General features: G+C 48.0%; 35 protein-coding genes (2 of these 35 cut by a window edge). 23 read left to right on the top strand and 12 right to left on the bottom strand.

Annotated elements, in window-relative coordinates:
* The 9 genes from M2133_RS05600 to M2133_RS05560 all read left to right on the top strand — a co-directional run.
* Positions 1-585: the 3' portion of a TonB-dependent receptor gene (locus M2133_RS05600; protein ID WP_277465017.1), read on the top strand. 2682 nt of this gene lie to the left of the window's left edge; 585 of the gene's 3267 nt are visible here — the last part of the coding sequence; its start codon lies beyond the left edge, outside the window; it ends in the stop codon at positions 583-585.
* A 30-nt stretch (positions 586-615) separates the two neighbouring features.
* A complete protein-coding gene (locus M2133_RS05595; RefSeq protein WP_277465016.1) occupies positions 616-2559 on the top strand; it encodes a RagB/SusD family nutrient uptake outer membrane protein in 1944 nt (647 codons plus the stop codon).
* 234 nt (positions 2560-2793) lie between these two features.
* Complete coding sequence (locus tag M2133_RS05590; RefSeq protein WP_277465015.1) at positions 2794-4446, top strand: hypothetical protein; 1653 nt, start codon at positions 2794-2796, stop codon at positions 4444-4446.
* Positions 4443-6392 carry a glycoside hydrolase family 97 protein gene (locus M2133_RS05585; protein ID WP_277465014.1) on the top strand — a complete coding sequence of 650 codons (1950 nt, stop codon included), beginning with the start codon at positions 4443-4445 and terminating at the stop codon, positions 6390-6392. Before M2133_RS05590 ends, M2133_RS05585 begins: the two co-directional genes overlap by 4 nt.
* Complete coding sequence (locus M2133_RS05580) at positions 6389-7816, top strand: glycosyl hydrolase family 28 protein (RefSeq protein ID WP_277465013.1); 1428 nt, start codon at positions 6389-6391, stop codon at positions 7814-7816. Before M2133_RS05585 ends, M2133_RS05580 begins: the two co-directional genes overlap by 4 nt.
* A 10-nt stretch (positions 7817-7826) precedes the next feature.
* A complete protein-coding gene (locus M2133_RS05575; protein ID WP_277465012.1) occupies positions 7827-10568 on the top strand; it encodes a hypothetical protein in 2742 nt (913 codons plus the stop codon).
* Positions 10569-10735: 167 nt separating this feature from the next.
* Positions 10736-12409: a glycoside hydrolase 43 family protein gene (locus M2133_RS05570; RefSeq protein ID WP_277465011.1), complete on the top strand. Its 1674-nt coding sequence runs from the start codon at positions 10736-10738 to the stop codon at positions 12407-12409.
* 13 nt (positions 12410-12422) lie between these two features.
* The gene (locus tag M2133_RS05565) at positions 12423-13640 is read left to right on the top strand and encodes a glycoside hydrolase family 88 protein (RefSeq protein ID WP_277465010.1); all 1218 of its coding nucleotides are present in this window, start codon (positions 12423-12425) and stop codon (positions 13638-13640) included.
* A gap of 59 nt (positions 13641-13699) precedes the next feature.
* Complete coding sequence (locus M2133_RS05560) at positions 13700-16195, top strand: alpha-L-arabinofuranosidase C-terminal domain-containing protein (RefSeq protein ID WP_277465009.1); 2496 nt, start codon at positions 13700-13702, stop codon at positions 16193-16195.
* A 312-nt stretch (positions 16196-16507) separates the two neighbouring features.
* Here M2133_RS05560 and M2133_RS05555 read toward each other — a convergent pair whose 3' ends face one another.
* Genes M2133_RS05555 through M2133_RS05545 form a run of 3 tightly spaced genes read right to left on the bottom strand, consistent with a single transcriptional unit; the run spans position 16508 to position 19511 of the window.
* Complete coding sequence (locus tag M2133_RS05555; RefSeq protein ID WP_277465007.1) at positions 16508-17611, bottom strand: Gfo/Idh/MocA family oxidoreductase; 1104 nt, start codon at positions 17609-17611, stop codon at positions 16508-16510.
* Between the two features lie 31 nt (positions 17612-17642).
* Entirely contained in the window at positions 17643-18458 is an 816-nt protein-coding gene (locus M2133_RS05550) for a ThuA domain-containing protein (RefSeq protein ID WP_277465006.1), read from the bottom strand.
* Between the two features lie 9 nt (positions 18459-18467).
* Positions 18468-19511 carry a glycoside hydrolase family 18 protein gene (locus tag M2133_RS05545; protein WP_346843231.1) on the bottom strand — a complete coding sequence of 348 codons (1044 nt, stop codon included), beginning with the start codon at positions 19509-19511 and terminating at the stop codon, positions 18468-18470.
* Positions 19512-19612: 101 nt separating this feature from the next.
* Between M2133_RS05545 and radA the strand changes: the two genes are divergently transcribed.
* Genes radA through M2133_RS05525 form a run of 4 tightly spaced genes read left to right on the top strand, consistent with a single transcriptional unit; the run spans position 19613 to position 25084 of the window.
* Positions 19613-20983: a DNA repair protein RadA gene (gene radA / locus M2133_RS05540; protein ID WP_277465005.1), complete on the top strand. Its 1371-nt coding sequence runs from the start codon at positions 19613-19615 to the stop codon at positions 20981-20983.
* A gap of 25 nt (positions 20984-21008) precedes the next feature.
* Positions 21009-22811 carry a hypothetical protein gene (locus tag M2133_RS05535; protein ID WP_277465004.1) on the top strand — a complete coding sequence of 601 codons (1803 nt, stop codon included), beginning with the start codon at positions 21009-21011 and terminating at the stop codon, positions 22809-22811.
* Entirely contained in the window at positions 22808-23500 is a 693-nt protein-coding gene (locus M2133_RS05530) for a hypothetical protein (RefSeq protein WP_277465003.1), read from the top strand. The genes M2133_RS05535 and M2133_RS05530 overlap by 4 nt, the downstream gene beginning before the upstream one ends.
* Positions 23501-23506: 6 nt before the next feature.
* On the top strand, positions 23507-25084 hold the full coding sequence (locus M2133_RS05525; RefSeq protein WP_277465002.1) for an FAD-dependent protein: 1578 nt from the start codon (positions 23507-23509) through the stop codon (positions 25082-25084).
* 20 nt (positions 25085-25104) lie between these two features.
* Here M2133_RS05525 and M2133_RS05520 read toward each other — a convergent pair whose 3' ends face one another.
* Positions 25105-29115 carry a two-component regulator propeller domain-containing protein gene (locus M2133_RS05520; protein ID WP_277465001.1) on the bottom strand — a complete coding sequence of 1337 codons (4011 nt, stop codon included), beginning with the start codon at positions 29113-29115 and terminating at the stop codon, positions 25105-25107.
* A 279-nt stretch (positions 29116-29394) separates the two neighbouring features.
* Between M2133_RS05520 and M2133_RS05515 the strand changes: the two genes are divergently transcribed.
* The 4 genes from M2133_RS05515 to M2133_RS05500 all read left to right on the top strand — a co-directional run bounded on the left by M2133_RS05515 (position 29395) and on the right by M2133_RS05500 (position 37502).
* A complete protein-coding gene (locus M2133_RS05515; RefSeq protein ID WP_277465000.1) occupies positions 29395-32469 on the top strand; it encodes a TonB-dependent receptor in 3075 nt (1024 codons plus the stop codon).
* Positions 32470-32481: 12 nt separating this feature from the next.
* On the top strand, positions 32482-34101 hold the full coding sequence (locus tag M2133_RS05510; protein ID WP_277464998.1) for a RagB/SusD family nutrient uptake outer membrane protein: 1620 nt from the start codon (positions 32482-32484) through the stop codon (positions 34099-34101).
* A gap of 23 nt (positions 34102-34124) precedes the next feature.
* Entirely contained in the window at positions 34125-35714 is a 1590-nt protein-coding gene (locus tag M2133_RS05505) for a sulfatase (RefSeq protein ID WP_277464997.1), read from the top strand.
* A gap of 249 nt (positions 35715-35963) precedes the next feature.
* Positions 35964-37502: a sulfatase gene (locus M2133_RS05500; protein ID WP_277464996.1), complete on the top strand. Its 1539-nt coding sequence runs from the start codon at positions 35964-35966 to the stop codon at positions 37500-37502.
* Positions 37503-37508: 6 nt separating this feature from the next.
* On the opposite strand, the gene M2133_RS05495 is transcribed toward M2133_RS05500, so the two are convergent.
* The 3 genes from M2133_RS05495 to M2133_RS05485 form a co-directional block, all read right to left on the bottom strand.
* Complete coding sequence (locus M2133_RS05495; RefSeq protein ID WP_277464995.1) at positions 37509-37907, bottom strand: hypothetical protein; 399 nt, start codon at positions 37905-37907, stop codon at positions 37509-37511.
* An 83-nt stretch (positions 37908-37990) separates the two neighbouring features.
* Positions 37991-38797, bottom strand: a complete 807-nt coding sequence (locus tag M2133_RS05490) for a peptidylprolyl isomerase (RefSeq protein WP_277464994.1) — start codon at positions 38795-38797, stop codon at positions 37991-37993.
* Positions 38798-38826: 29 nt separating this feature from the next.
* A complete protein-coding gene (locus tag M2133_RS05485; protein WP_277464993.1) occupies positions 38827-41679 on the bottom strand; it encodes a hypothetical protein in 2853 nt (950 codons plus the stop codon).
* Between the two features lie 284 nt (positions 41680-41963).
* On the opposite strand from M2133_RS05485, the gene M2133_RS05480 reads away from it, so the two are divergent.
* The 4 genes from M2133_RS05480 (at position 41964) to M2133_RS05465 (ending at position 49313) form a co-directional block, all read left to right on the top strand.
* Positions 41964-43253, top strand: a complete 1290-nt coding sequence (locus tag M2133_RS05480) for an Mfa1 family fimbria major subunit (protein ID WP_277464992.1) — start codon at positions 41964-41966, stop codon at positions 43251-43253.
* Positions 43254-43331: 78 nt separating this feature from the next.
* Positions 43332-44705, top strand: a complete 1374-nt coding sequence (locus M2133_RS05475) for a DUF4906 domain-containing protein (protein WP_277464991.1) — start codon at positions 43332-43334, stop codon at positions 44703-44705.
* 12 nt (positions 44706-44717) lie between these two features.
* Positions 44718-46871 carry a BACON domain-containing carbohydrate-binding protein gene (locus M2133_RS05470; RefSeq protein ID WP_277464990.1) on the top strand — a complete coding sequence of 718 codons (2154 nt, stop codon included), beginning with the start codon at positions 44718-44720 and terminating at the stop codon, positions 46869-46871.
* Between the two features lie 858 nt (positions 46872-47729).
* Entirely contained in the window at positions 47730-49313 is a 1584-nt protein-coding gene (locus M2133_RS05465) for a bifunctional UDP-sugar hydrolase/5'-nucleotidase (RefSeq protein ID WP_277464988.1), read from the top strand.
* On the opposite strand, the gene M2133_RS05460 is transcribed toward M2133_RS05465, so the two are convergent.
* Positions 49310-51244 (bottom strand): hypothetical protein, encoded by a 1935-nt coding sequence (locus M2133_RS05460; protein WP_277464987.1) that lies wholly within the window; start codon positions 51242-51244, stop codon positions 49310-49312. The genes M2133_RS05465 and M2133_RS05460 overlap by 4 nt on opposite strands.
* Before the next feature lie 215 nt (positions 51245-51459).
* On the opposite strand from M2133_RS05460, the gene M2133_RS05455 reads away from it, so the two are divergent.
* Positions 51460-52344 (top strand): helix-turn-helix domain-containing protein, encoded by an 885-nt coding sequence (locus tag M2133_RS05455; RefSeq protein ID WP_277464986.1) that lies wholly within the window; start codon positions 51460-51462, stop codon positions 52342-52344.
* A gap of 569 nt (positions 52345-52913) precedes the next feature.
* Here the strand turns inward: M2133_RS05455 and M2133_RS05450 are convergent.
* On the bottom strand, positions 52914-53504 hold the full coding sequence (locus tag M2133_RS05450; protein ID WP_277464985.1) for a hypothetical protein: 591 nt from the start codon (positions 53502-53504) through the stop codon (positions 52914-52916).
* A 48-nt stretch (positions 53505-53552) separates the two neighbouring features.
* Positions 53553-53870, bottom strand: a complete 318-nt coding sequence (locus M2133_RS05445) for a hypothetical protein (RefSeq protein ID WP_277464984.1) — start codon at positions 53868-53870, stop codon at positions 53553-53555.
* A 281-nt stretch (positions 53871-54151) separates the two neighbouring features.
* Between M2133_RS05445 and M2133_RS05440 the strand changes: the two genes are divergently transcribed.
* Positions 54152-54553 carry a hypothetical protein gene (locus M2133_RS05440; protein ID WP_277464983.1) on the top strand — a complete coding sequence of 134 codons (402 nt, stop codon included), beginning with the start codon at positions 54152-54154 and terminating at the stop codon, positions 54551-54553.
* Positions 54554-54805: 252 nt separating this feature from the next.
* Here M2133_RS05440 and M2133_RS05435 read toward each other — a convergent pair whose 3' ends face one another.
* A complete protein-coding gene (locus M2133_RS05435) occupies positions 54806-55537 on the bottom strand; it encodes a YebC/PmpR family DNA-binding transcriptional regulator (RefSeq protein ID WP_277464981.1) in 732 nt (243 codons plus the stop codon).
* A gap of 82 nt (positions 55538-55619) precedes the next feature.
* A protein-coding gene (pheT, locus tag M2133_RS05430) for a phenylalanine--tRNA ligase subunit beta (RefSeq protein ID WP_277464980.1) crosses the window boundary here: on the bottom strand, positions 55620-57671 show its 3' portion. It continues 411 nt past the right edge of the window; the window shows 2052 of its 2463 coding nt (coding positions 412-2463); the start codon falls outside the window, past its right edge; the stop codon is at positions 55620-55622.

The following is a 57671-nucleotide window of genomic DNA, read 5'->3' as shown; positions in this document are numbered from 1 at the left end:
CAGTTGACACCGGGTAGCGTGAAGAAAGTCGATTTGAATGGCGACGGAGCGATCACGACAGAAGACCTTTATTATTATGGTGATGCGAATCCGCACTACACTTTCGGACTCAATCTGGGTGCAAGTTATAAAGGCTTTGATTTCTCTATGTTTATTCAGGGAGTCGGACAACAATACCTCGTTCGTGAAGCACAGATGTCTTCGCCCTGGTTCAGCGGTTGGACCAACCAGAATGCTACCTTCTGGGGAAATACCTGGACGGAAGAACATACGAATGCCCGCTACCCGATCATGTCGCGTAACGGTGCCCGTAACAACTGGAACTACAAATGGTATAACGATATCAACGTGAGCAAGATTTGGTATGCACGCGCCAAGAATATCGTCGTAGGCTATACATTGCCGAAGGCGATGACCCGCAAAGCTTTTGTTGAGAACCTTCGCCTCTATGTATCGGCGGATAACCTCTTTGAAATCTCGAACGTGAAAGACGGTTTCGACCCCGAACACAAAGCGGCGACCGGACAAGGAAACGTAGATGTGTATTCCCGTACGCTTTCTTTCGGTATCGATTTGACATTCTAATAGTATAAACCTTCATTAAAGATTAAATATATGAAAACGAGTAAACTATATATTTCTCTTTGTCTGGGAGCTGCATTACTGAGCGGTTGCGACAGTTTCCTGGATCTGGAACCACTGGATTCGCAGACAGAGACTATTTATTTCAAAGACCCGGAACACTTCGTACAGGCAGCAAACAACCTGCATGCCAATGTCTATGGATGGCAGGCGAATGGTGGCCTGGCCGGTGCGAACAATACGTACGCGTTGATCTTTGACTATGGCTCCGACCTGGTAGGTGCGGGCAGTGAACTCCTGAGCGGAACCAATTCGGCTCCGACAACCGATGTCTATTGGCAACAGATGTACCAATGGCTGCGTCCCGTAAACGAGGTAATCGCCAAAGCTGCCGAGTATAATGAACCGGATAAGATTGCCGGTCCCGTCGGTCAGGCTTATTTCTTCCGGGCATGGCATCATTTTATGTTGCTTAAACGTTTTGGTGGCGTTCCCATTGCCAATGAAGTGACGACGGCTGAGTCGGATATCGTTTGGGGACCACGCGCTTCACGCTATGAAGTCATCAAACAGATTGTAGACGACCTGGATGTGGCCATCGCTAAACTGGCGGGCACTACTGTGGCTAAGACGAATAACGATGGTCATGTAACCGTGGAAGCAGCTAAGGCCTTTAAGGCGCGTGTTTGCCTTTTTGCCGGCACATGGGATAAGTATGTGGGCACGAAGACCGACGGTGACGGATCTGCCAGCGGTGCGGGAACGAACAAACCGGCGGGATACCCTTCGCCGAATGAGTTCCTGACCCTGGCAAAGAACTTGTCGAAAGAAGTGATCGATTCGGGCGAATTCGAACTCTGGATGGGTGTAGAAGATGTCAGCGGAGGCGCGGTGGTTAACCCCGAGATGTATGCGTACAACAGCTATTATTATCTGTTCAACCTCGAAGGAAGCGATTCGAACCCGGCAGGCATGAGCAAATCATCCAACAAAGAAGCCGTATACCGCAGTGTGTTCGATGCCACCAACCGCCGGGGCAATATGAACCTGACGCACTCCTGGCCGGCAGGTATGACCCGCAAGCTGGCCGATATGTATCTTTGCAGCGATGGTCTGCCTATTCACCTTTCTCCGCTGTTCAAAGGTTTTAACGAGATGAACGCCGAACTGGAAAACCGCGATTACCGGATGACCGCCATGGTAACCAAAACGATGGATTACGCCTGGGGCTGGGGAATGTATGGCACCGGTGCGCGTTATGGTGTCGATATCTATACGCTTGCTGCCGGAACCTACCAGGCTGTTCCCGATCTGCGTAACGGTGGCGGCGGTATGGGCGGACGCAAGTTCCGTAGCGAAGGTACTTATGTGACCGCTGCCGGAATGGAGTCGGCCGACTATATGCAGATCCGCTTTGCGGAAGTCTTGTTGATCTATGCCGAAGCCACCTGTGAATTGGGTGAAGGGCAGATCTCGGATAGCGACCTGGATTATTCCATCAACAAAGTGCGTGCCCGTGGTGGGGTAGCTCCGTTGAATGCGGCACTGATTGCGAAAGCACAAGCGTTGGGAGGGAAGCTGACCTTCCTGGGTGAGATCCGTCGCGAACGGGCAACCGAACTCTATGGCGAAGGCCATCGCTTGAGCGACCTCTGCCGTTGGGGCATTGCCGAAGCGGAACTCGCCGGTCAGCCGCGTTGCGGAACGTATGTTTCCTATAACGGACAACCGACTTTCCTGCAATCTCTGATCAGCCCGGTTGACGATAAACCCGTCTATAATCCGGAAGCCTATGTAGGGAAGATCACCACTTCGGATATCGCTTATACCTATGAGGGATTGACTCCGGTCAAAGCCGGTGCGGTGATTATCGAACAGGCCAATAACCGCCTCTTCTCCCAAAAGAACTATCTGCAACCGATCCCAACCGATCAGATCAAATTAAACCCGAACTTAAAACAGAATCCGGGTTGGTAAGCTGCTTTTTTATCTATATCATTGGAATGACAGAACTTTGCCAAGGCGGTGGCAAAACTTTGCCAAGGCGGTGGCAAAGCTTTGCCATGGCGGAGGCAAAACTTTGCCACGCCGGGAAAATTGAACACTCAGGGAATATATCGAGTAGTCTATTGGGTGAATCCGGGTATTGATTCGTATCTTTATAAGCCGGGGATATCATCGGCTTTAGAAATGAGTAGACAAAAATATCAGATGAAACATTTACCATTGGGTTTTTGGGCTTGCCTCCTGTTGTCTGTGAGCACATGGGTTGGGCATGCCCGCGAAAAACAAACGATAGATCCGGTAGAACTTATGAAAAACCGGGTGTATCAATGGGAAACCGATATTGATAGTGTGCCGGGTGAAAACGAAGACAATCCGAGGCGGGCGTTCCTATGGATACCACCCGGCTGTAATCAGTTGAAAGGCTTAATTGTATGCGGCCACAACCTGATAGAAGAAGGCATACTGGAAGATCCGTTGTTTCGGGAAGCGATGGCGCGATTGGACTTTGCGGAGCTATGGGTAACACCCGATATGGATCCGGCGGGAGTTTTTGATGTCACAGCCGGGGCACAAGCGTCTTTTAATGAGGCGGTCGACGAATTAGCTGAACTATCCGGGTATGCGGAGTTGCGCTATCTGCCGGTCGTTTACCTGAGTCATTCGTCGCAGGCGTCACAACCCTGGAACTTTGGTGCCTGGAATCCCGAACGCACCCTGGCGATGATCTCATTTCATGGCGATTCGCCCCGGTCTACTTATCTCTGTTGTAATCGTTACAATCCCGACTGGGGAGATCGGAATATAGACGGTATACCCGGTTTGATCTGCATTGGCGAATTGGAGTGGAATGAATTCCGCATAGAAGACTCGTTCAGGTTTATGCGCCAATATCCCGGAAGTACGATATCGTTGTTATGTAATGCAGGACGTGGGCATAGCGATTTCAGTCAGGATGATCTGAGATATTTGATCCGCTTTATACAGAAAGCAGTGGAATACCGGATGCCCGGTGAATGGGATGGGGAATCGATAATGCCTTTGAAAAAGCTAAAACGTGAAGAGGGTTGGTTAGCCGACCGTTGGCATAAAAACGCATTGCCTACAGCCCGGACAGATACTTACTGGGGCTACCCGGGCGATAGAGATTCGGCTTACTGGTACTTCGATGAAGAGATGGCGCGTTGGACAGAAAGTATCTACACCCGTGAAAGGAACAAGAAGAAACAATACCTGACACTGATGCAGGACGGGCATATACTGAAGCCAAATGAGCCACTGCAATTCACTACCGACGGATATACTATGGAGGTACAGGCGAAAGTGGTTTTCACCGATTCGACCTATACCCGTCTATCCGACGCACATACCATCGAACCGGTAAGGATCAAGCGTATCGCAGGACCGGTCAGTATCATCAACGACTCGACTTTCCGGTTCAGTCATTACCGCCCGGGTACACAACATAAACGTGCCACCGGTGTGGAATTGTTTGCATTTGCCGAATCGGATATGTTTTACGGACATGCGGTGAGAACTATTTCCTGGCGAATGCCGATGACACTGAATGAAGGGAAGACACAGGAAATAAAATTCCCGGAGATACCGGATGTGAAAGTCGGCACTTCATCGATTCAATTGCAAGCGGTTTCGAATAGGAAGCTACCCGTGCAATATTACGTCAGGAGTGGCCCGGCCTATATCGAGGGGAATAGGCTCTTCTTGACGGAACTTCCTCCTAAAACAAAATATCCGGTGAAGGTCACAGTCGTCGCCTGGCAATACGGAAGTATGACAGAACCGAAAATACAAACGGCAAGACCCGTAGAACAGGTCTTTTATATACAGATAAAACAATGAACAAACATATCAAACTTTTATTGATAAGCTTTTGGGTTTGTGTACATGCTACCGCTCAAACCACCTTGAAAGAAACCTTTTCAACGGTCTCTTCTCCGGACGGGAAACATGTTTTTGAATGTTATCAGAAACAGAACACAGACGGTACGTTGGATATGTATTATACGGTTCGGTATGATTGTCAACCGGTCGTATTAGAGTCGAAACTGGATATTCAGCTTGATAATCATATCTGGGAACGTGCGTTGGCGAAGTTCTGGGATCAATCGAAGGAATGGGACGACGGATTGTCGTTTGACAAAACAGAGACTTTCACGGTCAATGAAACCTGGGATCCACTCTATGGGGAGCGTTCCGTCGTAAAAGATCACTACAATGGGATGACGGTCTTTCTTTCCCGTAAGGATGATTCGGCATACCGGATGAATATCGAAGTGCGTGCCTATAATGAGGGAATTGCTTTCCGTTATTATTTCCCGATGCATCCGGTCGCTATCTATCATAAGGTGACGGCAGAAAATACGGAATTTACCTTCCCGGAAGGAACCACTGCCTGGTGGACACAATGGGCGCAGGCACCTTACTATGAAAAGCCCTTGAAGGATTGGGAGGATATGAGTGAGCGGCCGCTGACACTGAAACTGTCGGATGATCTGTATGCCTGTATCACGGAAGCCCGGCAGATCGACTTTGCGCGCACGATGTTTAAACTCTCGGAAGAAAAAGAAAACACAGTCCAGGTATCGCTTTATTCCGTTTCGGATATGGTAACGCCGTTCGGCACACCGTGGCGGGTGGTGATGGCTTCTGACCGCTTAGGGGGACTGTTGGAGAATAATGATATCATCCTGAATCTGAATGATGCGAATAAAATCGCGGATACCGGCTGGATTAAACCCGGCAAAATTATGCGCGAGACTACACTGACGACGAAAAACGCAAAAGCTTGTATTGATTTCTGCGCGAAGCACAATATGCAATACATCCTCTTTGATTGGAAATGGTACGGGCCGTCTATGGAATTCGAATCCGACGCCAGTCAGGTGGTCGTATCTGACCTGGATATGCCGGAAGTGGTTGCTTACGGAAAATCGAAAGGAATAGGCGTTTGGGTCTATGTCAATCAACATGCGCTGCAACATCAGGCGGATAAGATATTCCCGGTTTATAAAAAATGGGGATTGGCCGGAGTAAAGTTCGGATTTGTGCAGTATCAGACCCAAGGCTGGTCGACCTGGGTACATGAGTTGGTTAAAAAGGCAGCAGACAATAATCTGATGGTCAATATCCATGATGAGTATCGTCCGAATGGATACAGTCGCACGTATCCAAATCTTCTGACGCAGGAAGGAATACGGGGGAATGAAGAGTTTCCGGATGCGACACATAATACGATACTGCCGTTTACCCGGATGATTGCCGGAGCGGCGGATTATACGGTTTGCTATTTTGATCCGCGTATCAAGAATACGCATGCGCACCAACTGGCTTTCCCTGTGATCTATTACAGCCCGTTACAAACACTCTACTGGTATGATACGCCGGCGCGCATAGAAGAGGTGCCGGAATTGGAGTTCTTCGATAAAGTGCCTGTCACGTTTGATGATACGAAAGTGATTCACGACCGTATCGGTGAGTATGTAACGATTGCCCGCCGGAGTGGAGACGATTGGTTTGTCGGCAGTATCGGCAATAACGAAGCACAACGTATCGCTACGTCACTGAGTTTTTTGGAAGAGGACCGGAAGTATGTGGCACATATCTATACCGACGATGAAAAGGTGGCGACTCCCACAAAGGTAAAGATCTCCCGTCTGCTTGTATCCAACCGCTCGATCCTGCAATTCGCGTTGAAAGAGAAAGGCGGATACACCATTCATCTGACTCCTGCGACCCCTGAGGATTTGAAGAAATATAAATCATATAAGAAGAATACAGTATTATGAAGACACTATCGATCTTACCCTATTGTATCATAGCCCTGTTCATCGCATTACAAGGGCATGCGGAAAATCAACTGGTTACTTATCCCGCGCCGAAAGGAGCCGCGTTGAATGATGACTTTACCGTACGCGCGAGAATCCCGGGCGGGGAATGGCAGGAAGTCTCCCCTTATTTGATTAAGGTAGATGAGGTAAAGGATACGAAACACCATGTAGAAGAGGCTTCGATGGCGAGCTTCGATATGTCGGGCACGGTGGAGGTGTCGGTAACCTATAACCGGGGAAAAATAGAAACGGCAAAGGTACGTCCGCTCTCTTATCAAATCACTCCCCGGATAGAAGAGAATAAGATCATCTTTACCCTCGATCAGCCGCGCAACCTGTCGGTGGAGGTAAACAATGATATCTTCCACAACCTGCATCTCTTTGCCAATCCGGTGGAAACGGAGAAACCGGATCCGAAAGACAAGGATGTGATTTACTTCGGACCGGGTATTCATCAGCTGAAAGAGAATAAGCTGGAGATCCCTTCCGGCAAGACGGTTTATGTGGCAGGAGGAGCGGTGTTGATGGGACAGCTTCTGGTGGAAAACGTACGCGATGTAAGAATTATGGGACGGGGCATTATCGACCATACGGTAAAAATGGGGATTCATCTGGCGAATGCACGGAATATCTATGTGGAAGGGCTGTACACCACACAATGTGCCACGGGCGGATGCGACAGTGTAACCATACGTAATCTGAAAAGCATCAGTTATTACGGTTGGGGAGATGGCATGAATGTCTTTGCCAGTAACAATGTGTTGTATGATGGCGTGTTCTGCCGTAATTCGGATGATTGCACGACTGTTTACGCCACAAGGAAAGGTTTCAAGGGGGGATGCAAGAATATCACGATGCAGAACTCAACCCTCTGGGCGGATGTGGCGCATCCTATTTTCATCGGTCTGCACAGTGAGACGGAGGATTTTGAAGTAATCGAAAACCTGAAGTATATCAATATAGACATCCTGGACCACAAAGAGAAACAGGTCGATTACCAAGGCTGTTTGGCGATTAACGCGGGCGATAACAACCTGATCAGGAAAGTACGTTTTGAGAATATACGGATTGAGAACTTCCGCCAGGGACAGCTCGTGAACTTACGCATATTCTATAACAAAAAATATTGCACAGCGCCCGGTATGGGCATTGAAGATGTCTTGTTCAAGGATATTTCCTATACGGGAGAGAATGCTGAGATTTCCATTATCGCGGGATATAACGAAGAACGGAAGGTGAAAAATATCCGTTTCCAGAACCTGCGAATTAACGGACAACTGATCTATGATGAGATGCCGGGTAAGCCTGCCTGGTATAAGACAAGTGATATGTGCCGCTTCTTTATCGGGGAGCATGTGGAAGATGTTACTTTTACAAAATAAGTTGAATTCCATGAAAAAGACGATTATCGCATTGCTGCTTCTTATCGCATATTGTTTTCTGGCCTTCTCGCAACAGATCCCTCTGCCACAGGATTTACCCCAGGGATATCCCCGTTTGATGACGACGGAGAATGACAAACCGCAACTGGCGGATCAAATAAAAAAGGAAGCTTGGGCACAAGAGGTCTATCAGGGTATACTGCAACGAATTGATCCTTACGTAGGGAAAACACAGACTGAACCCGACTGGGTCTATTCCCGCCTGATGATGTATTGGAAGAGCAAAGCGACACAGGTGTATATCAATGGGGGTATTTATTCGCATGCGGATGGAGAGGCACCGGTACCTACCGTCAGGTTTGGAAGCACACGGGGTGTGTACAGCTCGATCAAACGGCCGAAGTTAGAAGATATAATCCCTTATATGGATGATACGAAAGGAATTTATTTCCATAATTCTGCCAAAGAGGGGAATCCATTGGAGTGGGTAGATCAGGCGAATGTCTCAGGCAACTCCATTGAGAACGTTAACGAGGAAATTATACGGTTGGCTAAAGATGCCGCCTTTATATACTGGTTGACAGGGGAGGAGAGATACGCTAAGTTCGCTTTCGACATCTTCGATACCTATATGATGGGAATGTACTACCGCACCGAGCCTATCGATATCGGTAACGGCCATGCACAAACACTGACAGGGCTGTCGACCTTTGAGGTTATTCAGGAACGTATTCTCGATGAGCTGGCATATACGTATGATTTTCTTTATTCCTATATCAGTAGCCAACAGCCGGGTAATAGCGACAAATATGCCGTTACCTTCAAAAAGTGGATCGATATAACGATCAAAAATGGTGTCCCTCACAATAACTGGAACCTGCATGGCGGTAAGCATATATTGAAAGTGGCCATGGTTCTGGAAGATAACCGGCATTATGCCGACGGTAAAGGCCGGGAATATTATATCGACTACATACTCAACAAGACTTCCGCACGGCAATGGTCGCTCACCAAGTTTATGAAATACGGCTACGACTACACAAACGGGGTGTGGAACGAATGTCCGGGCTATGCACAGGGTGTTACACGAGAGCTGATGAGTTTCATACGCGACTATGATAATACTTTTAATCAAAACCTATTGCCCTATGCACCGGTGATGGAAAAGGCCGTTCGCGTATTGCCGCAATATCTTTTCCCCAATGGGAAGATTACAGCTTTTGGCGATACCTACTACAGTGTGATCCAGACTGAAGCGATCAGCGATATTATTCATATCGCACAGAAATACAACGATAGGAGGCTGGAAACCGACTTTACACGTATGTATAAACTGTTTGCCCCGCACCTGACTTACGAGGCACGACAGGAGCATAAGCTGCCTCCGCAAATATCCTCTTTCTTTTCAAGTAAACCTATCACTCTCGACCCTGAAGTGGCTGCAGGCGAATTGAAAGAGTATATCACACCAACGTTCTATGCGCCTAATGTCAGTTGGTTCGTACAACGTAATGCCTTTGATGATCCGCGGAATGGGATGATGATATCTCAGTTTGCTTCTTACGGTAACCACGCACACTCCAACGGGCTTGCTATGGAACTTTACGGCAAAGGATATATTCTCGGAGCTGAGTCGGGCATCGGTTCTTCTTATTTTGAAAAGCCCTATCTGGAATACTACTCACAGTTTCCGGCACATAATACGGTAATGGTCGACGGGATCTCCAAATATCCTGAAATGCTGAGTAACCACCCGTTCGACCTATTAGGATCTTATCCCCGGTCTGGACAAAGCGAAGGCTATTATCCCGGAATTACCTATTCGGAAGCCTACTTCCTTGAACCCGAAAGCCGGAGCGATCAGAACCGTCTGATGAGTATCGTTCGTACCGGCGAGACTACAGGGTATTATGTCGATATCTTCCGTTCGAAGAAACAACGGGGCGGGGAGAAGTTCCATGATTATTTCTATCATAACCTCGGACAGGAACTATTTATTCAGGACAGGAACGGAAAAGCCCTCGATCTGCAACCCAACGATGAAATGGCCTTTGCCGGAGGGCATCTCTTTGCCCTTGATTACATGTGGGACAAACGATCGGCAAAGACAGCAACCGATTATCAGGCAACCTGGAAAATGGCAATGCCTGACAGCAACCATGTGTACATGCACCTCTGGATGAAAGGATATACCGGGCGGGAAGTATTCTCCATCAAAGCACCTCCTTGTAAAGCATTCCGGTCGAACGACGAATTCCCCTATGAGGTGAACAAGGAACCGTATCTTACAATTGCTGCCCGTCAGCATGGAGAAGCATGGAAACGGCCCTTTGTTAGTGTCTTTGAACCTGCGACAGAGAGCGAAGGACGCTCTATTACATCAATAGAGGCCTTTGAAGTACCCAATGCATCAGACGATTTTGTTGGGCTTACAGTAAAAAGCCGGGACGGTAAAGTGGATTACATCTTTTCTTCAATCGAAGATGAAAACATTCACCACCGGGGAATAACCGTACAGGCTACCTATGGACTTGTACGTGAAGACGGTAAAGACTTTACGCTCTTTATGGGTAACGGAACCCTGATACAAGCTAAAGGCTGTAAGCTGGAAACCGCTTCACCGGCCAATGTGGTATTGGAATATAAAAACGGTTCCTATTATCTGCATTGCGAGCAGCCTGTCGAGATTGAATTCCCCGGCAAGGGAAAGGTGAAATATGAGGCGACAGCATACAAACAAATCTCAAGATGAGTTACTGTAAAATAGAAACAGGGCTGCTCTCCTGTAAATATAAAAAAGCAAAGCGGATTAGGTGAATACCTGATCCGCTTCGTATTTAGAGGTATATAAAGTTAACAGGTATAAAGTTAGTCCGAAAGGGAAGAAATTGATTTGGGTTTACTATTAAATTAGGTCAGATGAAGATTAGATGTTTGTATATTGCTGTATGGGTATTCGTTAGCCTCTCTTTGTGTGCACAAACGTATGTGTCCAAAGTTTGGACGGCGGATGCGGGGAACGGGACATACCGTAATCCGATACTCTATGCCGACTATTCGGATCCCGACGTGATCCGGGTGGGTGACGACTACTATATGACGGCATCCAGTTTTAACTGCGTACCCGGACTTCCAATCCTGCACTCGAAAGACCTGGTCAACTGGAGGATCATAAACTACGCCTTGAAGGACCTCTATTTAGAGGGAGTCGAACCGGCTACATTCTTCGACAAGGCACAACACGGACGAGGTGTTTGGGCGCCTTGTCTCCGGCATCATAAAGGCGAATATATGATCTACTGGGGAGATCCTGACTTTGGTATCTATGTGGTTAAAACGAAAGATATCAGGGGAACGTGGGACAAACCGGTCCTTGTCTTACCGGGTAAGGGACGTATCGACCCAAGTCCGCTGTTCGACGACGACGGCAAGGTGTACCTCACCCATGCCTGGGCGGGAAGCCGCGCCGGACTTAACAGTATTATGACTGTTTGCGAGATGAATGCCGACGGAACGAAAGTGACCGGAGAAGAGGTATTGCTCTTCGACGGTAACGATGGAGTAAACCATACCGTAGAGGGAGGAAAGTTCTACAAGAAAGACGGATACTATTATTTATTCGCCCCTGCCGGAGGAGTGGCTATGGGTTGGCAGATTGCCCTGCGGTCAAAGCATATCTACGGGCCTTATGAAGTGAAGACAGTACTGGCACAAGGCGCTACCGATATCAATGGCCCACATCAGGGCGGACTGGTGGAAACACAGACGGGCGAATATTGGTTTCTCCATTTCCAGGACAAAGGGGCATACGGAAGGGTTGTTCACCTGCAACCTGTCACCTGGAAAGAGGGCTGGCCTGTTATGGGCATTCACGATAAAGATTACTGCGGCGAACCTGTCACCAGCTACCGGAAACCTGATGTAGGAGCGACCTATCCGATAGAGACACCTGTCGAAAGTGATGAATTTAATACGCCTGCATTGGGGTTACAATGGCAATGGCATGCCAATCCGCAGCAGGCATGGGCTTTCCCTGCCGCTAACGGATATTTACGGTTATACGAACAGGCCTATCCGGCAGAATATACCAACTTCTGGGATATACCGAACCTGCTTATGCAGAAGTTTCCGGCACCTGAATTCACAGCTACGGCAAAGCTATCGGCTGTATTATTGAACGAAGGTGACAAAACCGGATTAATCGTTATGGGTTGGGATTACGCGTATATCGCTCTGCGAAAAACAGCCGAAGGTTATGTCCTTGAATATATGAACTGCTCCGATGCCGAACAGAAAAATCCGGAGACACTTGTGGAACAAACCGTTCCGAAAGACTTGAAGGTAAATGATAAATACAACTACCGAACGCCTATCCCGGATGCCGAAGTTTACTTGCGTGTCCGGGTCGAAACCGAAGGAAAATGTACGTTCAGTTACAGTACTAACGGGAAAAAATATATCCCGTTCCAACAGATATTTACCGCCTGGCAGGGAAAATGGATCGGCGCTAAAACAGGATTATTCATCCTGAACAAGGAGTCGCAGGCAAATCGTTCCTGGGTTGATATCGACTGGTTCAGAATAGAACAATAAAACATCCATTCATATGAAAGTAAAACAGTTATTATTATTACCGGTCATACTATTATTGCTCACAGTTTGTACCGGAGGAAGAAAAGAACAAACGTTCGATGTGAACAGAGAGTTAAGTTATTGCAACGGTCAGATACAAAGAACACTGACGGAGATTTCCGGTAAGCAGATGATCCCACGCAATATTCTCAAGGGAGAGAAGCACTGGAACCTTCGACCCATTTCTATCGGGGAATGGACTGTCGGCTTTTGGCCGGGTATTTTATGGTACAACTATGAGAATACCCGGAATACCCATGATGCTGATGTGGCAACCTATTATACCGATATGCTGGAGCCTTTGACCCATCTGCCGGCTTACGATCATGACTTGGGCTTTCAGCTTTTCTGCAGCTACGGTAACGGGTATCGTCTGACGGGAAAAGAAGAATATAAACAGATTATCCTCAATGCCGCCGATACACTGGCTACCCTGTTTAATCCGAAGATCGGAACGATCCTCTCCTGGCCGCGCGAGGTCGAACCCAATAACTGGCCCCATAATACCATTATGGATAATATGATCAATCTGGAGATGTTGTATTGGGCAGCAAAGAACGGTGGTCGTAAAGAACTCTATGATATCGCGACCCGGCATGCGGAAGTAACCATGAAATACCATTTCCGAGAAGACGGGGGCAACTATCACGTCGCAGTCTACGATACGATAACAGGCAATTTCCTGAAAGGAGTCACCCACCAGGGCTATGCCGACAGTACCCTATGGGCACGCGGGCAGGCATGGGCTATTTATGGATACACCATGGTTTATCGTGAAACACAAGACAAACGATTCCTACGCTTCGCGGAGAAAGTAAGCGATCTCTATCTGTCCCGCCTGCCGGAGAATAACTATGTGCCTTACTGGGACTTCGATGCTCCCGGCATCCCCAACGAACCCAAAGATGCTTCAGCGGCAGCGATTGTCGCATCGGCCCTATTGGAACTTTCTCAGTTGGAAGACGATGAAGCAAAAAAAGCTGCTTATAGGCAGGCAGCTGTAAATATGCTTCAGGAATTGTCGTCCGAGGAATACCAGAGTCGCGAACAAAATCCAGCCTTTCTCTTGCATTCCACAGGGCATTGGCCGAAAGGATCGGAGATCGATGCTTCGATCAATTACGCGGATTATTATTATCTGGAAGCGCTTATGAGATACAAAAGCATTGAAGTAAGCAAGATTAATCCCTAACTTATTTCGATAACTGTAAAGAATACATTTACTTTGTGGGGAACTTAATCAATCGGATCATGAGGAACTTATTTCTTTTACTATTTTTTCTATTTGGGCTGGGGGAGACGATCCTGGCTGTAGCACCCACAGTAATGAATGAACCCGATTCGGCTTATATCTTTGCCTATGCGACAGATAAAAACGAAGGACGCAACGGACTTCATTTTGCTTGGAGTCGTGACGCACAGGATTGGCAGGCGATCGGTCCGGAGCATAGTTATGTGCGTTGTGACTACGGACGTTGGGGGTTGGAGAAACGAATGGTCAAGCCGATCGTCTTCGCAGGGAAAGACGGCCGATGGCATTGCCTGTGGCGTTTGAATGAAAGCGATGAGCGGGTGGCGCATGCCGCCTCCGGCGATCTGGCTTTCTGGTGGCGTCAGTCGTATCTGTCCCTGTCGGACTTGGAAAACCAATTGGGGCAGGAAGCCCCTTTCCCTTTATCACAATGGGAGCGTCAGTATCAGACGGCTCTGATCAGTGGAAAAGAGGAAACGGGAAGTTGTCATAAGGTTGCCTGGGCGTTGATCGACGGCTTGATCCAATCACAGCAGTTAGCCGCTTTCAAAGCCATGCAGAACGGAGAAACAACAAAAGATGATGCGATACGTTTTGCCGGCTTGAAACCCGTAGAGGCCAAGATCACGGTTGATCCGACACAAGCCCATGAGATCAGCGACCTGTTTATCGGTATCTTCTTTGAAGACATCAATTACGCGGCCGACGGTGGGCTTTATGCCGAATTGATCCAGAACCGCGATTTTGAATATGATCCGATGGATAAGGAAGGGCGCGACCCGAACTGGAACCATCAGACAGCCTGGCAACTGCATGGCGGTGGCGCTTCCTGGACGATCGAGGCCACGGATCCTATACACGAGAATAATAAACACTACGCTTTATTGAACGTAGAAACTGTTGGCGCGGTTTTCACTAACGACGGTTTCGACGGGATCTGCCTGAAAGCCGGTGAAAAATATGACCTGTCCCTGTTTGCCCGTATGCCAAACAGGAAAGGCGGCAAACTGACTATCCGTCTGATGGAAGCGGGGAAGGTGATTGCCGAAACCAAAGTATCAGTTTCGAATCCATGGAAAAAAGTACAAGCGGTACTGACGGCCAAAGAAACTTGCACGAATGCCCGGCTTGAAGTGATTCCCCAAATGGCGGGAGTTTACGCGTTGGATATGATCTCTCTCTTTCCGCAGAAGACATTCAAGGGACGCAAGAATGGCTTGCGCGCCGACCTGGCTCAGACTTTGGCAGATATAAAACCACGTTTTGTGCGCTTCCCCGGCGGCTGCGTTGCGCATGGTGACGGGTTGCACAATATGTATCGCTGGAAGAATACGATCGGCCCGTTGGAAGCGCGTGTGCCGCAACGTAACCTCTGGGGCTATCATCAGACTGCCGGACTGGGGTATTACGAGTACTTCCAGTTTTGTGAAGACCTGGGCGCGGAGCCTGTCCCCGTTTTGGCTGCCGGCGTTCCCTGTCAGAACTCTGCCCATCAACACGGTGTGGCCGGTGGGCAGCAGGGTGGCATTCCGATGTGCGAGATGGAGAACTATATCCAGGAGATCTTCGACCTGATCGAATGGGCAAACGGAGATGCCCAAACGGTTTGGGGAAAGAAACGGGCCGAAGCGGGGCATCCGAAGCCTTTCAACCTGAAATATCTCGGGATCGGCAATGAAGACCAGATCACCGATGTCTTTGAAGAGCGTTTCGAGATGATCTACAAAGCGGTCAAAGAGAAGTACCCTGAAATCGTGGTGATCGGTACCGTCGGGCCATTCTATGAAGGAACCGATTATGAAGAAGGTTGGAAGATCGCAAGCCGCCTGGACGTGCCCATCGTCGATGAACATTATTACAACCCGCCGGGTTGGTTTATCCATAACCAAGATTATTACGACCGTTACGATCGCACGAAGTCTAAAGTCTATCTTGGGGAATATGCCGCCCACCTGCCCGGACGTCCGGTGAATATCGAAACGGCTTTGGCCGAAGCCCTTTTCCTGACTGCCGTCGAGCGCAATGCGGATATTGTACCGATGACTTCTTATGCCCCGCTATTGGCCAAAGAAGGGCATACGCAATGGAATCCGGACCTGATCTATTTCAACAATACGGAAGTGAAACCGACCGTAGGCTATTACGTGCAGCAATTGTATGGGCAAAACGCCGGGAACCATTATTTACCCAGCCGCATCGACTTGTCGGATCGTCGAGATGGCGTGCGCAAACGCATCGGTGTATCGGTCGTTCGCGATGAGGAAACGAACGACGTGATCATCAAATTAGTGAATCTATTGCCCGTCGCGGTGAAAACAACGCTGCAATTGGAAGGCATAACGCCGGCAGGCACCCAGGTGGTACGCACGGTATTGACCGGAACGCCGGATGACAAACAAGCCCGGCCGGTGACCACGCAATGCCCGGTTGAAAGCGCTTTCAATCCGGAACTACCGGCTTATTCCTTCTCCGTCTACCGGATCAAGACTCAGTAAATTTAACTCATTGTGGATCAACCCGGAAAGTTGTGGAGTCGAAATTCGAGTGGGTATTATAGCACGCAGATGACGCAGACTAAAGCGCAGATCTACGCAGATAATTTATTATTAATTAAATATTTATCTGTGACCATCTGCGCTTTAGTCTGCGTCATCTGCGTGCTCTATTATCATCAAGTAGGAACTTCTCCACAATAATACGGGGTGATCCCTCATTGTGATATTTCACTTCTGAAATTCAAAACAAGAACTGTAAAAATGAAGAGGGTGAAAAAGTGATCTTTTGGGTAGTGAATTTCACCTCTTCCCTTATTTGAACCGGATGACTTCCCCTGTTTTGTGGCTTTGGATGGCGGCTTGCAGTATTTCTACGACGATCAGGTTGTTGTCGAGGGCGGAGAGGTCGTAGGGCTTCATTTCGATCTCTTCGCGGACGACGGCTTTCAGGTAGTAGAATACGTCGTTGTAAGGGGCTTCTAAAGCTACCGGGACGGGGTTTGTTTCTTTTTTATTGGTGTAAAGGCGCATCTTTTCTTTGGTGTCCTGATAGATATAACCTTTGCTTCCGTAGATATGCATATCTTTCCGGTTGATCGGCCAGTTCCACGACGCCATGATTTGCACGGTCGCATTCGGATATTCGACCACGATTGTAGCATCATCGTCGACCTTGGGATAAAGATGTGGCTTTTGCTGTTTCAGTACGGCATAGACGCTGACCGGGCGTTGGCCGTTCATCAACCAGGTTGCCAGATTCGCTCCGTAACATCCGAAATCGATCACGGCACCGCCGCCATTCAGTACCGGGTCGGTCAGCCAGTCGGTAAACTCTTTTCCACAACCAATCTCAAAAGGCCCCTGATGACCGTCGTACACATTGATCCGGGTGATTTCGCCGATAAGGCCGGAGTCGATCATCCATTTGGCTTCATGGTTAGTCGGGTACCAGGTCGTTTCGTAATTGGTTATGATCTTAATTTGATGTTTATCGGCCAGTTCCGCCATGCGTTGGGCATGATCAAGGCTTACCACCAGCGGTTTTTCCACCATCACATGAATACCGCGGGGTGCGCAAGCCTCAACGACAGCCAGGTGATCGTATATCGAACCATAGGCAACGGCTACTTCCGGCTGAGTCTTATCCAGCATCTCTTCGAGTGAGGCATAGAAAAGGGAAATATCCAGCTTTTTGTATAATCCATTATTCACCCGGATCTGATCATCAGCTTCCGATACGCCGACCACCACAAAATCCCCCCGGTCTATGCGCGATACGACATCCCATAAATGCCCGTGGGATACTCCGGCGACAGCTATCCGTAAAGGCTGTTCCTTCTTTTGTGCAAATGCAACCGAAGAGAAAGCGATATATACGCTTAAAATCAATGAATAGAATATTCTTATCCGTCTCATGTCTGTAATATGTTAAGTATAATGTAAATGCCTATTTCTTGAACGGATCACCGGTTGCGTTTTGGCTGACCGTCCATCGGAACGCATTGATGAAGAGTAGCTTTTGTGTGGCATCGGTAAATTCGTCGTCGCCATGTCCCATATTGAGGTAGATCATGCGATAGTTCTTGTTGGTCCAGACGATGGGGAAATCGCCGAAGTTAACCACGTCTTTAATGCCCAGCGGGTAATTGTCGGGCGAGATCGAGAGCAGAACTTCCACGTCTTTGTTCTCGCGTGGGCTTGGTGTCCATTGATACCATTCGCTCTCCGGGGCAACAAAAGTAGGAGGCAAGTTCTTCATTACCGGGTGTTTGGGCTGATCTGCCTCCACCTTTACAGGCTGCGGCGGCCAGTTGTTGCAATAGAATACGCCGCCCCCGAGGAACTGAACAAACCAGGGCCAGTTCGTGTGTTTATCGTTATACGCCGCGGCATGAAACCCCATCCAGCCCCCACCGTTCTCCATGTATTGCTCGAACGCTTTGCGCTGTTCCGGAGAAGAAGGTGAGTTGTTGAGCCAGACGACTATATCATACGCTTTCAGTTTCTCATACGGATAGTCGGAGAGATCGGTCGTTACCTCCAATATATACCCCTCGCCATAATTCAGGCGACGGAAGAACTCAACTGCATCCGTGGCAAACTCAACATGGGCAGTCTCCACCTGCGTACTATAATAAACCAAAGCTTTAAACCGCGGAGCAGTTGCATAATTCGCCGGATACCCCTCCGGCACTTGTCCCCAGGATAAAACCGGAAATAGAGAGAGCAGAAACAGGCAGATATTTACTTTATTCTTTTTCATAATTTATATTTATTTGACGGGAGCACCCGAAGGACGGCCGATCACGCCGTTATAAACCGCCCGGCGCAGGTCGCCCGCTTCGTTATCATCGGCATATTCCCAATACATACCGCCCAATAATCCTTTGTCGTGGATATATTGTGCCTTAACGGCGATGGAACGGGGATTCTCGTAGCCGCAAACAAACGCACCCGCCGAGTCTGCCAGATAAGGTGCCTGGGCTTCGTCGTCCCATCGTCGTTCGTATCCTTCAATCCGTTCGATATCATGGTATTTCATGCCGCGGGGGAAACCTCCCTGCCCGCCGCGTCCGTAGAACGGCATACCCAGGACCAGTTTGTGGTAAGATACGCCGGCTTCCCGGTGCTTCTCCACGGCTTCATGCGCCGTATTGCCTCCGGCATACTGCGAGCGGTAGAGCGGCGCGTGATGGATCGGGGCGGATCCCATATCGTAGGCCATGATATTGATAAAGTCCATATACGGATCGATCGCCCGGAAATCAATGAACTGGGCCGAAGCCGCCGAGGCGAGGGTTAAGAGTTTATGCGTGCCGATGGCTTCGCGGATATCCCGCATCAACAGGGTGAAGTTTTCCGTATCATCGGGCGAGGCGGAGATTTCGGCTAAGGTGCTGGTCGGGTATTCCCAATCGATATCGATGCCATCGAGTCCGAACTCTTTAACCACCCGTTGACAGTCGTTTGCGAAACTTTTCCGAAGCGCTTCTTCAGCTGCCATCTCACTGAAGCGTCCGCTTCCCCAGCCGCCGACGGATAATAAGACTTTCAGGTGAGGTGCTTCTTCTTTCAAAGCGACGATCCGGTGCAGCCGTTCTTCATTGTCGATCCGGACGCCGTCGAAAGTCTCCGTTACGTGTCCGAAAGCATAATTGATATGGGTGATATAAGCCGGATCGGGCATGACGGATGTCCACGAAGTGACGTACGCCACGACAACCTTCTCTTGCATAGGTTGATTTACTTTGGGTTGGCAACTGTTGTTCAGAAACAATATGCCCAATAGGAACAAAATGGTTTTTACTTGTCTCATGTACGTATTTCATTAATAGTTTGCTGTCTGGCACGAATAGAATCATGCAAACATACATATAAAAGGTGAGTTTTTGTACCTTTACCTCCAAATCACAAGAAATGGCAAAGACTAAAACAGTATATGTATGTTCCCATTGCGGGGCCGACTCGCCGAAGTGGGTGGGTAAATGCCCTTCCTGCGGGGAGTGGAATACCTACGTCGAGGAAATGATCGCGAAGGAACCGGCCGCCAAGCGCACGATACCCGGATTGACGGATAACGCAAAGGCACGTCCCACCTTGTTGCGGGATGTGACAACCGAAGAAGAAGCGCGAATCGATATGCGCAACGAAGAGTTGAACCGCGTTCTGGGTGGAGGACTGGTGAAAGGATCATTGGTACTGATCGGTGGCGAACCGGGAATCGGCAAATCGACCCTGGTGTTGCAAACCGTATTGGGATTAGACGGAATGAAGACGTTGTATGTCTCCGGAGAAGAGAGCAGTCGCCAGTTGAAACTGCGTGCCGACCGCTTGTCATCGAACGACAGCCCGTGTTTTGTCCTTTGTGAGACCAATCTGGAGCAGATCTTCGTGCAGGCACAGAATATCCAACCCGATCTGATGATCATTGATTCCATTCAGACGGTGTTTACCGAGATGGTCGAGTCGTCGCCCGGCAGTGTGTCGCAGGTACGCGAATGTAGTGCAGCCATACTGAAGTATGCCAAGGAAACAGGCGTGCCCGTCCTACTGATCGGCCATATCAATAAAGAAGGAAGTATCGCCGGGCCGAAGGTGTTGGAACATATCGTGGATACGGTCTTGCAGTTCGAAGGCGATCAGCATTATATGTACCGGATCCTGCGCAGCATCAAGAACCGTTTCGGCAGTACGGCCGAGTTGGGTATCTACGAGATGCGGCAAGACGGCTTGCGCGAAGTGAGCAACCCCTCCGAATTATTATTAACCCAGAACCATGAAGGGCTGAGTGGTGTGGCGATCGCGGCGGCTATCGAAGGCATTCGCCCGTTCCTGATCGAGACACAGGCTTTGGTCAGTTCAGCCGTCTACGGCACGCCCCAGCGAAGCGCTACCGGTTTCGACCTGCGAAGGATGAATATGCTGTTGGCCGTGTTGGAGAAACGTGCCGGCTTCAAGCTGGTGCAGAAAGACGTCTTCCTGAATATTGCCGGCGGCTTGCGGGTGAACGATCCGGCGATCGACCTGGCGGTGATCAGCGCCATTCTCTCTTCCAGCCTCGATATCAGTATCGAGCCGGGCACTTGTCTGGCAGGCGAAGTCGGGCTCTCGGGCGAGATCCGTCCGGTCAACCGCATCGAGCAACGTATCCTCGAAGCCGAGCGCTTAGGCTTCTCACGTATTCTGATACCATACAATAATCTAAAGGGTTTCGACGTTTCTAAGAGTAAAATCCAAATCATACAGGTGAAGAAGGTCGAAGAAGCCTTCCGCCAACTCTTCGGATAACAACATATTTAAGGTGAAAAGACAAATGAAACCATTTCTTCTCTATCTACTCGGCATCGTATGGCTGCTGAGTAGTTGTGAATACCCGATTCATGAAAATTACGTTGACTTAGAAAAGCCCGCCGACCAGGTCGAGATGGGTATTGTATTGGATGCCGAGAACACGGGCGAGACTATACTTGTCGTGGATCGGAATGCAACAGTCTTTTATTACCTGGTCACTTCCGGGCATGAGCCGATAGGCTGCCACTTCCGCATCGGCGATCGTACGATTCAACAGCCGGGCGGTTCGGGCATCCTGCCTTTGGGCTTGTTTGCGCTTGCGGATGGCGAGTATACGTTGACTTGTGAGATCTATCTGGCCACCGGTAGCGGCAGTATTGCCGAGAACCTGGGGTATGAGTCCTATATGGGCACGTTTGAATGGACGTTGAAGGTGGTCGACCCGAATGATGCGGATCGTCACCTGCGCCATCGCATCAATGCCGAGGGTTATCTGGAGCTTTCCTGGGATAAACCTTCACTCGGCGCCTCTACTTTTACGCATTACACCCTGTCGACCCAGGACAGAGAAGCCGTTATCATCAAAGACATCGAACAAACGTCCTTCGTAGACCGTACCTATATCGGCAGTATGCGTTGGTATCAGGTATATGCCCATCATAGCGATCGGGAAGCCTGGCGTTGTGGCGACCTGGTCTTGCCGGGGGAAGCCTTGAACCTGACGATGGACTACAGCCGTCCGGACAGTATCGTCGTCAATTGGACGAATCCTTATCATACGGTGATAAGTATCCGCGACGAAGAAGGAAACTGGTTGGTCGAACAGTCGGCTGAGCGTTCGATTTGTATCCCTTATTTTGCTTTTGGCACCCGGCAGTCGTTACACGCTTTCCTTGTGACGGCAGCAAATCCGGCAGACCGGGATGAAAATATGAATATCAGCGACTATTTGATGGTCGACCGTAGCCCGGGCACCTGTATCACTCCCGATCAGGGCTGGACGCGGACGGGATATAACCCGCTGTTGAAGCAGTTGTATGCCAGTACGCAAAGAGAAATTGCCGCCTGGTCGATCCCTTCCTTGCAACGGACGGGAGCGAAACACAGTACACCGGATCATGTGGTGGGTTATGGCGTTTCGCTCTATCAGGAGAAGATTTTGGCTTGCGAAACCTACGCGATGAATATCCTGAATGGGAAGACCTTGTCGCCCATCATTCGCATACCCTTTGCCGAATCCCGTACGCTTACGGGCGAGCCGGTACTGACGGCCGACGATAAATTGTTGTCGGTGGTTATCTTCCCGATGAAACTCCAGGTCTACGATGCCGTATCGGGCGATTTGGACTATTCGTTTGCCTTGCCTGTCCGCCATGAATACACCACGCAGAGCTTTATTGCGCCGAACGGAAAGTATGTCTACTATGAAAGCGATACGCAGGAGATCACCGTCCTGACACTTGGCGACTACCGGGTGACGGCTGAGTCGGCCCTCCCGGTTGCCTTCGAGTCGTGGTGCGTGAATCCCCGCCGTCCGGAGCAACTCTTTGTATATCACCAGGGACAACTGACGCAATACGACGCACGCAACGCTTCGGTGGTGGCGCGTTGGACGGTTCCCTCGGGTATGCGCCTTAGTAATATCGATCCCGATTCGGGTTTATTATTAATGTATAGCGATAATAAAGCGATCGTCTTCGACCCGGCGAGCGGACAGGCGATCTATTCCCTGCCGATCACCTACTGGCCCTGTCAACTGCAGGGGAATACCTTAATCTCCGAAAGCGGATACGCACTTTATTTAGGAAAGGAACTGCAACGATGAAACGAATCCTGTTATTGATCAGCTTTTGCCTGGCCACTGTGGCGGCCGGCAAGGCACAAGAGTTAACGTTGGAATACAACCTGGGTTATGGTACGTTCCGTATGTCGGACCTGAAGGATGTCATGGCAGAGGTGAATCCTCCTTTGACGTATCTGAAACTGACGGACAACTTTCCCGCCCATTTCACGCACCAGGCGAAGGTTGGTTATGCCTTCAACCCGACCCATCAGGCGGGTATTGCCCTGGATCTGATGAATACTGTTGGCAATAAAGGAGTGGCCGACTACTCGGGCTCCTACGATTTTACCCTCCGGACCAAAGGCATTCGCCTGGGTGGCTATTATCGGTTTTTCATGACGTCCAAAGCGAATCGGATTCGTCCTTACGGGCAACTGACTGCCGGTGTGGTGTTCAACAATGGCAAAATGTCGGAGGAACTGCGCATCGGAGGTCTTTCCGTAGGCGATGATCATTTCTCGATGAAGGGGCTGAACACTTTCGTCGAACCGGCCATCGGCTGCCAGATCCGTTTGTGGGAAGGCCTGGCGCTCAATATCAATGCCGGATATGAATTGGATCTCACGAAGAAGTTCAACGAAACGCCCAAACGCTTCCCCGATATGCATCCCGACTGGAGTGGCTTCCGCGTACAGGGCGGTTTGATTTACTATTTGCCGTTACATAAATAAAATAAAATGATCAAAGAGTTGCAATTGCGTCTTCTGCCCGAACAGGCAGCGAATGAAGACTCACTCAAACAGGTGGTTTCCCGCGAACTGGGGGAGGCCGTATCCGCTGTGACGGCCGTGCGCGTGTTGAAACGTTCGGTCGATGCCCGTCAGCGAACGATTTATCTCAATCTGAAAGTCCGTGTTTTCCTGAACGAAGAGCCCGAAGAGGAAGAGTTTCCGACGGTAGCGTATAAAGATGTCTCCGGTGGGAAACCGGTCGTTGTGGTCGGTGCCGGCCCCGGCGGTTTGTTTGCCGCCCTGCGGTTGATCGAGTTGGGACTGCGTCCGATCGTGGTCGAACGGGGCAAGGATGTGCACGCCCGCCGCAAAGATATTGCTTTGATCAGCCGGGAACATACGGTCGATCCCGAGTCGAATTACTGTTTCGGCGAAGGCGGCGCGGGAGCTTTCTCGGACGGCAAACTGTATACGCGCAGTAAGAAGCGGGGTTCGGTCGATAAGATATTACACGTCTTCTGCCAGTTCGGCGCGACCCCGTCGATCCTGGTCGATGCCCATCCGCATATCGGGACGGACAAATTGCCCCGCGTGATCGAGAATATGCGCCATCAGATCATCCGCTCCGGCGGAGAGATTCACTTCGAGACCCGGATGGACCGCTTGATTCGCCAAGGCGATGAGGTGATCGGCATCGAAACGCACAACGGAAAGACATTCCGGGGGCCGGTGATCCTGGCTACCGGGCATTCGGCACGCGATGTGTACCGCTACCTCTACGCGCAAGAGATCGCTATCGAAGCGAAAGGCATCGCCGTGGGCGTTCGTCTGGAGCATCCGCAGCAACTGATCGATCAGATCCAATACCACCGGAAAGAGGGGCGGGGAGAGTTCCTGCCTGCCGCCGAATATAGCTTTGTCACTCAGGCAAACGGGCGGGGCGTGTATTCGTTCTGTATGTGTCCCGGCGGATTTGTCGTTCCCGCCGCCAGTGACGCCCGCCAGGTCGTGGTCAACGGCATGTCGCCTTCCAACCGCGGAAGCCGTTGGGCCAATTCGGGCATGGTCGTCGAGGTACGCCCCGAGGATTATCCGGTATTGATGCAATATGAAGCGATCGAAGAGCCTGCCGATTCGCCATTGGCGCTGATGGCGTTCCAGGAACGGCTGGAAGAACTCTGCTGGCTGAATGGCGGACAGAAACAAACGGCACCGGCGCAACGCATGCTCGACTTTGTGCAAAAGAAAAACTCATCCGATCTGCCCGATTCCTCTTATACGCCGGGCCTCTTGGCTTCTCCTCTGCATTTCTGGATGCCTGAGTTTATTACTTCCCGCCTGCGCGACGGCTTTCGTCACTTCGGCAACAGCTCTAAAGGTTTCCTGACGAACGAAGCCTTGATGATCGGGATGGAAACCCGTACCTCTTCGCCCGTCCGTATCCTGCGCGACCGGGAATCCTTCCAACATATCCACTGTAAAGGCCTCTTCCCCTGCGGCGAAGGCGCCGGATACGCCGGAGGAATCGTCTCGGCAGCAATCGATGGCGAACGTTGCGCCGAAGCGGTATCTGCAATATTATAATAGCTTTGGGGGTTCGATGGTTAGTGTTCTGCATATTTCGAAGGCGAAACCCCGAACTGTTTATTGAAAAATTTCCGGAAGGTATTCATATCGTTATACCCGACCATCTCGCATACTTCCTGGACCGAATATTTTCTTTCCATAAGGTAGGAGGCGGCTTTACTCATGCGGATACTTCGGATTACCTCAATGATAGATAATCCGGTATATAACTTTATCTTTCGGTATAAGGTGGGTTGACTGCAATTGAGCTTCTCCGCGAGTGATTTGGCGTTGAAATCCGGATGGGTCAGGTTGAGTTCTATAAGCGTGATCACTTTTTGCATGAAAAGATTCTTTTCTTCCTCTTCATCCTGTTCGTTCTGAACCGTCAATAATGTCCGGGTATAAATACGTTTAAGTTCCTCCCGGTTTCTAATCAGGTTTTCAACTTTGACCTTTAATACTTCCGGGTTAAAAGGTTTCATCAGGTAATCGTCTACCCCGATTCGCATACTTTTCAACAGATCGGCATCTTCGGCTTTGGCAGTCAACATAATGATAGGGATATGGGCTGTTTTTAACTGCGATTTCAGCTCTTCACAGCAGCTAAATCCATCTTTTACCGGCATCATGATGTCGGAGATAATAAGATCAGGCCCTGCTTCGATCGCTTTATCCAGACCTTGCTGGCCGTTTGTGGCTTCCAATACAACATATTCTTTCCCGAAGAGACTGCAGATATATTGCCGCATCTCATCATTGTCTTCAATGATCAAGATCTGTTTGCCACTCTTTTTCTTCGGTTGTTCTGTTTGTTCCAAGGAAAGATATGTTGCGTTTATATTTTCTGCGGTCACTGTTTCTTCTTCCAACTCATATTTGTCTTCGGCAAAGTGTTGTTTTCCCTCCGGAATGAAAAGGATAAATTTCGTACCTTCTCCCGGACTACTTTCCAACAATACTTTTCCATGATGCAGATCCATGGTGTTTTTTACAATGCGTAGCCCGATACCGACCTTGGTCGACATGGAAGGATCGGTTTTCCCGGTGATAAAAGAGTCGAAGACTCTCTTTTGTAATTCCTCTTCTATCCCGATTCCGGTATCGATCACTTCGATCGTACAATAGCTATTGTTATCGACTATTTGCTGTTTCAATACGACTTCAATACGGTTTCGGGTAGAGGTGTATTTGAATGCATTCGACAATAGATTCCGGACTGCCGATTGTATTTTAGATACATCGATCCATAATTTTAATTCTTCCGGTTCGTGGATAAATTGATAATCGATATCCTTTATGGCGGCTAATTGATTGAAAGAGTTAAACGTCTTACGTACTAAATCTACGATATCCACATAAGAAATATGTAGTTGAACCATGCCAGCCTCTATTTTCTGCACGTATAATAACTGGTCGGTGAGCGAACTCAATGATTTCGCATTTCCGTATATCAGCGACAATTTTTTTTGTACGTCTACAGGATCAGCCTTGCCCTGTATCAGTTCCTGAAGAGGAGAGAGAATCAAGGTTAAAGGCGTTCTTAATTCATGTGATACGTTGGTAAAGAAGTTTTCGCGTTCTTGATGTATTTGTTTCTCTTTTTTTCGCTCCAGATTGGCTACGACCAATTCGTGTTTTAGTTTTTCTTCCTGGCTTAATCTTTCCTGTTTCTTTTTCAGCCACCAATACAACAGGTATAAACAAACGGATAGGAGTAAAAAGACAAATAACCGGAAGGTAACGGTCTCGTACCAATGGGGCAATAAGGTGACAGCCAATGTGGCCACTTCCCCGCTGGAACCATCCGGGAAAATACTTTTCACCTCAAAGGTATAATTTCCTTTTGCCAGATTGGTGAAAGAGGCTCTTTCTCCTTCGTCTACCACGATCCATTCGGACTGCAAGGGCAAAAGGCGGTACATATATTTTTGCAACTCTTCCGAGAAGGTAAGGTTACTGAATGAGAGGCTGAAATGATTGTTTTGTTGATTTAATGTCAATGTTTGGGTGTAGGGAACACCTTCTTTAAGGATGATCTGACCATTTACTTTTTCTCCTATGCCGACCGGTTTGTTATCCACTTCTATCTGAGTGATTTTTACATGGTCGATCGCGTGCATATGATGTTTCACCTGTATGGGGTCGAAGTAAGTCAGGTTCATATTATTTCCCCAAAACAAATAATCGTCGTACCACAAAACCGAACAGTTATTCCCGGAAATATAATAGTTATAGAATAGCTTTTGATGCCGGCTGTAGCGGGAGATGGAAGAATTATTTCCTAACCAGATATCTCCATTCCCGTCTTCCTGGATACAGCCTACCGAGTTATTGCTTAACCCTTCCTGTGTGGTATAGAAGTAGCGGATGGAATCGGAAGCAATATCCATCACGCCGAATCCTCCTGAATATCCGATATACAGTATGTTTTCGGAAGAAGCCAGGAGAGAACGGATCGTTTGCACTTCCAATCCGGCTTTTTCTTCATATCCACTTTCAGTGATTATCCGGTCTGCCAGATTGAATTTATGCAGTCCTCTACTTGAACCGATCCACAGGTAGTCGGCACTTTCGGCAAGGGTATATATTTGTCCGAAATCTCCCCGGTAGCGGGTTACTTTGCCTGTGTCTTTTTCATAGAGCAGTAAACCCTGATTTGTGCCTAACCACAATCTGTTCTCATTATCCGCAAAGATTTTAGCGACCAGCCCTTTATAGAGAAGATTGTCTTCCAGACGGATAGGAAGTACAGCATATTTCTTTTCTTTTTGCAAATAACAGATCAATACGCCATCATGTCCTCCAAACCATAAATCACCATCCTGATCTTCACAGGCGCATATCATGGGTGACGAAGGCAAAAGGAAAGCAGGCTGGAAGGAAAGCTTTTCCTGCGGATTGAAAGGCTTTTCGCTTTTCATAATCCCCTGATGGTAGGTTGCCAGCCAGAGATAACCCTCTTTGTCTTTAATGATTCCTCCGATCTCATTGTGCGTGTCTTGATAGAATTTCTGATAGAATTGGAGGCGAAGGTCCGACGCCAGTGCGCCTCCTCCCGAAGTGCCTACCCATAAAACACCCGATGGATCATAATAGGCCGAAATCATCCGGTTCTCAATGTTTCGGTGAACTTCCGACGCTGTATTATTATACACCGTTGTAGTAAAAGATAATGAATCGTTCCCGTCCGGCGTGAATACCGTATAACCATTCCATGAAACAGCAACATAGCGTCCTTCGTTGATGGGGACGACTTGATAAATATCCGTATGCGAAACTACAGGATGTATATCCTGCGGAGAATAATTGTATTGACGAAAACGATCGGTCTTCGGATCATAGATCACTACGCCCTGTCGGTTGTTTGAAAACCAGAGAAGCCCGTCGTGGTACAGTAAACGGGAGGTATTGAGGTAGGCATAAGGTGAACTTTTAAAGACCAGTTGCCGCTGCATGCCATCCACGATGAAAACCTGTCCGTTGTTTGTCGTCAAATAGATATTTCCTTCCGGTGAAGAACAAAAAGCATAGAAAGAGGTTTTCTCATCCGGAACTACCAGTATTTCCTCTGACTGATCCAGACAGACCGAAGTCAGTCTTCCTTTGACGTCTCTTTCGTAACGAATGGTATACCGGTATAAAGCCTGCAAGGTAAAAGCCCAGACCGAAGTGTCTTCAGTGAAGAGGATATCCCGAATCGGTTCCTTATTCTCGATCGGAACAAAATATTCCATCTGTCGGTCGAAACAAACCAGCCCGTCTGAAGTGATCAGCCATAATAATTCATTGGATGTTTCGCGGATATGGCTTATCTGCAGGTAATGGCCGGGTATATGAAAGTTCTTTATGTTCTTCCCGTCGTAACGGCTCAATCCGTTATCCGTTCCAAACCACATAAACCCGTCATGGTCTTTATGTATACAGGCAACCCTGTTGTCCGCCAACCCGTTTTGCATGGTCAGTATACGGATATCCTTTTCAAAGAAGGCATACGTATGAAGTGCCAAACCAACAATAAACAATAGCGTAAAATAAGTAACTCTCATGAATCAGACCTGTCGTAGTGTTCTATGTACTGGTAAAGTTATAAAGAAAAATTGTGCCGGTATGTAAAGCAGATGTTAATAATGAAGCTTTGAATGCAAAGTGAATGAAAACCCTAACATGTATGAATGAAAACCCCTCTATTGTTTTTCTGTTGATTGAAATTGACCGATTATCCCCGTATCAAAGAAGAGAAACGCCAGTTTCCTTCTATCTCTAACCCTTTACTTTTGACTGTGTGTATTTCCTGTTTATTATGTATAATCTTAAAACTAAAAAGGATGAAGCAAAAAATCACATTATTACTTATCCTGCTGCTTTCCGCTATACCTTATATATATGCGCAGCAGCATACGATCAGAGGAACTGTTTTCGACAAGTCGATGAATGAACCGGTTATCGGAGCATCGGTGGTTGTTGAAGGTACAACGAACGGAACAGTGACCGATTACGACGGTGCGTTCTCCCTGAATGTTTCAGCCGGAGAAACATTGAATATCTCTTACATCGGTTACAAACCTCAGTCTATCCGTATCGACGGACAACAACGCGACTACCAGATCTTCCTCATAGAGGATTCACAGGCGTTAGATGAAGTGGTTGTCGTTGGTTACGGAACACAGAAGAAAGTGAACCTGACCGGATCGGTCGAAACGGTAAAAGGAGATCTCCTCGAAAACCGTCCGATCCGTAGTGTAACCGATGCTTTGCAGGGAACGGTAGCTGGGTTGACCGTACAATCCAGTGACGGTTCTCCCGGAAATGCCTCTTCTTTCCAGATCCGTGGCGCCACTTCGGTCAACTCTGCCGGTGCATTGGTAATCATTGACGGAATGCCGGGAAATATCAACCGGGTGAATCCGCAAGACATTGAATCAATTTCGGTATTAAAAGATGCTGCTTCGGCTGCTATCTACGGGGCCCGTGCTGCGGAAGGGGTTATCCTGATTACGACCAAAAAGGGAACTACCGATAAAGTGAAGATCGAATACTCAGGCAATTTCTCTTACAATACGCCTACCCGTATCCCCAAAAGTACGAATGCGATGGAGCATGCCAACCTTTCGAATACGGCATTTGAGAATGCGGGACTGGCCGTTTTGTTCCCTCAGAACGCGTTAGATGCTATTAAAGATCCGAATACAATCGCCCTGCCGAATGGAAACGACTGGATCTATACCTCGGATGTCGACTGGATCAGTATGATGTTTGATAATCAGACCCAGCAAAACCATAACCTGACCATCTCGCGGGCAGCCGATAAAGTGAACTATCTGATATCCGGGAATTGGCTGGATCAGAATGGTTTCTTCGCCGAATATGGGCCGGACAATTTCGATCTGTTCAATCTCCGTTCCAACCTCGATATTGTGTTGATCCCGGAAAAGATGAATCTGGACTCCCGTATTTCTTTCAGTAATTCAAATAAAAAATATCATCCGCAATTCGGAGCAGATGTAAATGGTAACGGGGGTTGGACGATTCCTTATATTACCTTTATACAGGCAGGCCCCAATATGCCGGTCTACGATCCGAACGGAAACTATTCCCGTTACCGTATGCAGGCTAATCCTATCCAGGCTCTTCAGGAGGGTGGCAAAGGAGAAGAGAAAATCCAACGTTTGGATGGTGTCTTTACCCTTAGCTACAAACCTATTAAGGGCTTGACGCTGAAAGCGGTCGGGGGAGCCACCTTTATCACTAATTTCAAAAAGGAATGGCGCCGTGAATACGGTAAGTACGGTCCCGACGGATTACGGTCGATGGCGGCAGGCCAATCCGGACCGAACAATATCAAACAGGTAAATGCCAATACCCGTTACCTGACCGGGCAATTGCTGGCTGATTACAATCTGAAGATCAAACAGCATGAGATCAATGCCCTGGGTGGATGGTCGGCCGAACATCAGATCTATGAAGACTTGCAGGCTTCCCGTATCAATATTATCGGTAATGAGTTATCTTCCCTGAAACTGGGTGCAACGGAAGGATGGACCAATGACGTCAGAGAAGAAGAGTGGGCATTGCTTTCCGGATTCATGCGACTGAACTATGCTTTTGCATCTAAATATCTGTTGGAATTCAATTTCCGTGCGGATGGCTCTTCTCGTTTCTCTAAAAAGCATAAATGGGGATTCTTCCCTTCTGCTTCTATTGGATGGAGGCTGACGGAAGAAGCGTTTATGAAGAACCAGAAGATCTTCTCCAACCTGAAGTTAAGAGCTTCTTATGGTGAATTAGGGAACCAGAACGGTTTAGGATTGTACGACCATATCCCTCAATATACGATTGGTGGTTATTATCCCTTTGGCAATGAGTTGGCTCAGTGGGCACGCATGACCAATTTACCGTCGGAAACCCGTACCTGGGAAACGGTTACTTATACGAATATCGCTGCCGATATGGGCTTTGTGGATAACCACCTGAATGTAACGGCCGAATACTTCATCAAGAAGAATAAAGATATGTTGGTCAATATTGAGATTCCTTCCGTGATAGGGATCAATGTTCCGACCGGTAATTATGGTGAACTCGAAGTGAAAGGATGGGATCTATCCGTATCCTGGCAGGATCAGGTAAATAAAGATTTCTCTTATTCCGCCCGCTTCAACCTCTCGGATCAAAAAGACGTATTGGTCAGTTACGGAAATGATTTTGTCGATTTCGTGGCTGGGGTAAATCAAAAGACACAGGGATACTCGTTAGGAGCCATATTCGGATACGAAACGGATGGTTATTTCACCTCTCAGGAAGAGGTCGATAATTCAGCGGTGATCAATCGTTCGGTCGTTGGAGTAGGGGATATCAAATACATCGATCAGGATGGAGACGGGAAGATCTCCGCACCGAATGACCTGAAATACCTGGGAACCACCACTCCGCGTTTTGTATTCGGACTGAACTTGGGAGCCACATGGAAGAATTTGGATATCTCCATGTTGATTCAGGGAGTCGGCAAACGTAATTATTACCTGAGCCGTCACGTGATGGCTCCGTTCCAGGATACCTGGGGAAATTATTCGTATACCTTCCATACGGACTACTGGACACCCGAGAACCCGAATGCTTTATTGCCACGCCATTATGCCGGGAACGGACATAATACGCAAATTTCGGACCACTGGCTTCAGAACGGAGCGTACGTGCGGCTGAAAAATCTACAGATAGGATATACCTTACCGAAAAGTGTAACCGACAAAGCGTTGCTCGAGCGCGTCCGCATATATGTAAGCGGCGATAACCTTTGTGAATACACCAAATTATTGAAACACTTTGATCCGGAGCTTACTTCAATCGACGGATACATGTATCCGATGACCCGGAAATATTCTTTAGGTATTAATGTTACATTCTAAATTACTAAGATCATGAACAAAGAAAACATATTATATATCAGTGTACTGACTCTGCTTTTGTCGATCAGTGGTTGCAGTGGGTATCTCGACCGGGAACCGCTGACCAGTCTTTCACCCGGTTCTTTCTGGAACACGGAGAAGGATTTGCGTATGGCCCTCAACTATTGTTACAATCAGATGAACCGTGCGTGGAATATGGATAACCAGTCAGCGGATTGCTTTGCTGCCGTTGGCAATAATGTGAGTTCGGGAACACTGACTCCTTCCAATACGGACGATAATTGGACGAAAGCCTATACGGTGATCCGCATTACCAATGATTTCCTGAACAATTATGCGCTTGCACAGGTAAGCGATAATATCAAGAACCGTTATGCGGGTGAGGCACGTTTCTTCCGGGGATATTTCTATTTCAACCTGATCAAGCGCTTCGGCGATGTCCCTTATGTAACGGAAACGTTAGACCTCAATTCCCCGGAACTCTACGGAAGTCGGGAGAGTAAAGACAAAGTGTTGGAAAAGATAATAGAAGACCTTGAGTTTGCGGAGTCTCATATCCCCGTGAAAAGCGGGATGTCGGCGGATGTCGGACGGATAACCAAAGGAACCGTTCAGGCGTTTATGGCACGGGTTTGTCTCTACTACGGTACTTATTATAAATTCCATTCGCAGGGAAATTCCTCTCTTTATCTGCAGAAAGCAAAAGAAGCGGCTAAAAGAGTGATCGATTCCAAAGAGTACGGCCTGTATGAGAACTACCGAGATCTCTTCTTGCTTCCCGGCGAAGACTCTAAAGAACATATTCTTTCCTATCGTTATTCCGAAGAAGCAAATACTTATAACGATAGACCCCGTAGTGTGATCATTGACTTCAAGCAGGAACCGACCAAGAACCTGGCCGATGCCTTCCTCTGTAAAGACGGTCTGCCGATTGGCAAGTCTTCTTATAAGATCGAGTATCTGCCGATCGGCACAGAGTTTACGAACCGTGATCCCCGTATGGCGCTTACGCTCTGGAAGCCCGGTGATTCTTTTATGGGCGACCCGTTCCTGCCGAACCTTGCCAATCAGACCCGTACGGGATATATGTTTAAAAAGTACGGCGATGAGGCTTCCTATACCAATTTGCAATCGCGTATCGATGAGATCCTGATCCGTTATGCGGAGGTCTTATTGATTTATGCCGAAGCAGCATACGAACTGGAAGATAAGATCTCGGATGGTGATCTGGATATTTCTGTCAATGCCTTGCGTAACCGCTTTACGGATCATCCGGATAAACTGCCGGCACTGACCAATGCGTTTGTCAATCAATACGGCTTGAATATGCGGGAAGAGATCCGCCGGGAGAGAAGGGTAGAGTTGGCAAGCGAGTCTTTCCGTTATGACGATCTGATCCGTTGGAAAACGGCAGAGACCGAATTGCCGCAGGAAATCCTTGGAGCGAAGTTTGATAACGATGCCTATTCCCATGTCGTGCCCGGGAAAGATATCAACTTGAATGCCGAAGGTTTTATTGTCGTTCAGTCAGGAAGTTCCCGCGGATTCGATACCAGCAAGCATTATCTGTTCCCATTGCCTTTAAGAGAGTTATCTTTGAATCCAGACCTGAAGCAGAATCCGGGGTGGTGATGAAACCATAAAACGAATTGTAGATGAAAAATATTCAGAAAACATCCCTTCTGGTCGGTTTCTCTCTGGCTGCTCTCTCACCGGCAGCGGCCAGAGAAAAGCAACCGAATATCCTGTTTATCCTTGCTGATGATCTGGGTTGGCGCGATCTGTCGTGTACGGGAAGTGAGTATTATGAATCGCCCAATATCGACCGGATAGCCCGTAAAGGTGTCAACTTTACGCAGGGATATGCTGCCTGTCAGGTGTCAAGCCCTTCACGGGCGAGTATTATGACCGGTAAGTTCACGGCGCGGCACGGTATAACCAACTGGATCGGAGAAGCTACGGGTGAGAACTGGCGCCGTAACGGGCGTCACTCGAAACTCTTGCCTGCCGAATATACCCGACAGCTGGCATTGGAAGATACCACCTTGCCGGAGGCTTTGCAGCAACAGGGTTACACGACCTTTATGGCGGGCAAATGGCATCTGGGTGGTAAGGGGTCGTATCCGGAAGATCATGGGTTCGATATCAATATCGGAGGACATGAAGCCGGTTCTCCTCCGGGAGGATATTTCAGCCCCTACCAGAATCCGAAAATGGACGACGGACCGAGAGGGGAAAACCTGTCGATCCGCCTGGCTGCGCAGACCGCTTCCTTTATCGAAGAACATACGAAACGGAACAAAAAACAACCGTTCTTTGCCTACCTTTCTTTTTATGCCGTGCATGCTCCATTGGAAACGACGGAGACGAACTGGCGTTATTTCCGTGACAAAGCCGTCGGAAACGGAGTGGCGGAAGAAGGTTTTGCAGTGGATCGGACGCTTGCTGTGCGCCAACAACAGGATAATCCGGTCTATGCCGGATTGATCCGTCAGATGGACGATGCCGTGGGCTTGGTACTGAACAAACTCGAAGAGCTTGGATTGGACAAAAACACCATTATTGTTTTCACCAGCGACAACGGCGGCGTTTCTTCAGGTGATGCCTATGCTACGAGTAATCTTCCCTTGCGCGGAGGCAAAGGCCGGCAGTGGGAAGGTGGGTTCCGGGTGCCGCTGTTGATACAGTATCCCGGATGCAAAGAGCCGGGGTCAACGTGCGACGTACCGGTGACGGGCGCCGACTTCTTTCCTACTTTCCTGGATATGGCCGGATTACCTCTTCTGCCTGAACAACATGTCGACGGTGTATCGATCCGGCCTTTATTACTCGACGGGCAGGCGATTGCTCCGCGCGCTTTGTACTGGCACTATCCGCACTATGGGAACCAGGGCGGCGAACCCTCATCGGTGATCCGCGACGGTGACTGGAAATTGATCCATTATTACGAAGATAACCGGGATGAGTTGTACAATCTCCGCATCGACCCAACCGAATCGGAACCGCTCAATGCCCAATATCCCGACAAAGTGGACTATCTCGGCAAGAAACTCTCCGTATGGTTGACCGATAGCAATGCCCGCTATCCGGTGCCCGATCCGCAATATGATCCGGTTCGGGAAAGAGCCTACAAAGAGAAACAGCAAACCCAGGTAAAAGAAAGGCTGGAAAGGCAGCGCAAAGAAATGCTCGGCGACCGCTATCTGCCTAATGCCGATTGGTGGGGAAGTTCTACTATCGATTAAAACTCAATCAAGGACTACTCTTGCAAAGATAAGCAGGAAGTAGTCCTTTCTTTTACTACATTTGAGGCACGATTGGCATGATTTTGCTTTACCACCGGGGTCGTAAAGGTTTATTACCGGGGTCGTAAAGGTTTACCACCGGGGTGGTAAAGGTTTACTACCGGGGTGGTAAAGAGAAAAAGAGATGAATTTGCTTATGGTTTTGGCTGAAGATATTTTATAAGAACGAGACGATTGAAATAAAAAGCGATGAATAAACTACTATTACTACCACTTCTGGCAATCCCTTTCCCCTGTGTGGGTGCACAGGAGAATAAAGAAAAGGACAACCGCCCCAATATCATTGTCTTTCTGGTGGACGATATGGGATGGCAGGATACTTCACTTCCTTTCTGGAGGGAACGTACGCCGTATAACGAAGTGTATGAGACGCCCCACATGGAACGTCTGGCGCGGCAGGGGATGATGTTTACACAGGCGTATGCCTCGAGTGTGAGCTCGCCCAGCCGGTGCAGTCTATTGACAGGGATGAATGCCGCCCGGCACCGGGTGACCAACTGGACGTATCCGAAGAATGGATCGACCGATCTGGTGAGCGAAACACTTCTCTTTCCCCAGTGGAATGTGAACGGGCTGGCGCAAGTGGCGGGTATTGCCCATACGGCGCATGTGACTTCTCTTCCACAGCTACTGAAAGACAGCGGATACCATACGATCCATTGCGGGAAGGCCCACTGGGGAGCGGTCGATACCCCGGGAGAAAATCCGCATCATTTCGGCTTCGAAGTCAACATAGCCGGGCATGCCGGCGGCGGATTAGCCAGTTACCTGGGCGAAGCAAACTTCGGGAACCGGACCGATGGGAAGTCGAATCCCCGCTTTGCTATTCCGGGTTTGGAAGCCTACTGGGGAGAAGATATTTTCGTCACCGAAGTATTGACCCGGGAAGCCTGTAAGGCGCTCGACCAGGCACAGCAATATGAGCAGCCCTTCTTCCTTTACCTCTCGCATTACGCCATTCATATCCCTATCGATAAGGATATGCGCTTTTACCCGAAGTATATAGAAAAGGGGCTGACGCAGAAAGAGGCGGCTTATGCCTCGTTGATCGAAGGGATGGACAAAAGCCTTGGCGATCTGATGGATTACCTGGAGGAAAACAAACTGGCTGATAATACCATTCTACTCTTTATGTCCGACAATGGAGGACTTTCGTCTACCGACGTATGGAGAGATGGCCCGTTACATACACAAAATGCTCCGTTGAATAGCGGTAAAGGTTCCGCGTATGAAGGGGGAATCCGTGAACCGATGATTGTCAGTTGGCCCGCAAAGGTAGAGGCCGGAAGTAAATGTGATAAATACCTGTTGATCGAAGATTTCTTCCCAACGATTCTGGAAATGGCAGGGGTTAATGATTATCAAACCGTACAGACAACGGATGGGATCAGCTTCGTACCTTTGCTAACGCAAGTGGGTGATCCTTCCGCCGGCCGTTGTCTGATATGGAACTTCCCGAATCTCTGGGGAAATACCGGTCCCGGCATAGGTCCTTCCTGCACGATCCGTCAGGACGATTGGAAATTGATCTATTATTACGAAACAGGAGAGAAAGAACTCTTTCATCTGAAAACAGATATCGGCGAGAAAGAGAACCTGGTGGAAAAGCAACCCGAACGGGTAGCCACGCTCTCCAGACTCTTAGGAGAAGAATTACGATCCAGAGGAGCCCAACGGCCATTGTTCAAAGTATCGCGTGAAGCCGTACCCTGGCCGGATGAGAACTGAACGCCTTTAGCCCTCTTTCAGCCAGTGGTCGATCTCATTCAGTTGGTTGATGCGTTCGAAAGAGAAGGTGATGTCGGTGTGTTGGAGGTATTCCAGGAGTTCTTTGGCGCGTAAGAGGCGGCGTTGGCGTTCGTCGGGTTCGACGTAGAAGCTTTCTTCGATCAGGGTCTTTATGGCTATTTCCATGCGGAGGATGCCGCCGCTGTCTTCGTGGTCGAGGCGTTGACGGATCTCCTCAGGCGGAGCGGTTAAGAGGAAGTTACGATCCAACAATAGGGAATCGTAGATCACCTGTACCTGTTCGGGGATACGGCGCGTCGCGTTTGTATCGCGCCGGGCGATCAGTTGGGCAATGACCTTGCCCAATTCTTCGATCTGCACCATAATAAAGTCTCTTCTCAGCATGATCAATTACGAATTACGAATTAACTTTCAATTTTCAACTTTGCTTTACGCTTCGCTAAGCGATTTACAATTCAACTATCAACTCATTCGTGTACACTTACCCGAATGATCCGGATATCTTTCTTCGGACGGTCGTAGCCGTCGCGGGGCTGGTTGGCAATGCGGTCGATGATATGCAATCCTTCGGTGATCTCGCCGTAGATCGTATACTGCCCGTCGAGGTGATGACTGCCGCCGACGGTGGTATAGGCTTCTTTTTGTATTTCGGAAAAGAGAAGGTGTCCGGGTGTCGCGCGGATAACGGAGTCGACCTTCTGGTTGATCTCCACTACCAAGCGGTTGTATTCCTTCGGATCGGCGGTTTTCAGACTGTCCATCGTTGCTTTCCGGGGTTGGTAGAATTCCGCCATGGCTTTGCGGCGGATCGGCAGATTCGTAGCCCGTTGCAAGGTATCCAGTTCCCCTTCCCGGTAGACCTTTCCCTGCACGATAAAGAACTGGGACATATCCGACTTCTTCTGCGGATTGATTTCGTCGTTCTGACGCGGGGCGGCGATCGTTCCTTTCTTAAAGAAGTAAGCGGAAGATTTTTCGGGCAGGATCTCCGCCGAGCGGTCGCCAAAGCCTACCTGGGCACCGGCGGGCGCGTTCTTCGAGTCGGGCGCTCCTCCCTGAATCATGAAATCGGGGATCACCCGGGTGAATAATGTTCCGTTATACAAACCTTTGCCGGCCCGATCGGTGAATGTGCGCACGTGGTTGGACACGTCATCGTACAAGATGCCTTTCATCGTGCCCACGTTGGTCTCGATGGTCACTTCTTTTGTCTGCCCCCCCGCCGAAACTGCGGAAAGACACAAACCGACGATCAGTATATAAATCTTTTTCATGGCGTAAAACAGCATATTTGGGGGAATGATCAGAAACTCATGGAAAATAAGAACTCAGCCTGGAACTTCCCGTAATCGATCGGCTGGGTCAATCGTACGCCGGCAGACAGGGGATAGCTCATACGGATCACGTTCCAGTCGAAGAGCAGGTCGAGCCCGGCAGAACTCTGTGTGATCCATCCGGCATCCTTCTTCGCCTGGTTGCGCGTCCAGTCGTAGAACAGGTTAGTCCTGATCCGGCGCAGGTAAACGAGGCTGCCCAGGCTCCAGTCCGGACAGGCTACCGTAAATGCGTAATCTGCTTTCAAGGCCAGGTGCTGACGCGTCTGGTAGATGTAGTCATATCCACGGGGTTTGTCCATGATCCGCTTCGGAAGGAACAATACCTTATCGTCTACGCTCTGATACTGATAGCCGAAGCGCAGCATCAGGCTGTGGTTTTGCATCAGCCCCGGCCAGTAGGTCGTCAAGCGGGCGGCATAGAGGCTTCCGTAGTTCTCGCTGTTGAACGGAGAGTTGAGGTACTGCAAACGAATCTGATAGCCCCAGCGGGGAAGTATATCCCGGGTCGCCATCCGGCGGTAGCGGTAATAACGCAGTTCCGAAAGCAGATACTGGAAATTGCGGTATTCCCGGCTGTCGTATTGCTGATAGCGGTTGTTGGTCAGGTAATACGTGACGGATGGCTGGAAACCGTGCGTATAATGATCCTTAGTCAGGTTGAACGGCAGGTACATACGCATTTCCGTCTCCAATAGTTTCCGGTTGCCCAGTCTGAGTTGCGGCACATCTTTGCCTTCGTCGTTCGGCGTCCATGCCATAGAGACACTCTTTCCGCCGTAATCCATCTTCAGGTCGAACACCGGAAACCAACCGGTATAGGTGAAAGCAAACCTTCCGTGGTGATTGCCGTTGTCGTAGTACCAACCCGCCTGCGTCGTGGCCGTGTTCAACGCGTTCTGGGAAATCAATGTGATGCCCGGCTTCACGACCGACGTGAAGTCGCTGGCCGAAGCGTTCATAATCTCAGAAACATCGTAATAGAAGGGCGCCCAACTGTGTACATTAAACAGATGGCTGCCTTTGCGGTAGCGTTTCGGCTCGAAGCGAACCGGTTTGAGTTGGGCCGTATCGATATTGAACCCTTCCTGGCTGGCAATTGCTTCAGCCAGCGGAAAACGGTAGGGCGTATGGATATCGGCCGCTTCAGCTTTGATCTCGCGCAGGGGAAGGGAAGCGATCCGGTAACCCTTTGCCTGGTAATCGGAGAAGAAAAGGCGGTTGGCGGAGAAGGCGGGATGGAAAGCGCCGAAACGCGCGGATGTGACTTTGGAGATCTTTCCCTGCATATCCATCGTGTAGATATTATTGGTTCCGTTCAAGCCCGACTCGAAGTACAACCGGCCGTTATGCCCGACCGGCGAAGTGATATTCACCGAAGTAGGAGGGAGCAGTTCCTGCCATTCGCCCGTCTCGATGTGCAGTTGCTGCAGGCTTAGGCCGCGGTTGTCTACCGTCAGGGCGACCAGATGGTGCGGGTCGGTAAATGTCAGTTCTTTGGCGAATGCGTTTTGCGGCAGCGAGAAAACCGTTTCTTCCGTGCCGCTTTCCCGGTCGATCAATACAATCTGATTCTCTCCGTTGAAAGTCGGTCGCGAGGCGGCGATCAACCGGCCGTTCGGCTGAAGGGCGGGCGACAGGTAGCGCTGCCGGGCGGTCAGTGCCGTTACCTTTCCTGTGGCCAGATCATACTGCTTGATCTCGGAATAGTTCTCGTGCGTCCAGCGCAGGCCGGAAACATTCTCGGTCCAGTAGATCCGGTTGTCCTGCAGGTTAAGCCGACTGTTGATACTACCCAGCCAGGCGAGGTGTTTTTCTTTTCCGTTGACGAACATCACCAGGGAGTTGATATCATATAGACTCGACTTGACGGCGACGACTGTGGTGTCGTCGATCGCCTGCGGATACCGGTACGAAGTATATTGCCGGGGCGTTTGTGAAACATAGTCCGGCACGATATGCCCCGCGTCCAGCGTTTCCCATTCTTTGCGCAGGAACTCGAAGGTTTGATTGAATAATCCGTCCACATTGTCGCCCGTATGGTGTTTGATGGCCTTGGGGAAAGGAGGCAGGTGCAGGAAGTGACTGATGTAACGGGTCGTGATCTTATCCCAGATATCGGAACCGTATTTGTATTTGGCAAAAGAAGTCAGGTCGTATCCCAAAGCATAATAATCACCTGTGTAATCTTTGTAAGATCCCAGGTACCATTTATCGAAAGAGAAGAATTTATCGGATAACAACTGCGCCCGGTATATCATATTGAATTCGGGCAAACGGCCGCGACCGCTATTCGACATGGCCGTTTCAACGCCGACCGCATCCCCTTCGAAGAACCATTTCGTGGAAAAGAAAGAAGAGATACCAGCCGCCTGCTCACCGATCAGATAATAGAGGGGATTGACAAAGCCGGTCATCAGTTTGCTGGTTTGGATCACGTGGCGCGACTCGTGCAAGACCAGGTGTTTGTCCCAGTTTTGCGCATCTATCCGTGTCGAGGGGTTGGTGATCAGCTCCATCCGGCGTGGCGCCCAGGCAACCAAGCCGTTGGAGTGCATACTGCCCGGATGCAATACAACGGGAAAGATCTTTTTGCGCGGCATCGAGATCGATTTTTGCACCTGCGGGAAAATATTCTCCAGATAGAGCGCATAATGGTAAGCCATGGAATCCGTCCCCGCGGGAAAGATCAATTTATAATGCGGTAGATCGACATAGTTCCATTTATATCGGGAAGGGTCGGAACCATAATCGACAAACTGAGCCTGTAGGGTCGAAGTAATATATAGAGAAACAAACAGTATGAAGAGACTTTTGCGCATCGGTTTTACTTTAAAGCCACAAAGCTATAAAAACTTAAGCAAATGAAGGCATGTTTATCTTCCGTTCTCATGCATTAAATGCTCTTGATACCGCCTATTTTCTCTTCAATGGAGCAAAATTTGTCGATCGGGGAGCTTTCTTTGGCAGAAAATGTAAATGCGTGGAGCGTTTTGAGGCATAAAGTGGCTAAATATGAAAAAAAAGTGACCGTAGGCGTAAAAATTGTCCGGCTACATCCCTCTAATTTTGCATCGTAAACAAAAAGAAAGAAAAAGTAATCAAAATGAAAACAAAACAATTGAAGAGTTTAACCGTGTGTGCCCTCATGTTAGCCATGGGGTTGACGGCTTGTTCCCATGACAAAGACGAACTGATTGTCCCACCGGCCCCAGAGACCGGTTCCCTCTCGATCGCTTTCCGCGCAAATGAGTTGACGACAAGAGCGTTAGACAAAACCGCTACTTCGCTTGAAAAAGAGCTGAAAACGGTGCATGCTTTTATCTATAAAGCCAATAAGACGCTGGAGAAAGTGGCCGTGTTCAGTGTCGATGATTTCACGAAGAGCGGTGATTCGTATGCGTTGAAAACCGGGCATGAGATCGAAGGGCTGGAAGGCGGAGCCAAAGAAGTGGCATTGGGAATCAATCTGCCGGCAACGCTGGTCGGTCAGATCCAGGGCAACGGATCAACCGGTATGACTTCGGCTTATAACCTGACGGTAGCCGAGTTGTCCGATCCGACAAACGGCTATGTGATGTTCAGTGATATCCAGCCGGCGCAGATCACTGCCGGTTCAACAACGACAGTCAGCAATCCATTCGGAGTCGATCGTATCGTTGCCAAATTGAGTGTGAAGACGAAGCCGGGCATTTCGATGAAGGTAGCCGGCGGTCGGATCGATGGTATAACTTATAACGTACAGAACATCAATAAGGAGATCTATCCGGTAGCGCCTACGCTCTATAAGAGCGAAACGATCGACCGTACGGTGCCTGCCAACTATATCGCCGTCGATCCTGTGCCGGAAGAAGATACGCCGGTTGCGGATACACAACATACGTATATGACAGAATACAAACCCGTCCTGCCTTTGGCCGACGATTCTTATCCGACTTACGTCCGTATCCGTTGTACCTTCATCCCGACCCATTATGTGACTGATGCGGATGGCAAATTGAGTACTACGGAATCTGCCGGAGGCGACTTCTGGACCTTGCCGCTAAAGGATGGAGCGGTCGCTTATTTTGTCGACAAAGATATGGCCCAGGCTTATTTCAATAATGTGAAGAATGCCGGAAAGATCTTTAATCCGGAAACCAAAGAATTCGAACAGCTGGTTGTGAAATATGCCGAAGGAAAGGTTGACTACGGTGTATTCCTTCACAAGACAGCGAATAAGTTCGATGTTGTGCGCAACAACTACTACATGATCACGATTACGGCGATCAATGGTCTTGGCGAACCCAGCGGCAAGGAACAGATTGATCCGAAAGAAAAAGGTGATCTGGTCTCTTTTGATCTGGTGATCAACGACTGGGAAGGTGTTGAAGCGGACGACGAACAAATCAGTTGATTCCATTTGATTCTATCCATTTACATAGTCCTTCCGACCCGGATGCAAGTTGCCGGGTCGGAGGTTTAAAATAAGGATATGCGACTTTTACAGCTGAACTTATTCCTTTTTTCCTTCCTACTGTCCTTCTCGGGATGCGTGACGGAAACGTTTTACGATAATGCAAGCGTTGCAAACAATAAAGAAACAGCAACGCTGACCCTGGATCTCACTTTGCCCAAGGACGAAACCCATCATCCGGCATTTAGAAGCGTAGCGGATAAATCCATTGAAGATGTATATGTCTTGGGCTTTCGTGTAGATGATGAAGATGAAGCGATTACTTATTTCGATTTCCTGACGTCGGTAAGTCATACCGTAGAGGATGCAGGAGGCAATAAGAAAAAAATCAGTTTCACCGCCAATCAGGCAGACTACAAACAACAATTTGTAATCATCGCCAACAGTGCCGGTTTTGTCGCTTCCTTAAATCCCCAGGGGCAGCGCAAAGAAGAGGTGCTGGAGGCTTTGATCTATATAAATCCGGAGAACGAATGGACAATATCCCTGCCGATGTGGGGAGAGTCGGATGCCCGAGTCATTGACGATCAGGAAACGACGCTGGCGATTACCTTGACCCGGATGGTGGCCCGTATCGATATCGCGGTGGCGGAAAGCCTTCGGCAAACGTTTATCCTGAAAGAGGCATATCTCTATAACGCCAAAACGAGAGGACGCATAGTCCCGGACGAATCCTGTTGGGATGCTGCCGGGATGAAAGCGTCCCATGCCTCTTTGCCTCCGGATTCCGATCCGGTAAACCATCCGTTAACCAAAGCCTCTCCGTGTCGGTATGAAGTGGAAAATCCGGAAAATGGAAGCTTGTCGGGCGTTATCTATGCCTTCGAAGCGGCGGCAACTGAAAACCATTTGCAGTCTACCGCTTTGGTTATCGGCGGAGAATACAACGGGCAGATGTGTTACTACCGGATCGACCTGACCGGCAAAGATGAAAACGGAGAGAAATATCCACTGGATCTTTTGCGGAATCATAAATATGCCATTCAGATAACCGCCGTACAGGGAGAGGGGAAGCCGGATCCGGAAGAAGCCTTCCGGGCGGTGTCAGTGGAGCTGAATACGCTGATTCAGGCATGGGATATGGCGGAGGTAGGCGTTATGTTGGACGAACAATACGCGCTGATCGTCTCCGACTGCCTGTTTGAAGTGACGGGCGATCATGCGGTGGTCAGCTTATATGCGACGACCGATCATCCGGCCGGACTGGTCGGCCGCACCAGCTCCTCCTGGATCAGCTGGAGCGGTGGTGATGACGGTGATCCGGAAAGGGTGTTGACCTTATCCATCGCGACAAACGATAGTGGCGACACCCGTCGAGGGACGCTGGAGATCATTGCCGGCAACCTGATCTATGTCGTCCGCATCGTGCAAAGCGCTGAGTTTATAGAATAGAGAGAAAACAAAATGAAACGATATATTGATATACTCCTGGCCGTATGCCTTGTGCTGGCTACAGGATGTACGGTGGAAGAAGAGCTCATAACTCCTTCCGCCACGGCCTCGGATGACGTTTTTTTCGAATTGAATATCCCCGGACATAAAATTCCCCATGCCTCGCGCTTGGCGGCGTATGACGAAAACACGATTCAGACGCTTGATGTCCTGTTTTTCGGATCGCCAAAGCAGGGAGTCCGGACGTTCGAACGCCAGGCGGAAATAAACGGGCTGACCACCGGTATGGACGGGAAAGTATCTGTAAAACTTAAACTTACCCCCGAAGAAGCCGATTGGGAGATCGTCTTTGTGGCCAATGCCCAAGAGGCGGCCGCCTCGATCACTGCCGGGGATACGAAATTTACAGCGCTTGAAAAGCTGACGGTCACGCAGGAAGAGCAATGGGATATCCGGACGATGCCTATCCCTATGTATGGCGAAATCGCTTTGCAGGCGAGTGATATCCGGCCCGGTAAGAAAATCGGGGGCATCAATATGGTGCGGATGCTGGCGCGTATCGACCTGAGCGTCGCTCCTGATGTTTCTAATTTCACTCTCGAACAGGTGTATTTGTGCAACCGCTCCACCCAGGGGTATATCTCTGCCGATTGGGATGCGCAAGGGATTGTAAACAAAGGGAAAATAACCCAGCCGAACACCTCGCCTTATTTCTCTTTCGCCGACGACGGAGCCGTGCCCGACTGGTATCTCGAAAGCGACCTGAATATACGGTATGCGGTTGATCCGGAAACGAATAGCTGTACGGGCCGGATCTATACTTTCGAAGCGGCGGGAAAAGCCTACGACGACGAAGCCTTGTCGGCTGTATGCCTGGTGATCAAAGGTTATCTGGATGACGACCTGACCCGGGCTTATTATTACCGGGTGGACTTCACCGACGAGGCGGGGCGGTTTATCCCTGTCTTAAGGAACTATCAATATAATGTAGAAATAGTGGCTGCCACCGGTATCGGGTACGACACGGTTAAGGAAGCGTTGGATGCGTACACGGTGGTCTCCAATATGCATACCCGTACGCTGGTGTGGGACAATGAGATGCTTTCCCATATCCATTATAACGGACAATATATGCTGGGGGTGCAGTTCAACGAAATGTTATTCGGCGGCAAAGGGGAGACGTTGGAGAATTTTATTGCCACAAACTATGCCAATGGGATCACGATCGTTGAGAAACCGGATTGGGTGGAGATCGAAAACTTCACCGAAGGCCGTATGAAAGCCTCTCTCCGGGTAAGTGTACCGGCCAATCCGGGAGCTGTCCGCGAAGGAGAGATCAAGTTGCAGGCCGGCAGGGTGACCCATTCGATCCGGGTTGTGCAAAACAAAGGGAAGGACCGTACGAATGCTGTGGTCAATATCGCTTCGGTCACGGGCATAGGTTTTCTGGGGTATACGAACGGAACGGGAACGAACGGAGCACAGGCCATGCGGAAAGTGCTCGATACCCATTTCAGCATGGGGGGAGTGGTCGAATTGAAGCAGATAAACTATCATGCGATCACCAATAATCCGATGGTGACGGATGATTACCTGAGTGATAAGGATGTGGTATTCCTGGTCTATGCGGCTGTGCCGACGGCCGCCACGATGACCCGGATCATCAACTGGCTGGAGGCCTCTCCGCGCAGGGTGCTGGTGATCTCGTTCGACTCGAATGCGACAAATCCGGAAGCTTTCAAACTGAATTATTTTAAAGAAGATATAGCCGGACTGAATTATTTCCCTCATAATAGCTATGCGGCCAAGCTGGTGCATGCTCCCGGCACGGAATATTTCTGGAAAGACGGACCGTTTACGCATGGCGAACCGATTGGCGAGGCGACCTACCTCAATTCGGATGGGGCTTTCGGCGAAGCCATCCTCTCTTCCGGCTCCGGCATACTGCCCCTGTTCGAATCCAGTGGAGCGATGGTTTTTGGGGTACATCCCGAGAAACGAATCGTCTATCTCGGCGACAGCCAGTATGGCGATATGCAGACAAGTAGCGTCTACCAGGGACAGAAATTCAATAACGATCAGGGAGAAGTAAACAACAATATCGAAAAGATCTTCGCCAACCTCTGGGCCTGGATCATCGATGAAGTGGTGTTGAAAGAGCAGTAGTCTTTTCCATTGGTCTACTACGTATTCCTTCTGCTTCGTAGTCAAAGTAGTCAAGTAGTTATCAGTCGCTGCGCTCCTTAGTAGTCAGGTAGAAGGAAATGTGAAGATTTTCCGGTGACAGCAAATGGACATTCCAGGCTCCTCTTCTTGGATAAGAAGAGGAACTGAGATAGTCCACTTGCTACCCCGAAAAATCTTCCAATCTCACAATATTTGCAGATCCTAAAGAACAAAAACCTCCCAAAATACCCCCCGAACAGAGTTTTTCGTTTTTTTACTTACATCATACAGGATTTTCTTTCATCGCTGTATATCAATCATATAGTTATTTCAAAACAGCAAAAAAACAGTAAAATTCCTGTAAGTAACTTTCTGATACCTGTTGGCGAGCCCCGGCAGTGATCGGTTTAACATTGTTGCCTGTCCCGGCTGTATGATGTAAGTAAAAAAATGAAAAACTATGTGCGGAATGATCGGTTTACCACTATTTGTCGTTTGCATTTGTTAACATCTGCCGTTCGACTACCAAGCCGCCTCTTTTACCGAAAAGGCCGGCAGGGTTTCCCAAAAGGCCGGCGGAGTTTGGCCAAAGGCCGGCAGGGATTTTGTGGGACTATTCATTTGTTGATAATTATCAACAAATAGCTACTCCTTGTTTTCGTTGCCGCAATCCCCCTTTTTCAAACTACCGGTAGTTTGGTCGACAAAACATTCATGTTTGTTACTTGACTACTAAGGAGCGAAGCGACTGATAACTACTTTGACTACTAAAATGTAAATCTTCTGCCGGCATCTTTTAGTTGAGATTTTCATGAAAAACACTAACTTTGTGAGTAATACTAAATAAATGATTATCTTATGAAGCGTCAATCTGTTCTGATCTTTTCGATTCTGTTTACCTGTTTGTGTTTACCGCTTACGGCACAGGTGAAAGAGGTGGCTACACTCGATACGTTATCCATTCTTACGTTCAATGATTTTCACGGCTCTTTCGTGGAGGATGGGGGAGTGCCCGGGGCAGGGCAGTTTGTGCAGATGGTACTCGATGAGAAAGCGAAACATCCGCATACGATCGTGGTCTCGGGTGGCGATAATTTCAGTGGCAGCTATTATTCGCTGATCACGAAAGGACGGCCCCTGCCGGAGATGTTCGAGATGCTCGGTGTGGAAGTGTCGGCATTGGGCAACCATGAATTCGATTGGGGCATCTCGTTCCTGGTGGATTCGGCGGCGCGTTATACGCCGTATATCAGTGCGAATGTGACAACCAACGGCTCGGATCAGCCGGATTGGATCGAACCCTATAAGATCGTGGAACGGACGTTGAAGAACGGCGAGGTGATCCGGGTGGCGTTTGTGGGGCTGATCACCACGGAGACGGTTTATCAAACCAATCCGGTCAACCTCAAAGGGTTGCAGTTTATCCATCCCCTGGGGGCGGCAGCGACGCAGACCTTATATAAGCTGAAGAAAGAAGGGGCGATCGATATGATCGTTTTACTGGCGCATATCGGATCGAGTATGCGTAATCCGGGCCGTTTGACCGAAGAGAATACAAAAGTGCTTCCTTACCTGGAAGGCATCGATGCGATCATCACCGCACATACGCATGAGGTGGTGCTCGATAAGATCAATAATGTGCCGGTGATCCAGGTGGGATCGTTGGGCAAATATGTCGGCAAACTCTTGTTTCAGGTTCGAAGTGAGGACGGGATGCGCGAGATCTCTTTTCTCAGCGGCGATACGCTCCATACGTCGGCCGGCCGCAATCCGGAGATGGTGGAATTGGTCGATCACTATATGGAAAAACATCAGTTGAACCGTGTATTGACCGTTGCCAAAGACGATCTGATTCATAACCGGAAGATCAATCAATGGGAATATACTCCTGTAGGCATGCTGGTGACCTCGGCTTATGTGGATTGTTTCCGAGAAAAGAATAAAGAACCGGAACTGAACGAACTGCCGGTGATCGGAATGAATCATTACGGGGGCATCCGCACCAGTATTTTCAAAGGAGAGGTGACTATATTACGGGCCGGCAACGTATTGCCCTTCGGTGGGGATGTGGTGGCTTATCGCTTCGACGGCAAACGCTTGAAAGCGCTTCTGCAGGAAGGACGGACGAATTCGACCGGATACATGCAGGTCTCTCCCGTTGAAATGCGCTTGAAAGGGGATCAGGTCGATCAGCTGTATTGGACTTCACCGGAGGGCAAACGGATGGAGATCACCGACTCGACCCCTTGCATCGTCGTGCTCGACCAATTCATTACCGCCGGAGGCGACGGCTACAATACCAGCCTGTTCGATACGTACGGCATCGACTCATTCAACGCCCAGCATAACGAAACCACCCGTACTTTCATCGACTACCTGGCCAAGCAAAAGACCATATCGACTAAAGCGGTATTGACGCCTAAGGTGATTGATTCTTTTTAATCCTTGAGTATGATGGTCGTCTGATTATCTTTCTGTAATTGAGATATCGTATGATTTCTGTAAATATATAAAGAGAGAAGCTGGGGATTGTCAGAGCAAGCCAATTCGGTCAATGCCCTGTTTTTGCTTACATCCAGTTCGGTCAGTTGATTCATTTCGCAATACAACTTATCGAGTGCTATACATAAATCTAATGATAAGGATGTAATTTCATTTGAAGAACAATTCAGTTCTTGAAGAGCAGAGCATCCGTCCAGGTCCAATACTTTTATCTTATTCGCATAGCAATATAAATCCGTCAGATTGGAGCATCCGTTGATTTTTAGGTTATGGATCTGATTATTCGAACAATCCAACCCGGTCAGTCTGGCATTATCCGCCAGATCGAGGGAGGTCAAAGCATTGACCGAGCAATTCAGGTATTGCAATCGATCGTTTACCTTTAGGGAAGTGAGCAGTCCGTCATTGATATATAAGGTGTCGAGTTGCAGGCAATGACTCACATCGAGCAACTCCAAAGAAGAACGGGTACAGTATAGATTCTTTAAGGCGGTACAACCCTCTATATTTAATGCAGACAAAATCGAAAGGTAATATGACGTATTCTCAATGCGTATCTCTTCCAGGTTACTGCATCCTGAGGCATTGATTTCTTTTACAAAACGGGAGTTGATGTTTAATTTCTTTAGGGAAGGAAGATCTTCAAGCAGGATCGCGAGTTTGCGGTCGTGGTATGCATCAATGAGCGTATCACGAACGACCAACTCTTCCAATGCACTGTTTTTCTTGAGATCAAGAGGTGCATCTGTCTTATAGAAACCATATTCCAGATATTTCAGGTTGGATAATGGGCTGACATCCAGTCCAGGCAGATAACCGGCAATACAGGTCAATCGCTCCAGATCGGTGTTATGGGTCAGATCGAGATCCTCAAAAATCCCGCAGCAGGAGAGCTCTTTCAGTTGGCTACAGGCACTTATATCCATTGATTTCAGGTTCGGGGAATGAAGATATATACGTTCTAAAGCTTTATTGTCGATCTCCAGGCTCTGAAAGGTGCCGATACATTCCAGGTCTTTCAGGGACGGGCAGTTCGTGATATCCAGTTGTCCGATCAGATTGGAACGAAATTTTGTCAAGGAAGTGCAACCACTCAGATTGAACTGTAGATTTCCTTCGAAGTAATAAACATACTGATATTTCGGATCAATACAGAGATGCTCTATCTCTTTCAGGTTGACACAGTTGTTCAGGAAAATAGTTGTATTCCAATTGCCTGCATAAAAAACAAACTCTTCGATGGCGGATTCGCCGGCGTCGAGCGTCAAGAGGGACGAGCCTTCGCAGATAAGTTTTTTCAGCGACTGATTACCTTTGGCGTTCAGTGATTTGAGATGAGACGAATGGGAGCAATTCAGTTCTTCAATAGCCAGTTGACTGATATCTAATGCCGTTATATGCGTGCCTTGGCAGGAAAGCTTCTTTAGCTGTGTGTGTTCACTGAAGTTTAGATCTGCGATGGTGCTGTAGTCGATATTCACTTCTTCAAGCCATTCGTTTTGACTGATATCTAAGGTGGATATGTATTCATTGAAACTGCAAATCAAGACTTTCAGGTTTTTGTTTTGACTTATATCCAACGTGGTGATGGGGGTGCGGCTGCAATCCAATACTTCCAGCGCGGGGAAGTTCTCGATTCCGCTTAACGAAGTGATCTCACTATAAGCCGGGAGAGTGATCTCTTTGACCACCAATGCTTCTTCCGTACTGATGATGCCGTCTTTATTCAGATCGAAAAAGGATAACAGGTGTGACATAAATTCCTTATCCGCCACCTCGCCTATGGGAGTCACCGGTTGATCGTCATCATTATCACAGCCGATAAAAAGGAGCGGGAAGAGGAGTAATAAGAATAGTTTTATTGCTTTCATAAGTGTCTTTGTTGATCGTTTGAAGTAGCGAGTGCAGAATCCGTGCTTGCATGGATTATGCCGAGTCACGCCAAACGACTAATTTTAATGATTGTATATAATAAACGGACTAAACAACCGGATATTGTTAGACGAATTTCATGTGTATCATACTTTTATATGGCACGATTTTTGTACATTTGTCTGTCGTTTAATCGGTTTAAATAGAAAAAGAAATGAAACTTTTATATCCACAGGAGCACTTCTCCTGTTATAACTATGAAAAAGGGCAGAATGCCCGGTTGGAAATCCTGAAGGTTCCGGCGGGGGAGAAGATCATTCGTGATCTGGTCGACAACGAAATCGTTTTTGTTGTCGACGGTATATTCACTGTATCATACGGAAAGGATGCGCATATCGATGTGCCGAAAGGAAAAATCCTTTTTTATCCGCCGGGCTCCCATGTGGAAGCTACCGTGGTGGAGGATGCACATCTTATTATATGCCGGGTCAGGGGGCTGGTGCAGTTGTGCGAATGCCTTCCGTTGGATCAGCTTTACCGGGAGTTTGGGGCCAAGCGGGGCGATCACTTCCATATGTTGGATATCAATAAGAGGATCTATAACTATGTGGAGCAATTCGTCGAATGTGTGAATGACGGGTTGAGATGCGCCTCGTATTTCTCGACCAAGATGAAAGAGTTGCTCTTTCTGTTGCGCGCGTATTATACCAAAGAAGACCTGGCAGCCTTCTTTGCACCGGTCATGGGGAAGGATTCGCAGTTTATGAACCTGATGTATCAGAATTACCGCAGTGTGAAGAGTGTGCAGGAACTGGCTGATCTGTCGTTGTATAGCCCTTCGGGTTTTAAGAAACAGTTTACTAAGGTTTTCGGCAGTTCGGCTTCGGAATGGCTGAGCGACCAGAAGGCGACCCTGATCTTTCAGGATCTGAATCATTCGTCTTTGACTATAAAGGAGTTGGCAGATAAGTATGACTTCTCTTCCGTGTCGTCGTTCAGTAACTTCTGCTTTAATAAATTCGGCAAACCACCCGGAAAGATCCGCCCGAAAACTGCCGATCGGAAAGGAAAAAGCGCATCCGAAAACGATAATAGCTAAAAGAAAAAGCGTATTCGAGAACGAGGATAGCTAAAAGAAAAGGCGCATTCGAGAACGAAAGTAGCTAAATGAGGAATAAAAGTAGCTTTGAGGATAAAAGCATTGACCCACATTCTCTCTACCTTTGCATCGTTTAATTCGTGTTAATACTGCATTTTATACTGGGATGTTTACCTGAGAATCATGCTCTTTTAACGCCGGAGCTTTCTCAGGTACTCCCAGGCTTAAATAGAATATGTTTTAAACAAAACCAAAAATCCCCCGAAGAGTAGCGACTCTCGGGGGATTCTTATATTTTAGGGATATTTTAGATAAGATGGGAGTTTGTACGGATCACCCCGTATTATTGTGGAGAAGTTCCTACTCGATGATAATGGAGCACGCAGATGACGCAGACTAAAGCGCAGATCTACGCAGATAATTTATTATTAATTAAATATTTATCTGTTATCTGCGTAGATCTGCGCTTTAGTCTGCGTCATCTGCGTGCCATAATATCCACTCGAATTTCGACTCCACAACTTTCCGGGGTGATCCGTTTGTACATTTGTTAAGTATGTTACCTATACCTACCTAACTAATAAAACACCACAAATTGCAATCAAAGCAATAATAAAGAGTATAAACAATCCTTCCATCAATTTTCTTCCCTCTTCCTCCTCCTCCTCCTTTATTTTTTTTTCATTATCTTCTTTTTCTTTCAGTCGGAACTTCTCTTTTTCTCTTTCGATCAGGAGTTGCTGTTCCTTTTCTCTCATAGGAGCTAGTATATACTTCTCTTCTAAGTAAACATTAATTTCTGATAATGTCTTAAAAGTCGTGGATTGAAATAGAGTGCTTTCCAGCATTAATATAGAATCATTATGTCCATCTAAATTTAGTGCTAAAAATTGACCATCCACAAAACTAGGATTTAGTAAATAGCTTTGCTCTTTTATATCTATAATCATAGTACCATCTGGCAATAGTTCCCACTTAGATCTGGTTACTTCTCCATTGTGTGATATTACTAATTCTTTATCTGGCCTAAAAATGAAAACTTGCTTATCTCCAGTGTCATTAAACACAATCCACTTCTTGTTGTACAGAATAGCTTCTGCATCTAACTGCTTACTGTATTGCTTAATACGGTCTAATATGCTTAACAGATAATACTTCATAACCTTATAGCTTTAAAACTAAGCAAATATAGTTCTTTTCTTTGTTTATCAGATAATACCACAACTAGAAAGCAGTCCCACGAAAGGGCTTCTTTTTGCATAGAGAGAACTAGGTACAATCCCTCTAATATTTGAAGTATTGATATATTCTAAATCTTTTACAGCATTATATCCTTCCAGAAATTCTCTTTTAGACATTTCTTCTCCAAATAGACCTCTGTTTCCTTCTCCTCCTTTATAATGTATCACATTGTCTTTAATGGTTGCTTTGTATCTGATTCCATTAACAGACTTAAACTCACCGTGATTGCTGATATACTCTGATATAATATTCCATATTTCAGCAGCTGTTTTGTTCTTATCCATAATCTCAAAATTTTGACTTCAAACATAGCGAAAAAGCCACAAAGAAACTACTTTTTGATCTTTGATTTTCAGTTTCTAATCACTACTATCCGATTAGACTCCAATCGGACATATTTTGCGCATAACTATTGCCTGCGGATTTATACCTCTCTATTTAGTACTCCATTGTATTTGCAATTGTCTTACTGATGAAAATTTTGTTTTCTTCTTAATATACCTCTTGAGTTCATAGTATTGCTTTGTTTGCAACTAATTCATATATTTGTATAAAAGTGATTCTAATGAAAAGTAAAATGTTGACACCTGATGATATTATGACATTCGGAAAAAATAGAGGTTTAAGTTTTGCCGAAATATATCAGTATGAACCAAACTATATAGAATGGCTTATCTTCAATACAGAACTGTATTTTGACTTAGAATTATTTGAGAAATTACCGAATCCAACTCCTATGGATATAGGAGCAGTTAAAGGTAGTCCTGAACGTGAAAAACTCTTTGCTGAAGGCAAAGGTTCACATGCAGATAACATTAATATGTATACAGGGGTATTAGGAATTAAAATGATGTTAGAAGCAGTTCCTGAATATGATGCGGAAACAAAATTTGCTTTTTCGGAAAGTGCAAAAGTAAAGAATAATACTAAATGTTTTTTTTCTGGCATTGAATTCATTTTAGCATAAATACACTTACTCCATGTGTTATGATATTTATGCATTTCAGATCTATTCGCTTAAAAAAAAATCTACTATTTGTTTCAGAATCGACTGTCTGACATATTTATTTCACTATTTTTTTCATGAGGTAACTGAGTTTGTGGTAAAACTAAAATGGGTAAACTAAAAACAGGAGCAATTTGCTCCTGTTTTTAGTTGATGATTGTTGTTCCTTTGCTTTTTTGCTATTATTCTTATTGGCAGAGAGGATAGATATTGTTAATTGTCATCAATTCCATCTTCCTTCATATTGTGGAATACGTTCTGAACGTCTTCATCTTCTTCCAGTTTTTCCAGCAATTTATCCAACTGAACGCGCTGTTCGGCTGTAACCTCTTTCAGGTCATTGGGGATGCGGATAAATTCCGCGCTATTGATCTCGAAACCGTTCTCTTCCAGGTATTTCTGGATGGCGGAGTTTTGAGAGAATTCACCGGAGATGATGATTTCATCTTCATCCTCTTCTACTTCATCCACACCGAAATCGATCAGTTCGAGCTCGAGGTCTTCCAAGGATACGCCTTCTTTTTTGACGATATGGAAAACGGCTTTGTGGTCGAACAGGAACTCGAGACTGCCGCTGGTGCCCAGTGAGCCGCCGTGTTTATTGAAGTAACTGCGCACGTTGGCAACCGTACGGGTCGTATTGTCGGTCGCTGTCTCCACGAAGATCGCGATGCCGAAAGGACCATACCCTTCGTAATTCATTTCTTTATAGTCCGTATAGTCTTTGGAAGTCGCTTTCTTGATCGCTCTTTCCACATTCTCCTTCGGCATATTCTCCTTCTTTGCCTGCTGCATCAATACACGCAAACGAGGATTGGCATCCGGATCAGGCCCCGCGGCTTTGGTGGCCATGGTAATTTCTTTTCCCAGTTTGGTAAATACGCGGGCCATATTGCCCCAGCGTTTAAATTTCTTTGCTTTACGGTATTCAAATGCTCTTCCCATATCTTTATCTAATGATTAATGATTAATGTTTAATTGTCAATCGGAGATCGGCCTTAGTCAATTATCAATTATCAATTGTCAATTACCTTAATGATGCTCCCAGTTTCTGTTCCAGATTCGTCTGTATCTTCTTCATGATCGCATCGATCTGCTTGTCGTTCAATGTCTTTTCTTCATCCTGGAGGTAGAAGCTGACGGCATACGATTTCTTGCCTGCCGGTAGGTTCTTGCCTTCATAGACGTCGAACAAGGTGACATCTTTCAATAATTTGCGTTCACTCTCATTGGCTATTTTCCGGATCTCGGCGAAGGGGATGTTTTTGTCTAACAACAAAGCCAGATCTCGCTTAACGGCCGGGAACTTGGATATTTCACTGAAGATGACTTTATGTTTCCGGGTTTCCTTCATCAGGAGTTCCCAGGACAATTCGGCGAAATATACCTCCGTATCGATATCAAACTTCTTACAGAGTTTTTTCTGTACGATACCGAAGGTGCCCAACTGACGGCCGGAAGCGGTGGTGATGCTTACTCCGGTGGAGTAGATATCATTCGTTAGATTACCGAAAATAACCTTCTTCATGTTCACGCCCAGGCGAACCAGGATGTTTTCGATATAGGCTTTCAATTCGTAGACGGATGATTTCTCATTCGGATGCGCCCAGTTGTTCTCCACCCGGTTGCCGCATACCCAGAGTCCCAGGCGATAATCTTCACTATAGGCAGCAAGTATTTCGCCTTCTTTCTTGTTGTCGGCATTGAAGTTGTAACAATTCCCGAATTCGAAGAAGCGGATATTTACATTCTTCCGTTTGATATTGTATTCGATGCTTTGCAAACCACCGAAGAGCAAAGTCTGGCGCATCGCGTTCAGGTCGATGCTCAGCGGGTTTTCCAACATCACACAGTGTGAAGCCGGGTAAGTCGTCAACTCTTCGTAATGACTAAACGGCGTGAACGAATTATTCATGATCTCATGGAAACCGTTTCCGCATAATTGCTCGGAGATCAGGTTCTGCAATTCATACCCGCGGTCGGTCTGTGTCTTATAGCTTAAGTTCGATTTCACATTATCGTCGAACTCCACATTATTATATCCGTAGATACGCAGGATATCCTCGATCACATCCACATCGCGCTGTACATCGATCCGATAGACCGGCACATGCAAGGTAAGGCCTTCCGGAGTTTCGGAAACAATCTTTATCTCCAGGCTGTCCAGGATATTCTTCACGGTTTCCGTAGGTATCTCTTTCCCGATCAGACTGTTGACTTTCTGATAGCTAAGCTCGACAGTATAAGGCTCAACAACCTTGGGGTAGATATCCTGCACTTCACCGGTAATCGTTCCGCCGGCCACTTCTTTGATCAGTAAAGCCGCACGTTTCAGGGAATACATGGTATTGTTCGCATCCAAGCCCCGTTCGAAACGGAACGAAGAGTCGGTGTTCAACCCAAAACGACGGGCTGTCTTGCGCACCCACGACGGATTGAAGTTGGCCGATTCGAGGAAGATATCGGTCGTAGACTCCGTCACTCCGGAATCGAGCCCTCCGAATACGCCTCCGATGCACATGGCTTCTTCCGTATTACAGATCATCAGGTCACGGTCGGTCAGTGTCCGTTCGGCTTCATCCAATGTGACGAATTTAGTGCCTGCCGGCATGGTCTTGACGATCACCTTGCCTCCTTTGATCTTATTGTAATCGAACGCATGCAGCGGTTGTCCCATTTCGTGCAATACGAAGTTGGTCACGTCCACGATATTGTTGATCGGACGAAGGCCAATAAGGTTCAAACGGTTTTGCAACCATTCGGGACTTTCTTTGACCGTGACTCCTTTGATGCTTACACCCGAATAGCGAGGGCAGGCTTCGGTGTCTTCTACGATCACTTCGATCGCCGGGGAGGCGTCTTCCACTTTAAAAGCATCAACCGAAGGACGTTTCAGTTCGCCCGGTTTGCCGTTTTGCTTCAGGTAAGCCGCCAGGTCGCGCGCCACACCGAAATGGGACGTACCGTCTACCCGATTGGGGGTGATATCTACCTCCAATACATAATCACTCTGGATATTATAGTATGCTTTCGCCGGCATACCCACAGTAGCTTCAGCGGGAAGCACAATAATTCCGGC

Origin of the sequence: Parabacteroides sp. PF5-6 (genome assembly GCF_029504695.1) — a bacterium.
Classification (GTDB): Bacteria; Bacteroidota; Bacteroidia; order Bacteroidales; family Tannerellaceae; genus QVMG01.
Note: the sequence above shows the minus strand (reverse complement) of the source record. Positions and strands in the feature narration are given on the sequence as shown.

Coding starts and splice junctions, on each gene's coding strand:
- M2133_RS05595 (WP_277465016.1), top strand. CDS start 616: ATGAAAACGAGTAAACTATATATTTCTCTTTGTCTGGGAGCTGCATTA.
- M2133_RS05590 (WP_277465015.1), top strand. CDS start 2,794: ATGAAACATTTACCATTGGGTTTTTGGGCTTGCCTCCTGTTGTCTGTG.
- M2133_RS05585 (WP_277465014.1), top strand. CDS start 4,443: ATGAACAAACATATCAAACTTTTATTGATAAGCTTTTGGGTTTGTGTA.
- M2133_RS05580 (WP_277465013.1), top strand. CDS start 6,389: ATGAAGACACTATCGATCTTACCCTATTGTATCATAGCCCTGTTCATC.
- M2133_RS05575 (WP_277465012.1), top strand. CDS start 7,827: ATGAAAAAGACGATTATCGCATTGCTGCTTCTTATCGCATATTGTTTT.
- M2133_RS05570 (WP_277465011.1), top strand. CDS start 10,736: ATGAAGATTAGATGTTTGTATATTGCTGTATGGGTATTCGTTAGCCTC.
- M2133_RS05565 (WP_277465010.1), top strand. CDS start 12,423: ATGAAAGTAAAACAGTTATTATTATTACCGGTCATACTATTATTGCTC.
- M2133_RS05560 (WP_277465009.1), top strand. CDS start 13,700: ATGAGGAACTTATTTCTTTTACTATTTTTTCTATTTGGGCTGGGGGAG.
- M2133_RS05555 (WP_277465007.1), bottom strand. CDS start 17,611: ATGAGACGGATAAGAATATTCTATTCATTGATTTTAAGCGTATATATC.
- M2133_RS05550 (WP_277465006.1), bottom strand. CDS start 18,458: ATGAAAAAGAATAAAGTAAATATCTGCCTGTTTCTGCTCTCTCTATTT.
- M2133_RS05545 (WP_346843231.1), bottom strand. CDS start 19,511: ATGAGACAAGTAAAAACCATTTTGTTCCTATTGGGCATATTGTTTCTG.
- radA (WP_277465005.1), top strand. CDS start 19,613: ATGGCAAAGACTAAAACAGTATATGTATGTTCCCATTGCGGGGCCGAC.
- M2133_RS05535 (WP_277465004.1), top strand. CDS start 21,009: ATGAAACCATTTCTTCTCTATCTACTCGGCATCGTATGGCTGCTGAGT.
- M2133_RS05530 (WP_277465003.1), top strand. CDS start 22,808: ATGAAACGAATCCTGTTATTGATCAGCTTTTGCCTGGCCACTGTGGCG.
- M2133_RS05525 (WP_277465002.1), top strand. CDS start 23,507: ATGATCAAAGAGTTGCAATTGCGTCTTCTGCCCGAACAGGCAGCGAAT.
- M2133_RS05520 (WP_277465001.1), bottom strand. CDS start 29,115: ATGAGAGTTACTTATTTTACGCTATTGTTTATTGTTGGTTTGGCACTT.
- M2133_RS05515 (WP_277465000.1), top strand. CDS start 29,395: ATGAAGCAAAAAATCACATTATTACTTATCCTGCTGCTTTCCGCTATA.
- M2133_RS05510 (WP_277464998.1), top strand. CDS start 32,482: ATGAACAAAGAAAACATATTATATATCAGTGTACTGACTCTGCTTTTG.
- M2133_RS05505 (WP_277464997.1), top strand. CDS start 34,125: ATGAAAAATATTCAGAAAACATCCCTTCTGGTCGGTTTCTCTCTGGCT.
- M2133_RS05500 (WP_277464996.1), top strand. CDS start 35,964: ATGAATAAACTACTATTACTACCACTTCTGGCAATCCCTTTCCCCTGT.
- M2133_RS05495 (WP_277464995.1), bottom strand. CDS start 37,907: ATGCTGAGAAGAGACTTTATTATGGTGCAGATCGAAGAATTGGGCAAG.
- M2133_RS05490 (WP_277464994.1), bottom strand. CDS start 38,797: ATGAAAAAGATTTATATACTGATCGTCGGTTTGTGTCTTTCCGCAGTT.
- M2133_RS05485 (WP_277464993.1), bottom strand. CDS start 41,679: ATGCGCAAAAGTCTCTTCATACTGTTTGTTTCTCTATATATTACTTCG.
- M2133_RS05480 (WP_277464992.1), top strand. CDS start 41,964: ATGAAAACAAAACAATTGAAGAGTTTAACCGTGTGTGCCCTCATGTTA.
- M2133_RS05475 (WP_277464991.1), top strand. CDS start 43,332: ATGCGACTTTTACAGCTGAACTTATTCCTTTTTTCCTTCCTACTGTCC.
- M2133_RS05470 (WP_277464990.1), top strand. CDS start 44,718: ATGAAACGATATATTGATATACTCCTGGCCGTATGCCTTGTGCTGGCT.
- M2133_RS05465 (WP_277464988.1), top strand. CDS start 47,730: ATGAAGCGTCAATCTGTTCTGATCTTTTCGATTCTGTTTACCTGTTTG.
- M2133_RS05460 (WP_277464987.1), bottom strand. CDS start 51,244: ATGAAAGCAATAAAACTATTCTTATTACTCCTCTTCCCGCTCCTTTTT.
- M2133_RS05455 (WP_277464986.1), top strand. CDS start 51,460: ATGAAACTTTTATATCCACAGGAGCACTTCTCCTGTTATAACTATGAA.
- M2133_RS05450 (WP_277464985.1), bottom strand. CDS start 53,504: ATGAAGTATTATCTGTTAAGCATATTAGACCGTATTAAGCAATACAGT.
- M2133_RS05445 (WP_277464984.1), bottom strand. CDS start 53,870: ATGGATAAGAACAAAACAGCTGCTGAAATATGGAATATTATATCAGAG.
- M2133_RS05440 (WP_277464983.1), top strand. CDS start 54,152: ATGAAAAGTAAAATGTTGACACCTGATGATATTATGACATTCGGAAAA.
- M2133_RS05435 (WP_277464981.1), bottom strand. CDS start 55,537: ATGGGAAGAGCATTTGAATACCGTAAAGCAAAGAAATTTAAACGCTGG.